The organism is Chitinimonas koreensis (assembly GCF_014353015.1).
In the GTDB taxonomy this organism is placed as follows: Bacteria; Pseudomonadota; Gammaproteobacteria; order Burkholderiales; family Chitinimonadaceae; genus Chitinimonas; species Chitinimonas koreensis.
In genome coordinates, this window is record NZ_CP060704.1 from 4,509,213 (window position 1) to 4,565,179 (window position 55,967).

The following is a 55,967-nucleotide window of genomic DNA, read 5'->3' on the forward strand; positions in this document are numbered from 1 at the left end:
TCAGCCGGCCGCGGCTCCACAGGGCAACGGGCGCGATCATCGCCAGCACCACGGTGGCCTGCAGGAACAGCACCTGGTTGGGCGCGATGCCGGCCTGCATCAGCTCCTTGTTGCAGGCGTCGAGCACCGACCAGCACAGCATGGCCAGCATCACCAGCAGCACGCCGCGGGTATTGCCGGCCAGCCCGCGCCAGCGAGCGAGAAAGGGTTCGATCATCGGAAAAACAGCCACTTGAGGGATGGGGCGACTTTACAAGCGCCGGGACACGACGGTATTCTGTTTCGCATTGCGAAATTATGTTCTGCACTGCGGAACAAAACAAGCGCAACAAAGGGGATGGAAGGGAACGGCCCGATCCGGTGGCGCCCAGGCGCCGAGAGGTGAGGGCCGGGTCCGGGAGCTGCGCCGCCTGCCGCGGCGCCCCCGCCAGGGCCGTTCCCACCCGCGTTGCGCTTCAATCGATCGAACAGAGATGGAGTAGAAGACATGGCCAAGCCGCACTTCCAGTGGGACGACGCGCTGCTGCTCGACGAGCAGCTGACCGACGACGAACGCATGATCCGCGACGCCGCGCGCGACTATTGCCAGGGCCGGCTGATGCCGCGCGTGCTGGAAGCCAACCGGCACGAGAAGTTCGACCGCGAGATCATGAACGAGCTGGGCGAGCTGGGCCTGTTGGGCTCCACCATCGAAGGCTACGGCTGCGCCGGCGCCGGCTACGTCTCCTACGGCCTGGTGGCGCGCGAAGTCGAGCGCGTCGACAGCGGCTACCGCTCGGCCATGAGCGTGCAGTCCTCGCTGGTGATGTACCCGATCTACGCCTACGGCACCGAAGCACAGAAGCAGAAGTACCTGCCCAAGCTGGCCACCGGCGAATGGGTCGGCTGCTTCGGCCTGACCGAGCCGAACCACGGCTCCGACCCGGGCAGCATGATCACCCGCGCGCGCAAGGTCGACGGCGGCTATTCGCTGTCGGGCGCCAAGATGTGGATCACCAACTCGCCGATCGCCGACGTGTTCGTGGTGTGGGCCAAGGACGACGCCGGCGAGATCCGCGGCTTCGTGCTCGAGAAGGGCATGAAGGGCCTGTCGGCGCCCAAGATCGAAGGCAAGTTCAGCCTGCGCGCCTCGATCACCGGCGAGATCGTGATGGACGAGGTGTTCGTGCCGGAAGAGAACGCCTTCCCCGACATCCGCGGCCTCAAGGGCCCGTTCGGCTGCCTGAACAAGGCCAGGTACGGGATTGCATGGGGCGCGATGGGCGCCGCCGAGTTCTGCTGGCACGCCGCCCGCCAGTACACGCTGGACCGCAAGCAGTTCGGCCGCCCGCTGGCCGCCACCCAGCTGATGCAGCTTAAGCTCGCCAACTTCCAGACCGAGATCACGCTGGGCCTGCAGGCCGCGCTGCGCGTGGGCCGGCTGATGGACGAGAACCGCGCCGCGCCCGAGATGATCAGCCTGATCAAGCGCAACAACTGCGGCAAGGCGCTCGAAATCGCGCGCATCAGCCGCGACATGCACGGCGGCAACGGCATCAGCGACGAATTCCACGTGATCCGCCACGTGATGAACCTCGAAGCGGTCAACACCTACGAAGGCACCCACGACGTCCACGCGCTGATCCTGGGCCGCGCCCAGACCGGCCTGGCGGCGTTCGGCCAGTAAGCGGCGGCCGGGGAGGAACGCTAGAATGGCGGGATTGCCGTCATGGAACATCCGCCGTGCGCTTCCTTCCCCTGCTTGCCCTCGGCTTGGCCGCGCTCGCCGCACCGGCCTCCGCCGCCGATGCGCCGCTGCGCCTGTGCACGCTCGATCGCCCCTTCTACCCGTACACCATGCCCGACGGCAGCGGGCGGCTGCAGTACCTGGCGCAGCTGGGCGCTCGGCAGCTGCAACTGCCGCTGACCAACTACACGGCGCCGCGCAAGCGCTGCCTCGATGACCTGCAGCGCGGCAACGCCGAAGCGGTCTTCGGTGCCTTCAGCGCCGAGCGGCTGCCCTACGCGGTCTACCCGATGCGCGGCGACCAGGCCGACGAGAGTTATGCGCTGGCCACCGCCCGCTTCATGGTCTACCGCCGGGCAGGCAGCCGGGTGGAGTGGGACGGCAGCCGCTTCAGCGGCCTGGACGGCCGGCCGCTGGGCGTCCAGCTCGGTTTCATCCACAGCGCCAAGGTGCAGGCGCTGGGCGTGCCGTACGACGACGGTGCCCGCACCGCCCGGCAGAACTTCGACAAGCTCCGCCTCGACCGCGTCGCGGCCGTGCTGGCCGCGGAGGAAGAAGCGCGCGGCCTGACCGCGCCCGGCGAGTTCGAGGCCCTGCCGGTGCCGTTCGACCGCACCGTGCTTTACCTGATCGTGGCGCGGTCCTACTACCAGCAGGATCCGCGCCGCATCGACAAGCTGTGGCGCACGCTGCGCGAGCTGCGCGAGTCGCCCGAATACAAACAGTACCTGAGTCAGTACCGCCCGCAGGACTAGCACGACGGCGGTACCGGAGCCCGACACCGTGTCCGCCCTCTCCCACCTCCGCATCCTCGACCTCTCCCGCGTGCTGGCCGGCCCCTGGGCCACCCAGCAGCTCGCCGACATGGGCGCCGAAGTCATCAAGATCGAAAAACCCGACGGCGGCGACGACACCCGCGGCTGGGGCCCGCCCTTCCTGACCGGCCGCGACGGCCAGCCCACGCGCGAGGCGGCCTACTACCTGTGCGCCAACCGCGGCAAGAAGTCGGTCGCCATCGACATGGCGACGGCCGAAGGCCAGGCCGCGCTGCGCGAGCTGGTGAAGACCTGCGACGTGGTGGTGGAGAACTTCAAGGTCGGCGGACTCGCCAAGTACGGCCTCGACTACGCCAGCCTGTCGGCGATCAGGCCCGACCTGGTCTATTGCTCGATCACCGGCTTCGGCCAGGCCGGCCCGCGCGCCGAGCAGGCCGGCTACGATTTCATGGTGCAGGGCCTGGGCGGCCTGATGAGCATCACCGGCGCCGCCGACGGCGAGCCGCAGAAGGTCGGCGTGGCGGTCACCGACCTGTTCACCGGCATGTACGCCACCGTCGCCATCCTGGCCGCGCTGGCGCACCGCGACCGCACGGGCGTTGGCCAGCACATCGACCTCGCGCTGTTCGACTGCCAGCTCGCCATGCTGGCCAACGTGGCCTCCAACCACCTGGTCGGCGGCGTCGAGCCCAAGCGCTACGGCAATGCCCACGCCAACATCGTGCCCTACCAGGCCTTCGCCGCCAGCGACGGCCACGTCATCGTGGCGGTCGGCAACGACGGCCAGTTCGCCCGTTTCGCCGAGCTGGCCGGCCACCCCGAGTGGGCGGCCGACGAGCGCTTCGCCACCAACAAGGGCCGCGTGCTCAACCGCGCCGCACTGATCCCGCTGATCGAGGCCGCGCTGCGCGAGCAGCCGCGCGCCCACTGGATCTCCGGCATGGAAAGCCTCGGCATCCCCGGCGGCCCGATCAACACCATCCCCGAGGCGCTGCGCGAGCCGCAGGCGCTGGCGCGCGGCGCGGTGGTCGAGATCCCGCACCCGGCCGGCAGCGTGCGCATGGTGGCCAACCCGATCAAGTTCTCCCGGACCCCGATCCGCTACGACGTGGCGCCGCCCACGCTGGGCCAGCACACCGGCGAAGTGCTCGGCTGAGCCGGCCCGTAGACAAACACCATCCCAGTGAAGGAAGGGCGCGCAGCGCCCGATGCGAGACCGAAGATGAATTCCCAAGACAAGAACCAAGACCTGGCCTGGCTGCTGGAACAAGGCATGCGCGAAGTCGAATGCCTGGTGCCCGACATCAACGGCGTGCCGCGCGGCAAGGCCATGCCGACGCGCGCCTTCGCCGCCGGCGCCGAACTGCGGCTGTGCCGCGCGGTGGCGATCCACACCGTGACCGGCGACTGGGCCGACTATCGCTATTCGGGCGAAGGCGATCCCGACATGCGGCTGGTGCCGGTGCCTGAGACGCTCAAGCCGGTGCCGTGGGCCAGCGTGCCGCGCGCGATGGCGATCCACGACTGCTACGACCTCGACGGCGAGGCCACGCCGATCGCCAGCCGCAACGTGCTCAAGCGCGTGCTGGCGCGCTACGCCGAACGCGGCTGGACGCCGGTGGTGGCGCCCGAGCTGGAGTTCTACGTGCTGGCGCCCAACCTCGACCCGAGCCAGCCGCTGGTGCCGCCGACGGTGCGCGGCGGCCGCCACGAGCAGGGCAACCACGGCTTCAGCCTGGGCGGGCTCAACGACCTGGCCGCCTTCTTCGACGAGGTCTATGCCGCGCTGGCCGCGCTCGACATCCCGGCCGACACCTTCGTGCACGAGTTGGGCCCGAGCCAGTACGAGATCAACCTGCTGCACGGCGACGCGCTGACGCTGGCCGACCAGACCTTCCTGTTCAAGTACGCGCTGCGCGAGATCGGCTTCAAGCACGGCCTGCAGGTGGTGTTCATGGCCAAGCCGCTGGCCGGCCAGCCGGGCAGCTCGATGCACATCCACCAGAGCGTGGTCGACCGCGAGGGCCGCAACGTGTTCAGCGCCGCCGACGGCAGCGCCACGCCGGCCTTCCTGCAGTTCATCGCCGGCCAGCAGGCGGCGATCCCCGAGCTGATGCCGCTGTTCTGCCCCAACGTGAACAGCTACCGCCGCTTCGCCAAGCACATGGCTGCGCCGGTGAACCTGAGCTGGGGCCACGACAACCGCTCGGTCGGCATCCGCATCCCGCAATCGGGCCCGGCCGCGCGCCGCGTCGAGAACCGCATCCCCGGCTGCGACGCCAACCCCTACCTGGCGCTGGCCGCCAGCCTGGCCGCCGGCCTGCACGGCATCGAGCAGCAGTTGAGCCCGACCGAGGAAGCCAGCGGCACGGTGTTCGAGCAGGAAGGCACCGGCCCGGACCTGCCGGGCACGCTGGAATCGGCGCTGGTGGCGATGCAGCGCAGCGAAGTGGCCCGCGCACTGCTGGGCGAGGCCTTCGTCGAGGCTTTCGTGGCGGTGAAGCAGATCGAGCTGGACAGCTTCCTGCACGAGATTTCGCCGTGGGAGCGGCGCTACCTGGCCAGCCTCGTCTGATCGCAGCGCAGTCTGAAAACGAAAGGGCCGCATCCGGATCGGATGCGGCCCTTTGTTGTTGGCGCAGCTTTCACCATTGGAGCGGCGTTTGCCGTTGAAGCAGCGTGTAGGAGCGGCTTCAGCCGCGAATGGTGAAGGCTCGACCGGTTCGCGGCTGAAGCCGCTCCTATATGACCCCTGCGGCGAGCCTACTCGGTCAGCTCGTAGCTCGTCTTCAGGATGCCGGCCATCAGCGTCGCCACCACGCCGGCCACCGTCGCGCCGGCCAGGTAGTCCCAGTGCTCGAGCAGGCGGGCGAACTGCGGGATGTTGACGAGGCCGGTCTGCACCAGCGAAAACACCGCGAACAGCGCGATGTCGGCGAACACGCACAGCAGGGTGAACTTGAGCAGCCGCCCGGCCCAGCGGTCGGCCTTCATGGAGGGGGTGTCGGGCCGCTCGATCAGGCCGGCCAGCGGATCGTGGGTGGGGGTGGTCATCGGATTGGCATGCGGATGTCGGACTCCAACAGCATAGCCGAGCCAGCCGCGCTTGCCCGCCCGACGCTCGGCGCGGGCTATATTGTCACACCCTCGAATGCCAGGACCGCCATGACCACGACCGACCAGGCCGCCGCCCTGCTCGCCGATGCCCGCCGCAACGGCCGCGCCGGCCCGCGATTGCCCGAACACCTGCGCCCCGCCGGCCTCGATGCCGCGCTGGCAATCCAGCGGGCCGTCCTCGCCCGGCTGGGCGAGACGGCGGCCGGCTACAAGTGCGCGCTGCCCGGCCCGGACAAATGGGCGATCGCGCCGATCCACGCCGGCGACTGCCACCGCGCCGGCCGGGCCGCGGTCTGGCCGCAGCGCGGCCATGCGCGGGTCGAGCCGGAATTCGCCTTCGTGCTGGGCCAGGCGCTGCCGGCGCGGCCGCAGCCTTATGCGCCGGCCGAGGTCGACGCCGCGATCGGCGAGGTGCGGCTGGCGCTCGAATTGATCGGCTGCCGCTATGCCGCGCCGGCCGAGGCGGCCTTCCCCGAGCTGCTGGCCGACGGCCTGTTCAACCAGGGCCTGCTGCTCGGGCCCGCGATCGCGGCCGCGGCGCTCGATGCGCCGTTCACGCTGACGCTGGCGCACGGCGATGCGGCGCCGGCCGTGTACGAGGCCCGCCACCCGGACGGCGATCCGCGCCGGCCGCTGCACTGGCTGGCCGAATTCCTGCGCAGCCGCGGCGAGGGCCTCGCGGCCGGCCAGGCCATCATCACCGGCTCGCTGGCCGGGGTGATCGAGGTGCCGCTCGAGACGGCGCTGCGGTTCGGGTTCGGGGCGCATGGGCAGCTCGACGCCTGGCTGTCGGGCGGGGCGGTGTACGACGAAACTTAATTTGGCAGACTCCCGTGCCTGGTTCAGCGGGGTTCCACGATCGCCGGCTTGCACACGACCCTTCTCCCGCGTGCGGGAGAAGGTGGCCCGGAGGGCCGGATGAGGGCTGTTCTTCGTAGAACCGACCCTCACCCAGCGCATAGAGTGAGGGAGCGACGGTTGAGCAAATCACTGAGGTCAGCTAGTGCTCCACCGCCGCTCCCTCACCCTGCCCTCTCCCGGAGGGAGAGGGTTCCAAGGCGCATGCACGCCTGGATCGCAGTCCCTCTACCAGAGGGGGACGGACTGCAGTGCCCGCTCAATTCGTTCCCACCGCCACCGGCCGCGCCGGATCGCTGCACCACTCGCTCCACGAGCCCGGATACAGCCGGCTGCCCTTCAGGCCGGCCGCTTCCAGCGCCAAGAGGTTGTGGCAGGCGGTCACGCCCGAGCCGCATTGCTGTACGGTGTCGTGCGGATCGAGCCCGGCCAGCAGCGCCTGCCATTCGGCGCGCAGCTGCTCGGCTGGCTTGAAGCGGCCGTCGGGCTGCAGGTTGAGCTGGAAGAAGCGGTTCAGCGCGCCGGGGATATGACCGGCCACCGGATCCAGCGTCTCGCCCTCGCCGGCGTAGCGGCCCGGCGCGCGCGCGTCGATCACGGTGAAGTCCTGCCGGTCGAGATTGTCCAGCACCGTCGCCGCGTCGACCGTCCAGCCCGGCCGCGGCTTCGGCGTGAAGACGGCCGGCACGGGCTGCGTCACCGCGGTGTCGAGCGTGCCGCCGGCCGCCACGAAGGCCGCCACGCCGCCGTCGAGCACCTGCACCGCGTCGAAGCCGAGCCAGCGCAACAACCACCACAGCCGCGCCGCGTACATGCCGCCCTGGCCGTCGTAGGCCACCACCCGGCTGCCGTCGCCGATACCGGCATTGGACAGGCTGCGCGCCAGCGCCAGCGGATCGGGCAGCGGATGGCGGCCGTTGCGGCCGGTCTTGGCGCCCGACAGGTCCTCGTCCAGGTGCAGCGGCACCGCGCCGGGCAGGTGGCCGCCGGCATAGGCGCGGCGGCCGGCCGTCGGATCGGCCAGGTCGTGGCGGCAATCGACCAGCACCAGGCCGGGCGCGCCGAGTTCGGCGATCAGCTCGCCGGCGGAAATCAATGGGGACATGGGAGCTCCTCCTGCAGGGGCGCGGACCGGTGCGCCCATCGTTAGAAATCGTGCCGCCGAAGGCTCAGCGCGTCGCCGCGGCGACGGCGGCCGGCCGGCGCACCGGCAGCGTCGCCAGCAGCACGCCGAGCAGCGCCACCGCGAAGGCCAGCAGGTGCAGGCCGTCCAGCGTCTCGCCCAGCAGCAGCACGCCGACCAGCGCGGCCGACACCGGCAGCATCACGGTGAACACGCCGCCCTGGCTGGCCGGCACGCGCTCGAGGCCGGTCATCCACAGCCAGACCGTCCAGACGCTGGCCGCCAGCGCGTAGAACACCAGCAACAGCCAGGTGGCCGGCGCCACCGCGGCGAAATCGAAGCCCCAGGCCTGGTAGAGCCCGAACGGCGTCATCAGCGCGAAGCCCCACAGATTGATCAGCGCGGTGATGCGGCGCGGGCTCAGCGCATCGGTCAGCTTCTTGCCGATCACCGCGTAGGCGGCCTCGCACAGCACCGCGCCGAACACCAGCAGGTTGCCGAGCCAGGCCTGGTGGCCGGCCGCCGACGCCGGGGCATGGGCCGGCCGCGCCACGGCCAGGAGGCCGATGCCGAGCATGGCGCAGCCGATCGCGCCCCAGATGCGCGGCGCGATGCGCTCGCGCAGCACCAGCCAGCTCAGGAAGGCCACCGCGGCCGGGATCGCCGCCATCACCACGCCGGCCGACACCGCGCTGGTCAGGCTGACGCCGAACAGCATGCAGATCGAGAACAGGAAATTGCCGATCAGCGACTCGAGGAAGACCAGCCGGCGCGTGTGGTTGGTCATCGGCGCCTCGCCGGCCGGCTTCTTCAGCCAGTGCAGCATGGCCAGGCCGCCGATGCCGAAGCGCAGCCAGGCCAGCAGGAACACCGGCAGCGCGGCGGTGAGCGGCCGCGACAGCGCGACGTAGCTGCCGACCAGCGCCATGCTGAGGGCCAGGCAGCCGTATGCGGTGGGACGATTCATCAGGGGGCCTCCGGGGCCCGGCGCGGCGGGGCCGCGCGCCGGTACCAGCCCGCGCTTATACCATGGCGGCGGCCGGCTTGGCCGCGACCGCCGCAGCCCTGCGGCGACGATCGCGCATTCGCAGGCCGGGCCGCTCGACGCCGAAATGGAGCAGGCCGCCGACCGCCAGCGCCGCGCCGCCATAGACCGCGAAGGCCAGCAGGCCGTGCCCGGCCAGCGCGTCGCCGTAGTGCTGCTGCACCAGGTGGTAGACCGCCTTGTGGCTCAGGTAGAGGCTGTAGGCCAGCGTGGCCAGCAGGCCGGCGCCGGGGATGCGCAGGCGGCCGAGCAGGCTGGCCGGGTCGGCCGCGGCGGCCACGACGGCGGCCAGGCCCAAGGCCAGCAAGGGGTAGCCGAACACGGTCGGCAGGAGCGCGAAGCGATCCTGGAACAGCGCGATCGCACTGCCGGCGATCGCGCCGCCGGCCAGCAGCAGCCAGCCGCTGCGGCGCATCAGCCAGGCCCAGGCGGCGGGTCGGAAGGCTTGCAGCATGGCCAGCGCGACGCCGGCCAGCAGGCCGTCGAGCCGGCACCAGGTCGGGTAGTAGATGCGCTCCATATAGCGCTGGAAGAAGTTGCCCACGCCGTCCCCGACGCCCTGCAGCGGCGCCAGGTCGTGCAGCCAGACGTAGCCGCGCCAGGCCATGCCGGCGGCCGCGATGGCGAGGCAGGCGCCGACCGCGCTGCGCATCGACGGGCGCCGCAGCAGCGGCAGCGCCAGCAGCGGGAACAACAGGTAGAACCATTCCTCGACGCACAGCGACCAGACGTGGGAGAAGGCCTTGGCGTCGTAGTAGTCGATGAAGAGGTTCTCGGTGAAGGTGAGGAACTGCCACGCCGGCTGGATCTGCGGCGTCTCGCGCAGGCCCGGCAGGACGAAGTACAGCGCCAGCACCACCGCGTAGGCCGGCAGCACGCGCCAGGCGCGGCGGCGGTAGAAATCGAGCAGCGGCGGACTGCCGTCGCCGGATTGGGCGAACCACTGGCTGGCGATCAGGTAGCCGCTGAGCACGAAGAACAGGTCGACGCCCATCCAGCCCATGCGGCTGACCGCCAGCGCCGGCGTGCCGAGGCCGGCGATCTGGGCGTGGAACAGCATCACCCAGGCGATGGCGAGGGCCCGCAGGGTGTCGAGGCCGGCGACGCGGTTCATGCTTGTGCTCCTTTGGATTGTCGTTGGAGCGCGAGCATAGAGAGCCGCAGGGGGAAATCGGGGGGAACGGCCGTAACGGCTGTAACGCGGCAGGACAAGGCGTAGGGTTCCTTGTCCCCGTCAATCGACCGGCAACGCGAGGGTAGGTCGGACTTCAGACCGACATTGCCGCGCACCAGATCGCTGTCGGACTGGAGTCCTAAGACCCTCCGCATTAGCACGCGCAACATCGGCAGGGAGGGCAGGTCGGGTTTCATACCCGACAGCGCCGCCGATCAAGGTCGCTGTCGGGTATGAAACCCGACCTACGGCAGTGCATCCCGGCTTGACTTAATTGCATTGGACCTACGGTGGTCGAGCGCCACGAACGAGCGCCGGCGAGGCTCCGTCGCCCCGGGCGAGGGCGGGGGGACCCTCGCCTGGGGCGAGGTGGAAAGAAATCGAGGAGCGGCCCGAACCATCACTTCCGGTCGATCCCACCCGGCTCCGCCGGGTGCGACGACCGGTCGGCGTCACGCCGTCGCCGGGCCGACCAAGAGGCAAACCGCCTGCGCCTCCATGCTCGCCCCTCGCCCACCGGGCCGAGCTTCTCGTAGGTCTTGGCCTTGACGTTGACCTGCGCCGGCGCCACGCCGAGGTCGGCGGCGATGTTGGCCACCATGGCCGGGATGTGCGGCGCCATCTTGGGCGCCTGCGCCAGGATCGAGGCGTCGACGTTGCCCAGCGTCCAGCCGGCCGCCTGCACGCGGCGGTAGGACTCGCGCAGCAGCGTGCGGCTGTCGGCGCCCTTGAAGGCCGGGTCGGTGTCGGGGAAGTGGCGGCCGATGTCGCCCAGGCCGGCCGCGCCGAGCAGCGCGTCGGTGATCGCGTGCAGCAGCGCGTCGGCGTCCGAGTGGCCGTACAGGCCGCGCTCGTGGGGAATCGTCACGCCGCCCAGGATCAAGGGGCGGCCTTCGACCAGCCGGTGCACGTCCCAGCCCTGGCCTATGCGGAAATTCATTGCGCGTTCCTTGCGTCGAGATAGAGCCCGGCCAGCGCCAGGTCGTCGGGATAGGTCACCTTGATGTTGCGCTCGCTGCCGGCCACCAGCCGCGGCGCCAGGCCCAGCGCCTCGATCGCGCTGGCCTCGTCGGTCACGCCGTCGTCGGCCGCGCGGCCCAGCGCCTGGCGCAGCAGGCCGTGGCGGAACATCTGCGGCGTCTGCGCGCGCCACAACCCGCCGCGCGGCACGGTGGCGGCCACCCGGCCGCCGTCGCCGACGCGCTTGAGGGTATCGGCCAGCGGCAGCGCCAGCAGCCCGCCGACCGCGTCGCCGCGCAGCTCGGCGATCAGCCGCCCGACCTCGGCCGGGTCGAGGCAGGGCCGCGCCGCGTCGTGCACCAATACCCAGTCGTCGGCATCGAGCGTGGCCGCCAGCGCCTCGAGGCCGTTGCGCACCGTCTCGGCCCGGCTGGCGCCGCCGCAGCGCAATACCTCGAGCTTGGCCAGGCCCGCGGCCATCGCGGCGTCGAAACGGTCGTCGTCGGGCGACAGCACCAGCACCACCCGCTCGACCGCATCGGCCGCGGCCAGCGCGCGCAGCGTGTGGCGCAGCAGCGGCTCGCCGCGCAGCGGCAGGTATTGCTTGGGCAGCGCGCTGCCCATGCGGCTGCCGCTGCCGGCCGCCGGCACCAGGGCGACGAAACGGCTCATGCCGGCTGGGCCTCGGCCGGCGCCACGGCCTTGGGTTCGAGCGTGCGCCACAGGCTGGTGCCCTTGACCGCCTTGTCCAGGCCGTCGAGATAGCTCTCGTGCGCGGCGATCTCTTCGGCCGTGGCGCGCAGCACCTTGAGCGGCCCGCGCGCGCCGCGCGTGGCGGCCAGCTCGGCGCCGCCGGCCGTCTCGTCGGCACCGGCGAAATCGATCAGCAGGCTGTCCTGGCCGCGCGTCATCGCCAGGTAGACCTCGGCCAGGAGCTCGCAGTCGATCAGCGCGCCGTGCAGCGTCCGGGCGCTGCGGTCGATCTCGTAGCGGTCGCACAGCGCGTCGAGGTTGTTGCGCTTGCCGGGGAACAGCTCCTTGGCTTCCTTCAGCGTGTCGATCACGCCGCTGACGTAGTCGCGCAGCTTGCCGCGACCGAGCCTGGCCAGCTCCATGTCGAGGAAGCCGACGTCGAACGGCGCGTTGTGGATGATCAGCTCGGCGCCACGCACGAATTCGAGGAAGTCGTCCACGATGTCGGCGAACTTGGGCTTGTCGGCCAGGAACTCGGTCGACAGGCCGTGCACGTTGAGCGCGCCCTCTTCCGAATCGCGCTCGGGATTGATGTAGCGGTGCAGGTGGCGGTCGGGCGGCGACAGCTTGCGGTTCACCATCTCGACGGCGGCGATTTCGAGGATGCGGTTGCCGTCTTCGACGCGCAGGCCGGTGGTTTCGGTATCGAGGATGATCTGGCGCATGGCGGCAGGCTTTCGGGTTCGGTGCGGTTGACGCGGTTTATTCGGTGGCGCCGGCTTCGGCGCAGCGCGCGGCCGGCTGGCGGAAATGCAGCCAGGCCATCAGCAGCGCCAGCGCCTGCAGCACGGCGCAGGCATAGAAGGTCGCGCCCATGCGCCAGTCCTGCGGCGGCAGGTGGGCGACGCGGGCCAGGATGGCGGTACCGGCCAGCGGGCCGAAGATGATGGCCAGGCTGTTGATGGCGTTGAGCGAGCCCTGCACCAGGCCCTGCTCGGCGGGCCCGGCCGCCTTGGAGACGATGGCCTGCAGCGCCGGCCCGGCGGCGAAGGACAGGAAGTTGGCGAAGATGACCAGGTACATCATCCAGCCCACCGTGATCGAGCCGTACAGCAGGTAGGCCAGGGTGGCCGACAGGATGCCCAGCAGCACCAGCCGCCGCTCGCCGAAGACGTGCAGCAGCCGGCCCTGCAGGCCGCCCTGCACCACCACGCCGACCAGGCCGACCACGAACAGCGCGATGCCGTTGTCGGTCGGCGTCCAGCCGAAGCGGAAGCCGGTGTAGAGCACCCAGGTGGTCTGCAGGATGATCTGGCCGAACACCATCAGCGCGTAGACCGTGACCAGGCCGCCCACGCCGTGCAGGCGGCCCAGGTGGGCCAGCGCCGAAAACGGATTGGCGCGGCGCAGCGAGAACGGCGAGCGGCGCTCGCGCGGCAGCGATTCGGGCAGCACGAAGTAGCCGTACAGCCAGTTGAGCATGGCCATGCCGGCGGCGACGAAGAACGGCAGCCGCACGTCGTGGCCGCCGAGCAGGCCGCCCAGCATCGGGCCGAAGATGAAGCCCATGCCGAAGGCCGCGCCGAGCAGGCCGAAGGCCTTGCCGCGCTGCTCGGGCGTGGTGATGTCGGCCATGTAGGCATTGGCCACCGAGAAGCTCGACGCGGTGCCGCCGCTGACGATGCGGATCAGCAGCAGCACCAGCAGCGAGCTGGCCATCGCCTGCACCAGCAGGCTGATGCCGAGGCCGAGGATGGACAGCAGCAGCACCGGCCGGCGGCCGAAGCGATCGCTCAGCGCACCGAGCACCGGGGTGCAGAAGAACTGCATCACGCCGTACATGGCGGCCAGGAGGCCATACCAGTGCGCCTGCTGCTCGGGGCTGGCGGTGAACTGGCCGACCAGCGCCGGCAGCACCGGAATGATGAGCCCGATGCCGAGCACGTCGAGGAAGACCGTGATCAGGATGAAGGCCTGGCTGGCCTGGCGATCCTTCTTCAACAGCGTGCCGAGCATCGGGAGTCCTCGTTCAGATGGGCGATCGGCCCGAAGACCGCGTAATCGCGACTCGAACGCCCTGCATCAGCGCCAGCGCGTGAGCGGCGTGGTCGATCTTGCGCGGCGCGCCGGAGCTGTCGCCCGCGGGCGCAGCGAGGCTCCCTCTGGCCCACCCCGCAAAGTCTTCGACTTTGCAGGGACCCGGGCGCGGCGAGGGCGGGGGAGCAGGAATGAATCGAGACGAGCCGCTCGTTCCGCCCTCACCGACCGCGGGCACCCGGTTTTGCCGGGTGCCTGTACGGCAGATCGAATCGCCGCAAAGGTATCCATTCAGCGCAGGCTCGCCACGCCACGGTTGGCCAGCGCATCGGCCCGCTCGTTGCCGGCATGGCCGGCATGGCCCTTGACCCAGGACCACTGCACCCGGTGCTTGCCGCGCGCGGCGTCGAGCCGCTGCCACAGCTCGGCGTTCTTCACCGGCTTCTTGTCGGCGGTCTTCCAGCCGTTGCGCTTCCAGCCGTGGATCCAGCTCTCGATGCCGTTCTTGACGTACTGCGAATCGAGCCAGACCCGGACTTCGCACGGCCGCGTCAACGCTTCGAGCGCCATGATCACCGCCATCAGCTCCATCCGGTTGTTGGTGGTGTCGCGCTCGCCGCCGTAGAGCTCCTTCTCCTGGCCCTTGTAGACCAGCAGCGCCCCCCAGCCGCCGGGGCCGGGGTTGCCCTTGCAGGCGCCGTCGGTATAGGCCACCACGATGTCCTCGCTCTCGCTCATCGGCGCACCTTGCGCGTGGCCGGCTTGGCGGCCGACTTGGCGGCGGGCTTGGCCGCGCCGCCGGGCTTGTAGCCGTAGCGGTATTCGTCGCTCTTGCTGCCCTTGAAGTTGTCGGCGTTGGGCAGCAGCGCCTCGCGCTTGAAGCCGAGCGACTCGACCAGCGCGATCGAGGCCTGGTTGCGGGTATCGATGAAGACCTTGAAGGCCTCGGCCATGAAGGCGTCGGCCAGGTGTTCGCGCAGCCGCAGCGCGGCCTCCTTGGCATAGCCCTGGCGCTGGCGGGCCGGGAAGACATACCAGGCCATGCTGGCCACGTTGTCCTCGTCGACCGTGGCCTCGATCAGGCCGACGTAGTCGCCGTCGGTGCCGAGCCGGATCGCCCAGTTGAGCCACCACTCGGCGCCGTCGGGCGAGCTGCGGCTCTCGAGCCGCTGGTAGCGGGCCTGCAGCGCCTCGAGCGAGGCCGGCGGGTTCTGCGGGATGAATTGATAGAGCGAAGGCGCGCTGAGGCCTTCGAACAGGGCCGCCGCATGTGCGGCGGTCAGGGGTTCCAGCGTCAAGCGCCCGGTGGTGAGTACGGCGTTCGCAGCGCTCATGGGTGTTCCTCGTCGATCAAAGTCCTGTACAGCGTCATCAGCATGCCTGCCGTGGCGCCCCAGATGATCCTGCCCTCCCAGTTCAGCGCGTAGGTGACCGCGCGCCGCTCGGGGAAGTTCAATACCCGCTCGATGAAATTGCCGCGATCGAGCAGGAAGCCCAGCGGCACCTCGAAGGCCTCGGCCACCTCGTCGGCCTGCAGGCTCAGCACGAAGCCGGGCCGGACCAGGCCGACCACCGGGGTGACCCGGTAGCGGCTGACGGTGACGTACTGCGCCAGCCGGCCGACCGGCACCACGTGGGACGCCGGGATGCCGACTTCCTCTTCGGTCTCGCGCAGCGCGGCGGCCTCGGGGGTCTCGTCGAACTCGGCACGGCCGCCGGGGAAGCTGATCTGGCCGGCGTGCTTGGCCAGCCGTTCGGTACGCTTGGTGAACAGTACGGTGGGACCGTCGGCATGCATCACCAGGGGCACCAGCACGGCGGCCGGCGTGGTGTCGTCGTCGGTCTCCACGTCGCCGGTCGGCGGCAGCCTGACGGAATCGAGCCGGCGGGCGAGCCAGTCGCGCGCGTCGTCGAAGTCGGGGGGAGGATCAACATCGCGGCATTTTACCAGTACGGCCCTAGGCAAGGCAGGCACCGCATCGATCTCATCGTCGAACATGCTTTGCCCCTTGGACTACGACAGCATCGGATGCCAATGAAAAGAGGCGGCCCATTTAACATGGGCCGCCTCATTCCTAAACCGCCGCGCTCATCGCGGCATGAACTGCCTTACCACCGCATTCGGCGGCAGGGCGGCATTCCGGAGTCGCGCCGTGACCGAAGGGTTGTCAACGGACGATGACGTGATACCGGACGCCAGCTCCTCTCTTGGCATTCGTTCCAGTTTGCACCAGAGCCACATGCTTGTCGGCAGCGCTATGGAATATCCCGATGCCGTAGGACGGCGTACCGCCGATGGCAGGCAAGGCGATATCCGCATCGGGCAGGAATAGCGCTCCATAATAGCGCTTGTAGCTGGCCGGATATACCGGATTGCCATCGACCCATCCATCCTGCAGCAGCAGTAATTCCTGCTGCGCCGACGAGTTGCTCATACTGACGATACTACCGGTCAATCCACTCAGCATGCCCGCGTATTGCAAGGTATCGGTACGATAATAAGCACCGAGATAGGATGAGAAAACGATGCTCTGGTTTTCCGTCAGATAAAGCGGGGTATTCATGGGATAATCCCCGTGGTAAGGGGAATCTCCCGTTCCACCCACGCTATTGGTCACTGGGTCATAGTAGAAGTAGGAAATATCCGACGGCGACAACCCCTGTGGCATGAACAGCACTTTGTTCAATCGATCCGCAAGTACGCCATATTGGGTTCCATAAAAGCTGGACCCATGAATATATCCACTGCTGTAGATTCTTTCACCGGTCCGGCCATTCACGACGACCACGGCCTCATCGACCCATTGACCACCGGTTTGCCCAATCAGGTAAATAGCACCACTATCGAGCACGAACGCGTCGGTCTGCGCCCCACCGGTCGCGCTGGAATGGACCAAGGTCGCCGTCGTCAGGTCGATCAAGGTCACGATGCCCTCGTGCAGGACGGCAGCCAACTTGCCATTCGGGCTCAGCGAGAAATTCTTGACCGGTAGCGGCAAGGGCACCGAACGAATGGTACCAGTGAACGGATCCACGATATGCACGGCATCGGGATTGGTCGCAGTCAACACCAGCTTGTCCAAGTTCTTGCTGTACTTGGCATAGTCGGGCGCAAAATTGAGCGGGATCGCGTTGCTCGCCGACGCCAGCGCCCTTACGTTCAAATACGCCACGTTGTTGCTACGTCCATCGCCCACCCTCACCGACAGCACATAAGTACCCGGCAGGTCCGGAGTAAAGGCAAGTTCCGCCGTATTGGCGATCGCAATGTTCGCAGTACTGCCGACCGGCCTGGCGTCGACCGCCCATGCATAACTCAACGAATCGCCGTCTTCGTCCGAACTCAGCGCAGCGGATGCCTGCAGCCGATCTCCCGCCACCACGGTCATGCTCGAGCGGCTGATCACTGCCACCGGCGCATGCGTGCCAATGTTCAGGCGAATGGTTCTTTCAGAAAACGCCCCGAGTGCATCGGTGACCTTGAGACGTAGTACATAACTGCCTTCGACGTCGGCGGTAAAGACCGGATCCGCAACCGAGGCCGCAGACAATTGGGCTACGCTGCCCTGAGGCCGGCTCTCGAACGTCCATGCGTAACTTAGCGCGTCGCCGTCGGCATCGATACTCCCGCTACCGCGCAGGGTGACTTCCGTCCCCAGTGGCAAGAGTACGCTCGGTGCAGCCGGCAAGGACTGCGGAGTCGCGTTCGTCGCAATATTGGCGATCGGCCGACGGTTGTTGGCAGTCACGGTGGTCGTATATTGGGATTTGGCGCCGCGTATATCGGTCACGGTCAGCTTGACCACATAATCGCCGAGCAGGTCCGGCGAAAAGGTCACCCTGCTGCCCGAAGTCGAGGCAAAGGCCACTGCGCTTCCCTGAGGCTTGCTGACCAGCTGCCAGTCATGCGTCAGCGCATCGCCATCCAAATCCGAGCTAGACGCCCCATCGAGGATGACGTCGTAGCCCACAGCGCTGCTCAGGCTGTTTGTGCCGCCATTGGCGATCACGTTCGTCGCCGAGGCGACCACGACCGTATCAGGCGCCCAATTGTCGGCGACAAACGAATGGATCGACTCCGAGCTGCCACCGTTTCCATCAGAACCGCGTACCCGAACTCGGTACTGGCCACGGACATCCGCGACGGTACGCGCCGTCTTACCGGAAACCGCCAGCGTGGCCGCACTGCCCACCGGACGCTCGATCAACTGGTAGTCGAATTGCACGATGTCGCCGTCGGCATCGATCGTACCGCTTCCGTCGAGCACGATGCTCGCGCCGACCGTCACCGACTGGGCCAAAAGATTGGTTACCGCCGGAGTGAATTGCACTTCCGCCTGGATGCTCGACGACGGCGCCCGGTTGTCGGCCTTGATCGAATAAATGGACTCGAAACTACCGCCATGTCCATCCGTGCCACGGGCCCGAATCTTGAACAGACCTAAGGTATCCGTGGTCAGAACGGCTACCTCGCCAGAGACATTCAGCGCCGCCGTGCTCCCGTTCGGGCGTTCGATCAGTTCGTAGCCCACTGTGATCGCGTGACCATCCGGATCGGTGGTCTGCTTTCCGTCAAGCGTGACGACCCCACCGACCGTCACCGTCTGCTGCGGCAAGTTTGTCACAGCCGGAGTGAACTGGGGTTGGACGACAATATTGGACACCGGCGCCTGGTTGTCCGCCCGGATGACCATCTGCTGCGTATTGCTACCGCCCTTTCCGTCCGACACCTTCAGCGCAACGGTATAGCTACCCAATACGTCTGGTTTGAATTCAATCTGGCTCGCATTCCCCGATCCAATCGCCACGGCGCTGCCGTCAGGCCTGCCGAGCAAGGTCCAGGCATAGGTCAATGCGTCTTTGTCCGGATCGTTGCTCTTGGTACCGTCGAGGCGGACTAGACCGCCAATCGTCACGCTCAGGCTTGCATCCGCAGCATTGGCTCGAACGTCACCGCTCACCACCATCGCCGCTGCTGGGGGGCGATTCACGCCGCCCGCGGGTGGCTGCCCGCCACTATCGCCCCCACCCCCACCACAGGCAGCTAGCGCGCTCAGCGCGGCAGCCAATACTGCCTTCCGCAGATTTTCAAACATTGGAATCCCTTAAATTAAAATTGAACAATTCAACCAATCATTTAAATAAAGATCAAAACATTCTCAATTCTCCTCTTCATCAATTCTAAAATTCACGACCACAAAATATGCCAACCACATGAATCAGCATTGAAAACTTGGGGCATATGGATCGACACGATCAAGAATCCGCAGGGCTGCTCGGAATGGCGCAGGGGTCACCCGCCATGCGCGCAGCTTAAAATATATTCCACCGCAAATAAAGGCCTCCCCTCGACCTGGCAGCCAGTCTCGATCCGGTCATGCCACCCTGACGCCGATCGCATCTCGTGGCGCAATTTCTTCTAGCCAAGACACATGCAGAGTCCAAGGCAAGCCAAGTACGGTCGGGAAGAGGGCCGAAAAGCATCGGGCATCCGCATCAGTGGGTGGGCATCTCGAACAGCGTAGTGATCGGATGCAGGCTCAGGCGCCGCCATCGCCCAGCGGGCGCCGCAGCAGGTGGTTCAGATGGCGCTCGCCCTCGAGCAGGAAATAGGCCAGGCCGACCCGCTCGAAGCCGCAGGCGGCGTAGAACGCCAGCGCCGCGGCGTTGCGGTGCCAGGTCGTCAGCCACAGCGCCGGTTCGCCGCGCGCGGCGGCGACGCGGTCGCCGGCCGCCAGCAGGCGGCGGCCGACGCCCTGCCGATGGGCATGGCGCGAAACATAGAGCGTTTCCACCTCGAGCCCGTCCACCGCGGCCGTACCGGAGTCGGTGCCGGCCACCAGCAGCAGGTAGCCGAGCAGGTGGCCGCCCTCGCCTTCGGCCACCCACAACGCGCGCACCGGGTCGGCCAGCCAGCCCAGCACATTGGCCGGCGTGAAGCGGCCGAGCGCGTAGTCGGCCAGCGCCGGCCGGATGCCTTCGAGCGTGTAGGTATCGAGCCAGACCTGCAGGCCGAGCGCGGCCACGCAGGCGGCATCGGCGGCGGTCGCCGGGCGGATCGCGGCGCTCATGCGGCGTTCAGGCCCGGCTGCCACAGCACGTCGCCGCAGCCGTCGGCGCGGTTGGCCGCGCGCGCCAGCACGAACAGCAGGTCGGACAGACGATTGAGATAGCGCGGCGCCAGCTCCGACACCGGCTCGGCGGCGGCCAGCTCGACCAGGCCGCGTTCGGCCCGGCGACAGACCGCGCGCGCCACGTGCAGCGCCGCGGCGGCGCGACTGCCGCCGGGCAGGATGAATTCCTTCAGCGGCGGCAGCTCGGCGTTGAAGGCCGCGACGTCCTCCTCCAGCCGCGCCAGCTGCGCCTCGACCAGCGCGACGCGGCCGGGGATGCAGACCTCGCCGCCGAGGTCGAACAGATCGTGCTGGACCTTGACCAGCACCAGCCGCAGCGCGGCCGGCAGCGTCTCGGCCAGCGCCACGCCGAGCTGGCTGTTGAGCTCGTCGACGTCGCCGAGCACCGCGATGCGCAGGCTGGCCTTGGAAACGCGGCTGCCGTCGCCGAGACCGGTGCTGCCGTCGTCGCCGGTACGGGTGACGATCTTCGAAAGGCGGTTGGCCATGGAATTGCCCGGGAGAAATGGTAAGCGGGAGCGGATTCTAGCGGCTGGCGGGCTGCACCGGGGCAGCCGTCGTCCGCCATGGCCGGATACCGCCACCACCGGGCGCCCCCGCTACAAGGGAGACGCAGGTCGGACTTGAAGTGGCAGGTCCGGCCAGGGGTGGTAGGTCGGACTTCGGTGCGACGGCAACCCCGCTCGGCCGCGCTGTCGGACTGTAGTCCGGCCTACGGCGGATCTGCACCGTAGGAGCGGCTTCAGCCGCGAATGGTCGGCGGGGTCGCGATCGCCATTCGCGGCTGAAGCCGCTCCTATGGGTGCGCCACAGACCGCAGCCGTAGCCCAGATGAGGATCAACAGACTGCCGATCAGCCCAGCCGCGCCGCCAGCGAAGCCGGCGCGGCGAACCGTTCGCCGTGCTTGGCCGCCAGCTCGCCCGCCCGTTCCAGCGCCGCGCCGTGCTGGCGCAGGAACTGCATCGCGCCGCCGGTCCAGGCCGGGAAGCCGATGCCGAGCAGCGAGCCGACGTCGGCGTCGCGCGCGTGTTCGAGCACGCCCTCGTCGAAGCAGCGCGCGGTCTCCAGCGCCTGCACGAACAGCAGCCGGTCGATCAGCTCGCGCATCTCGAAGCGCGGGCCGGCGGCCGGCGCCGTCCCTTCGGCAAAGGCGGCAAGACCCGGCCACAGCCGCTTGCGACCGCCCTCCGGATACTCGTAGAAGCCGCCGCCGGCCGCCCTGCCCTTGCGGCCGAAGCCGTGGATCATCCGCTCGACCACCGCCTCGGCCGGGTGCGGCCGGTAGGCAGCGCCGAGATCGGCGCGGGCCTGGCCGGCAATGCGCTCGCACAGCGTCAGGCTCACCTCGTCGGTGACCGCCAGCGGGCCGACCGGCATGCCGGCCTGCAGACCCGCCTGCTCGATCATCGCCGGCGGCACGCCCTCCGCCAGCATGGCCATGCCCTCGTTCACATAGCTGCCGAACACCCGGCTGGTGAAGAAACCGCGGCCGTCGCCGACCACGATCGGCGTCTTGCCGATCTGCTGCACGAAGTCGTGGGCGCGCGCCAGCGTCTCGGCGCTGGTCTGGCGGCCGCGCACGATCTCGACCAGCTGCATCTTGTCGACCGGGCTGAAGAAATGCAGGCCGACGAAGCGCTCCGGCCGCATGGACGCCTCGGCCAGGCCGCTGATCGGCAGGGTCGAGGTGTTGGACGCGAAGATCGCCTCGGCGCCGAGCACCGCCTCGGCCTCGCGCGTCACCTGCGCCTTGAGCGCGCGGTCCTCGAACACCGCCTCGATCACCAGCTCGCAGCCGGCCAGCTCGGCGGCCGAATCGGCCGGCCGGATGCGCGCCAGGATGGCGGCCGCCTCGGCTTCACTGGTACGCCCCTTGGCGATGCGCTTTTCCAGCAACTTGGCCGAATAGGCCTTGCCCTTCTCCGCCGCCTCCAGGCTCACGTCCTTGAGCACCACCTCGATGCCGCGCGAGGCGCAGGCCCAGGCGATGCCGGCGCCCATCATGCCGGCGCCGAGCACGCCGACGCGCGCCACCGGCTGCGGCGCGATGCCGGCCGGACGGCCGGCGCCGGCCTTGATCTCGTTCATGGCGAAGAACAGCGTACCGATCAGGTTCTTGGCCACCTGGCCGGTCGCCAATTTGGTGAAGTAGCGCGTCTCGATGCGGCAGGCGGTGGCGAAGTCGACCTGGGCGCCCTCGACCATGGCGGCCAGGATCGCCTCGGCCGCCGGATAGTTGCCGCGCGTCTTCTCGTACAGCATGGCCGGCGCCACCGCCAGCATCTGCGCCACCTTGGGCTGGCTCGGCGCGCCGCCGGGCAGCTTGTAGCCGTCCAGGTCCCACGGCTGCTTGGCCGCCGGGTGGGCCAGGATCCAGCCGCGCGCCTGTTCGATCAGCTCGGCCGGCGTGGCGGCCAGCGCGTGGACCAGGCCGGCCTTGGCGCCGGTGCGCGGCGAGAACTGGCGGCCTTCGAGCAGGTAGTCGAAGGCGCCCTGCAGGCCCAAGAGCCGCACCATGCGGGTGACGCCGCCGGCGCCGGGCAGCAGGCCCAGCGTGACTTCGGGCAGGCCGAGCCGGATCGACTCGTCGTCGAGCGCGATGCGGTGGTGGCAGATCAACGTCAGCTCGAAGCCGCCGCCGAGCGCGCTGCCGTTGATGGCGGCCACCACCGGCACGCCGAGCGTCTCGAGCGCGCGCATGTCGGCCTTGAGCGCCTCGACCATGCGGAAGAAGCCCTCGGCGCCGTCGGCCGGGATGGCGACCAGCTCCTTGAGGTCGCCGCCGGAGAAGAAGCTGCGCTTGGCCGAGGTCAGGATCACGCCGGCGATCGACTCGCGCTCGGCCTGCAGCCGCGCCACCGCCTCGTGCAGCGCAGCGCGGAAGGCCGCGTTCATGGTGTTGGTCTTCTCGCCTTGCGCATCGAGCGTCAGGGTGACGATGCGGTCGGCGTCGATGCTGTAGTGGATGCTCATGTAATTTTCCTTTCGCGGCTCGGCGCGGTTGTTCGGCCAAGCGCAGCAAAATCAAGCCACGGTGCCAGGCACCGGATGGTTGTCCTCAACCATTCGCGGCTCAAGCCGCTCCTACGCCGACTCGACGATCGTGCCGGCACAGGCGTGGCGCCCAACTGCAGGCTCAGCGACCCACCGACGAGCGCCAGCGAGGCCTCCCCGCTGCGACGGGGACGGGAGGGGTAAGGTTGAAACAGAGGAGCCACGTGATTCAGCCCTCACTGCGGGCGAGCGCCCGGCTTTCCCGGGCGCCTGAACCGGACGCGCAGCTACTCACAGCAGGTTCTCGACGATCGTGGCGACCCCCATGCCGCCGCCGATGCACAGCGTCGCCAGGCCGTAGCGCTTGCCCTGCCGCTCGAGCTCGTCGACCAGGGTGCCGAGGATCATCGCCCCGGTCGCGCCGAGCGGATGGCCCATGGCGATCGCACCGCCGTTGACGTTGATACGGTCCATGCCGACGCCCATCTCGCGGGCGAAGCGCATCACCACCGCGGCGAAGGCCTCGTTGACCTCGTACAGGTCGATGTCGTCGGCGCTCAGGCCGGCCTTGGCCAGGGCCTTCTGCGCCGCCGGCGCGGGGCCGGTCAGCATGATGGTCGGATCGGTGCCGGTCAGCGCGGTGGCGACCACCCGCGCGCGCGGCGTCCAGCCGTAGCGGCGGCCGGCCGCTTCGCTGGCCAGCAGCACCAGCGCGGCGCCGTCGACGATGCCCGAGGCGTTGCCGGCATGGTGGACGTGGTCGATGCGCTCGACCCAGGGATAGCGCCGCAGCGCCACCGCGTCGTAGCCCATCGCGCCCATCTGCTCGAAGCTCGGCTTGAGCTTGGCCAGGCCCTCGGCCGTGGTGGCCGGCTTGATGAATTCGTCCTCGGCCAGGATGGCGATGCCGTTCAGGTCGCGCACCGGCACGATCGAGCGGGCGAAGCGGCCGGCGGCGCGCGCGGCGGCGGCGCGGCGCTGGCTCTCCACCGCGTAGGCGTCGACCTCGGCGCGGCCGTAGCCCTCCAGCGTGGCGATCAGGTCGGCGCCGATGCCCTGCGGCACGAAGCCGAGCGCGCGCGCGGTCTCCGGGTCGGTCGCCATGGCCCAGCCGTCCGAGCCCATCGGCACCCGCGACATCGATTCGACGCCGCCGGCCACCACGATGTCCTCCCAGCCCGAGCGCACCTTCTGCGCCGCCAGGTTGACCGCCTCGAGGCCCGAGCCGCAGAAACGGTTGACCTGCACGCCGGCCGCCTTCCAGTCCCAGCCGGCCGCCAGCGCGGCGGTCTTGGCGATGTCGCCGCCCTGGTCGCCGACCGGGGTGACGCAGCCGAGCACCACGTCGTCGACCTCGGCGGTGGCAAGACCGATGCGCGCTTCCAGCGCGTGCATCAGGCCGGTCAGCAGCGACACCGGCTTGACCTCGTGCAGGCTGCCGTCGGCCTTGCCGCGGCCGCGCGGGGTGCGGATGGCGTCGTAGATGAATGCTTCGCTCATGATTTCCTCGTCCTGGCGCGCCATTGCGGCGCAATATCAAGCAAGCGCTAGCTTAAAGTAAAAGCTCGGCGCATGATAGCCGCCGCTCAGGCCGGCGCGGCCGGTTCGGCGCGCGGCTTGCGCAGCCGTTCGAGCAGGTGGCGGCGCGCGGTCGGGTTGAACAGCAGCATCGCCGCCAGCGCGACCGCCGAGCCCAGCGTGGTGTCGACCAGCCGCGCGTGCAGCAGCGCCACGCTGGTGGCGCGGCCGGCGTCGCCAAGCGCGAGGTCGAACAGCAGCAGCACCAGCGCGGTCAGCGTGGCCGACTGCGCCCACAGGTTCTTGGCCAGCGCGATCGGCCGCAAGAAGGCCAGGCCGATCACGCAGCCCAGCAGCACGGCCGGATCGCTGGTGAAGTGGCCGACCGTCCAGGCCAGCGCCACCCCGCAGGCGGTGCCGAAGGCGCTCTGGAACAGCCGGCGCAGGCTGTCCGGGCCGTCGGGCCGGATCACGAACAGCGTCGCAGCCGCCACCCAGGCCGGCCGCTGGTAGCCGAGCCACAGCGCCAGCGCGAGACCGCCGCAGACGGCCAGGCAGAAACCGGTCGCGTGCTGCCAGCCGGCGTTGTGGCCGGCCGCGATCAGCCGGGTGGCGTTGCGCAGGCCCGGGTGGCGGCGCGGCAGCGCGCGCGGCCAGACCAGGCTGTCGAGCCAGACCGCCAGCAGGCCGGCCGCCATGCCCAGGCCGAAGAACGGCAGGCCCTCGGGCGGCAGCATGGGCATGAAGGCGTAGATCAGCAGGATCAACGCAGCGAAGCGCAGGATGGTCTCGACCGCCACGCCGGTGCCGTCGACCCAGCCGATGCCGAAGCTGAGCACGGCCAGGGTGACGAACAGCAGGTGGTGGTGCGGCCCGAGCCACAGCCCGGCCAGCGCGCTGAGCACCACCAGCGCGAGGCCGGCGAACTGGGTCAGCAGGCGGTGGCGCAGCGTGCCGCCGAAATCGAGCAGGCTGGCGTAGAGCCCGCCGACCGCGCCGAACAGGAGGCCGACCGGCCGGTCGAGCCAGACCGCCACGGCGACCGGCGCGGCCACGCCGAAGGCGGCGCAGACGGCCTGGCGCCAGGGCAAGGCGCCCTGGCGCAGGTGCAGCAGATGTAGGGGCAAGAAGCGCATGGCACTCCGGCCGCCCTCGGGCGGCGCAGGCAAAACAAACCCACCTTAGGAGACAGAATGATTCCCCGCCGCCATTTCGATGCGGAACACGAGCTGTTCCGCGACAACTTCCGCCGCTTCCTGGCCGACGAGATCGTGCCGCACCAGCGCGAGTGGGAAGCCGCCGGCATGGTGCCGCGGCAGGTTTGGAGGCGCGCCGGCGAATTGGGTTTCCTCGCGCCCTTCGTCGACGAGCAGTACGGCGGCGCCGGCTGCCGCGATTTCCGCTACGACCAGGTGGTGGCCGAGGAGCTCGGCCTCGCCAACGAGTGGGGCCTGGCGCTCGGCCTGCATTCCTCGCTGGTGGCGCCCTATATCGACGCCTTCGGCAGCGAGGCGCAGAAGCGCCGCTACCTGCCCGGCGTGGTGTCGGGCGACTGCGTGCTGGCGGTGGCGATGACCGAGCCCGGCACCGGCAGCGACCTGGCCGCGATCCAGACGCGGGCCGAGCTGCGCGGCGACCATTGGCGGCTCGACGGCGCCAAGACCTTCATCTCCAACGGGGTGAACAGCGACCTGGTGATCGTCGCCGCCCGCACCCATCCGACCGAGAAGCGCGGCCTGTCGCTGTTCCTGGTCGAGAAGGGCTGGGACGGCTTCGAGATCGGCCGCAAGCTCGACAAGATCGGCCAGCACAGCCAGGACACCGCCGAGCTGTTCTTCCGCGACGTGCGGGTGCCGGTGGAGAACCTGCTCGGCGAGCCGCACCAGGGCTTCCGGATGCTGATGCAGATGCTGGCGCCCGAGCGGCTGACCTGCGCGATCGGCTCGCTCGGCGCCGCCCGGGCGGCGCTCGCGCTGACGCTCGACTACGTCAAGCAGCGCCAGGCCTTCGGCCAGCGGCTGTTCGACTTCCAGAACACCCGCTTCGAGCTGGCGGCGATCAAGACCGAGCTCGACGTCGGCCAGGTCTACCTCGACCGGCTGGTGATGGAGCACAACGCCGGCAGCCTCGACGCGGTCGACGCCGCCGAGGCCAAGCTGTGGACCAGCGAGCTGCTGGGCCGTGCGGCCGACCGCTGCCTGCAGCTGTTCGGCGGCTACGGCTACATGGCCGAATACCCGATCGGCCGGCTGTGGGCCTCGGCCCGGGTGGCGCGGATCTATGCGGGTTCGAGCGAGATCATGAAAGAGATCGTGGCGCGGGCGATGTGAACGAGCCGAGGTCGAAAGCACCGGCCGGCCAGAGGGCTCCGCAGGTCGGACTTCAGTCCGACCTACGATCCAACCGACGACGGCGATCGGCGGCCGCAGGTCGGGCTTTACGCCCGACAGCGACGCCGGCCAAGGGCGCCGTCGGGCATAAAGCCCGACCTACGCAACCGGTCGAAGCCCGACCTGCTCAACCGCTCCGGCCGCCGCATCAATCGATGCGGAATTCCTTGTCGGCCCGCTCGATGCCGTCGACGAACAGCTTGACCCGGTGCGCGCCCGGTCCGAGCGCCTTGGTCGCCATGCTGCCGTGCACGGTGTAGGGGGCGGCGTTGAAGTTGAACTCGGCACCGAGCTGGGCCAGCTGGCGCTCGCCCGAGCCGTCGTACCAGACCCAGCGGATCGGCCGCTTGCCCAGCGGCTTGTCGGCCGGGTTCCAGCTCAGCACCACGAACACGTTGACGGTGCCGTCCTTCATCGCGAAACGGCTCGCCACCTTCTCCGGCACCGGCGCGACCTCGCCGACGCCGATGTCGCGCGCCAGGGTGATCTGGTCGGTCTGCATCTCGTCCTTGGGAATCGGGGCGGGCGAATGGGAAGCACAGCCGGCAAGGCCGGTGGCGGCGGCGAGGCCGGCCAGGATGACGAGGTTGCGCAGCATGGTGCTCTCCTTGGGGTAGGCGGATGGCACAGCTGGGCAAGTTCCGTGCCGTGGCCCTCGCCCATCGCGCGATGCGCGGCAGAGCCCGCTGGCGGGTTCTGCAAGACCATCGCATGCATGCAGTTCTTGCACGGCGGTCATGTAAAAGCGCGCTCATCAGGCCCTCTCCCGCGCGAGGAAGAAGAGGGGGGTCGATTCAGTTCGAAGATCAGCGCCGACGATGTGGCAAGGCATGAAAAAGCCCCGCATCGCGGGGCTTTCGAACGGCCTGGGCCGCCGCCTACTTGGCCGGGTAGGCCACCGTCTGCAGGCGCACCGCACCCGGTTGCCAATCCCAGTTCGCCTTCCAGGCGCCGAGCACCAGGTTCGGGTACTCGGGCTTGCCCAGGCTGCCGTTGTAGCGGCCCAGCGCGCGGTAGAGGTCGCCCTTCTCGATGTCGAGGTAGTGGCGCAGGATGGTGCAGCCGAAGCGCAGGTTGGTATACATATCGAACAGGTTGTGTTCGTTGGTGCCGATGCTGCGCACCCAGAACGGCATCACCTGCATCAGCCCGCGCGCGCCGACCGACGAGATCGCGTACTTGCGGAAGCCGCTCTCGACCTGGATCAGCCCGAGCACCATCTGCGGATCGAGCCCGGCCCGCGTCGCCTCGTAGTGGATCGCGGTCAACAGCTTCTCGCGCATGAAGTCGTCGGGAATCTTCTTCTTCAGGCGGCCCGACATCTCGGCCAGCCAGGCCTGGCCTTCGCCAGCGCTGGCGAACACCAGCCGCGGCGCGGTCGCGTCGTTGATCGAGCGCTGCATGGCGGTCGCCACCGACAGCGACAGCGCTTCCTCTTTCTGCGCGCCGGCCAGCGCGGCCGGCGAAGCGATCAGCAACAGGGCGGCGGCAAGGGCGAGATGGCGCACGGCTTACTGCCCCTGGCGGCCGAGCTTGCCGAGCACGAAGCCGGCGATCTCGTCGCGGCCGACCAGCTCGGTCGCCGCCTCGCGGCGCGACACGTACTCGACCTTGCCTTCGGCCAGCGACTTGTCGCCGATGGTGATGCGGTGCGGGATGCCGATCAGCTCCATGTCGGCGAACATCACGCCGGGCCGCTCGTTGCGGTCGTCGATCAGCACGTCGACCCCCTTGGCCGCCAGCTCGGCATACAGCGCATCGGCGGCGGCCTTGACCGCCTCCGAGCGCTGGTAGCCGACCGGCACGATGGCCACCGTGAACGGTGCCATCGCCTCGGTGAAGCGGATGCCGCGCTCGTCGAAGTTCTGCTCGATGGCGGCGCCGACGATGCGGCTCACGCCGATGCCGTAGCAGCCCATCTCCATCGGCTTGAGCTGGCCTTCGCTGTCGAGGTACTGGCAGTTGAGCGCGGCCGAGTACTTGGTGCCGAGCTGGAAGATGTGGCCGACCTCGATGCCGCGGCAGATCTCCAGCGTACCGCGGCCGTCGGGCGAGACGTCGCCGGCCACCACGTTGCGCACGTCGGCGACCAGGTCGGCCTCGGCCACGTCGCGGCCCCAGTTGACGCCGGCGATGTGGAACTTGGGCTTGTTGGCGCCGACCACGAAGTCGCTCATCGCCGCCACCGTGCGGTCGGCGATCAGCCGGACGCGGCTACGGTCGATGCCGACCGGGCCGAGGAAGCCGGGCGGGCAGTTGAAGAAGGCGCGCAGCTCTTCTTCGGTGGCGAAGCGGAAGTCGTCCATGCCGGGCAGCTTGCCGACCTTGACCTCGTTGAGCGAATGGTCGCCGCGCAGCAGCACGATCTGCAGCTGGCCGCCGGCCATCAGCGCGATCAGCTTGACGGTGCGCTGCAGCGGGATGCCCATCAGCTCGGCCACCGCCTCGCAGGTGGTCTGCTTCGGCGTGTCGACGTCGCGCATCGCCTCGGCGGGTTCGGCGCGCGGCGCGGCCGGCGCCATCGCCTCGGCGGCCTCGACGTTGGCGGCGAAGTCCGAATCGGGGCAGTAGGCCAGCGCATCCTCGCCCGAGTCGGCCAGCACGTGGAATTCCTGCGAGGCATCGCCGCCGATGGCGCCCGAATCGGCCTTCACGGCGCGGAACTGCAGGCCCAGGCGGGTGAAGATCCGGGTGTAGGCGGCGTGCATCTTGCGGTAGCTGTCGGCCATGCCGGCGGCGTCGACGTCGAAGGAGTAGGCGTCCTTCATCACGAATTCGCGCGCGCGCATCACGCCGAAGCGCGGCCGGATCTCGTCGCGGAACTTGGTCTGCACCTGGTAGAAGTTGAGCGGCAGCTGCTTGTAGCTCTTGATCTCGGTCCGCGCGATGTCGGTGATCACTTCCTCATGGGTCGGACCGAAGCAGAAGTCGCGCTCGTGGCGATCCTTCATCTTCAGCATCTGCGGCCCGAACACCGCCCAGCGGCCCGACTCCTGCCACAGCTCGGCCGGCTGGATCGCCGGCATCAGCAGCTCGAGCGCGCCGGAGCGGTCCATCTCCTCGCGCACGACGGCCTCGACCTTGCGCAGCACGCGCAGGCCGAGCGGCATCCAGGTGTAGAGGCCGGAACCGAGCTTCTTGATCAGGCCGGCGCGCAGCATCAGCTTGTGGCTGGGCAGCTCGGCCTCGTTGGGGGCTTCTTTGAGGGTGGAGAGGAAGAATTGCGAGGTGCGCATCGGTCCGGACTCGGCGGTAATCGTCTGAAAGTGCGCGATTTTACCGCACTGGCCGGGTCTGAGTCGGACTCATCTGCCTTTGGCGCGCGAGGGCTTGGACAGCCGCCGCGCGGAAAAGCTCACTGCACCTTCTTCAGCGCCTCGGCGATCTGGGCCGCGACCAGCTTGTCCAGCTGCGGCTGCAGGGCGCCGAGCGCACGGCGCACCGTCTCGCCGTGCAGCGTGGCGATCTGCCGGCTCATCTCGGCGCGCACCAGCTTTTCCAGCTCGGGCTTGAGCGCGGCCTGCAGCGCGGCGGCCAGCGCCGCGGCGTCGATCGCCGGCGGCGCGGGGGCCGGTACGGGCACCGGAACGGGAATCAGGGGGGCGGCGCCGGCGTCGCGGCCGGTGCGCCGAGCGCGTCGAGGCGCTCGTCGAGATCGTGCGGCAGCTCGATGCTGAGCTCAGGGAAATCGTCGGCGACCAGCCGGGTCGGCGTCGGCGTGGGCTGTACCGGCACGGCCGGCCGGGCCTGGATCGCCGGTGCCACCGGCGGCAGCGGCGCGGCGGCTGGAACCGCAGCGGGCCGGGCCGGCACCGGCGCGGATTGCATCGCCTGCACGGCCGGCGCCACCGGCGCTGCCGGCGGAACGGCCGGCCGCACGGCGGCGGGCGGCTGGAGCGGCTGTAACGGTCGCGGCGCCACCGACGAGGCCGGCGGGACGGCTGCGGCAGCGACCGGGGGAGCGACGGCCGCAGCGGGAGCCGGCGGCGCCATGGCGGGTACCGCGGCGACCGGGGCGGGACTGGCCGGCGCCGGCACGGCCGGGATCGGAGCCGCGGCCGGCCTGGGCGCGGCGGGAACCGGCGCTTCGTCCGGCGCGGGGAAATCGAAATCGAGCGCCAGCTCCGGCATCAGCATCTCGCCGAACGGCGGCGCCGAGGGGCCGAGCGCCGCTGCGGGCGCCGGCTTGGGCTTGGCCTCGAAGGAGGATGGCAGGGTCAGTTCGGGGAAGTCGAGCGCAGGCAAAGGCGGCGGCGCCGCCGGCGCGGGCGGACGGATTACGGCTGCGGGCGCCGGACTCGGCGGCGGCAGCGTGGGCGCGGCCACCCGCGGCGGCTCGGGCCGGGCCACGGTAGCCGGCGGCGGCGCCACGTCCGGTGGCGGCACGCTCGGCGCCGGTGCGATCGGCGCGGGCCGGGCCTGGACTGCCGGCGCGGGCGCCGGCGTCGGTTCCGGCTCGAGGTGCAGATCCTCGGCGCGGATCTCTTCCGGCGTGAACATCAGGTCGTCGCCGATCAGCGGCGCCACTTCGGTCAGCACCGGGATGCCGCCGCGCGTATCGGGCCCGGCCAGGTCGGTCAGCACCGGCACGTTGGGATCGGGGCCGGCGCCGCGATGGCGGGCGATCAGCGCATCCATCTTGCCCAGCACGGCCGGCGGCGGTTCGTCGTCGTCGAAGAATTCGAACGGGGGATGCTCTTCGGCCATCGGCTCAGCTCTGTCTAGTTTGCGCCATGTCGGTGTAGTCGACGAGGTAGCCGGCGTCCTTGTACTGCGCGACGCGCTGGCGCGCCGCCTGGCGGCCGGCCTCGTCGTCGCGCGCGACGATCTCGATCACCCGGCCGGCACCGAGCGCGACGGGCACCACCTGGCCGGTCCAGTTGAACAGCACGGCGCGGCCGGCCAGCGTCTCGAGCCGGTGGTCGAGCCAGACCGGCGTCTCGGCCGCGACCGCGTCGCGCGGATGGCAATGCGGCAGGAAGCCGGTGGCCGGCACCTCCCACAGCAGGCGGTCGAGCCGCGCCGCGGTCGCTTCGGAATCGGCCGCGATGCCGATGGCGAGCCGCTGCTTCAGCGCCTTGCCGACAAGCTGGCAAAGCGCCTGCTCGCGGCTCTGGACGTTGAAGTAGAAGCTCGCCTGCGGCTGCGCCATGCGCTTACTTCTTCTTCGCCGCCGGCTTGGCGGCCGGCTTGGCCGCGGCCTTCGCGGCAGGCTTGGCGGCAGCCTTGGCTGCCGGCTTCGCCGCTGCGGTCTTGGCGGCCGCGGGCTTGGCCGCGGCTTCCTTGGCGGCAGCAGCCTTGGTCGCCTTCGCGGCGGCCGGCTTGGCTTCGGCCTTGGCGGCCGGCTTGGCGGCGACGGGCTTGGCCGCCACCGGCTGGGCAGCAGCGCGGGCGCGCAGGAACTGGGTCAGCAGCGGCACCGGACGGCCGGTCGCGCCCTTGGCTGCGCCGGACTTCCAGGCGGTGCCGGCGATGTCGAGGTGGGCCCAGTCGTACTGCTTGGCGAAGCGCGACAGGAAGCAGGCCGCGGTGACCGAGCCGCCCGGACGGCCGCCGATGTTGGCGAGGTCGGCGAAGTTGGACTTCAGCTGTTCCTGGTATTCGTCGAACAGCGGCATCTGCCAGGCGCGGTCGCCTGCGGCTTCGCCGGCGGCGACCAGCTCACGCGCCAGGTCTTCCTGGTTGGCGTAGAGACCGGTGACGTGGTGGCCCAGCGCGATCACGCAGGCGCCGGTCAGCGTGGCCACGTCGATCACCGCGGCCGGCTCGAAGCGCTCGGCGTAGGTCAGCGCGTCGCACAGGATCAGGCGGCCTTCGGCGTCGGTGTTGAGGATCTCGACCGTGAGGCCGTTCATGGTGGTGACCACGTCGCCCGGCTTGCTGGCGTTGCCGGCCGGCATGTTCTCGCAGCTGGCGACCACGGCGTAGACGTTGAGCGGCAGCTTGAGCGCGCCGACCGCGTGCATGGTGGCGATCACCGAACCGGCGCCCATCATGTCGTACTTCATCTCGTCCATGCCCTCGCCCGGCTTGAGGCTGATGCCGCCCGAGTCGAAGGTGATGCCCTTGCCGACCAGCACCACCGGCTTGTCGCCCTTGGCGCCGCCTTCGTGCTTGAGCACGATGAACTTGAGCGGCTCGGTGCTGCCCTTGGCCACCGAGACGAAGGACCACATGCCGAGCTTCTCGACGTCGGCGCGCTCGAGCACCTCGATCTTCATGCCGAACTGCTTGGCGATGCCGCGGGCGGTCTCGGCCAGGTGGGTCGGGGTGCAGAAGTTGGGCGGCAGGTTGCCGAGCTGCTTGCCGAGGTTGACCGCCTCGCCCAGCGCGCGGCCGGCGGCGATGCCGGCGGTCGCGGCCGCTTCGTCGGCCTTGGCGACCAGCACGGTGACCTTCTTCAGGCCGGCCTTGTCGTCCTTCTTGGATTTGGTGGTGTCGTACTTGTAGCTGGCGTCGAAGGCCGCGCTGGCGATCTCTTCGGCGGCCGATGCGGCGGTGCGGCCGTCGAAGGCCACGGCCAGCTCGCCGCCCACGGCGGCGGCGGCGCGCACCGCGGCGCGGGCGGCGTCGCGGAACTCGCGGTCGCTCGCGCCCACGCTCACCAGCAGCACGCGCTCGGCGGCGACGCCGGGCACCTTGTGCAGCAGCACGCAGCTGCCGGACTTGGCATCGAGGTCGCCGAGCTTGACCACGGCGGCCAGGTGCCCGCCTGCTGCCTGGTCGACCGCCAGAGCCGTCGCGCCCAGCTTGCCGTCGCTGACGGACAGCGCCAGCACGGCGGCTTTGTGTTTTTCGGCGGCAACGGCCTTGGCGATGATTTCCACGGTGGACTCCTGTAAGATCGCGGCGCGTAAACTCTTCGGTCGAGAAGTCTACCCCGCTGGTTGTGAATTCACCGCGCCGCTCATGGCCGCAGGGTGAATAGGCGGAAACGAATTTGAAGGAAATTCGTCCGATTTTCCGAACTCGACCGGCAAAAGTCAAAGCGTGCCCTCTCTTCGCCGAATTCCCCTCCTATCCCGCTGCCTGCCTTCCGAACGCCTGTTCGAGCGCAATCTGCTGCGCGAATTCTCCGGCCTCGCCGCCGGCGTGTTCTTCGTGCTGCTGACCATCATGATCGTGACGCGCGGCGCCAAGCTGCTCGGCCTGGCCGCCAGCGGCACGGTGGCGTCCGAGGCGGTGGCCGCGCTGCTGGGCTTCACCCTGCTGGGCGTGGTGCCGTGGCTGCTGTCGGTCACCGTCTTCATCACCGTGCTGATGGCGCTGACGCGCGCCTGGCGCGACCACGAGATGGCGGTCTGGTTCGCCGCCGGCCAGTCGCTCACCGACTGGATCCGGCCGGTGCTGACCTTCGCCGTGCCGCTGGCGCTGCTGGCCGCGGTGCTGAGCCTGGGCCTGTCGCCGTGGGCCAAGTTCAAGGCACGCGAGTACCGCGAGCAGCTCGCCACCCGCGACGACATGTCGGCGCTGGCGCCGGGCCTGTTCAAGGAATCGACCCATTCGGACCGGGTAGTGTTCATCGAGAACTTCTCTGGCGAAGGCGGCTCGGCGCGCAACATCTTCGTGCAGCAGCGCGAGGGTGACAGCCACATCATCACGGTCGCCAAGCAGGGCCACTTCCTCAACATGCCCGACGGCGAGCGGGTGCTGGTGCTGCAGAACGGCCGCCGCTACCAGGGCGTGGTCGGCCTGCCGAGCTATCGCACGGTCGAGTTCGAGGAGGCGCGCATCCGCATCGAGGAGCCCGACCGCCACGAGGTCACCACCAGCATCGAGGCCAGCGGCACCGGCGTGCTGTGGAATAGCGCCGACCCCGAGCAGGCGGCCGAGCTGGCGCGCCGCATCGCCATCCCGATCGCGACCGTGCTGCTGGCGCTGCTGGCGATCCCGCTGGCCTACGTCAACCCGCGCGTGGGCCGCGCCTTCAACCTGCTGGCCGCCGTGCTGCTGTTCACCATCTATCTCAACCTGATCAACGTGGCGCAGAGCTGGATCGCCTCCGGCCGGCTGCCGGCCGCGATCGGCATGTGGCCGGTCCACCTGACGGTGGCCGCCATCGCCTGGGGCCTGTTCCGCTACCGTTCCAGGCCCCGCACATGAAGACGCTGTCGCGCTACCTGATCAACGAAGTGGTGCGGACCTGTTTCCTGGTCCTGCTCGCGCTGCTCGGCCTGTTCCTGTTCTTCGACCTGATCGGCGAGCTCGGCGACGTCGGCCGCGGCGGCTACACCTTCGGCAAGCTGCTGGCCTACGTCGGCCTCTTGGCGCCGGGCCACGCCTACGAGCTGATGCCGATCGCGGTGCTGATCGGCGGCATGATCTCGCTGGCGATGCTGAACCAGTATTCCGAGCTGACCGTGATGCGCGTCGGCGGCCTGTCGGTCAGCCGCATCCTGGCCATCCTCACCATCGCCGGGCTGTTCTTCGCGCTGGTCACGCTGGCGGCCGGCGAATACCTGGCGCCGCGCGCCGAGCGGGCCGCCACCCAGCTGCGGCTGGCGGCCAAGGGCCAGCTGGTGTCGCAGGACTACCGCTCGGGCTTCTGGCTCAAGGACGACGGCAGCTTCGTCAACGTGCGCGAAGTGCTGCCCGACCAGACGCTGCGCAACATCAACATCTACGAATTCGACGCCAACCGGCGCATGACGCTGTACGGCCGCGCCGAGCGCGGCGTGTGGGAAGGCGACAAGCAGGCCTGGCGGCTGACCGACATCGTCGCCACCCACATCAAGCCCGACAGCATCCAGATCGAGCGGCGGCCCGAATACATCTGGCGCTCGGTGCTGACGCCCGACACGCTGTCGGTGCTGCTGATCGCGCCCGAGCAGATGTCGGTGTTCACGCTGATCGACTACATCGACCACCTGCACCGCAACCAGCAGAAGACCAGCCGCTACGAGATCGCGCTGTGGACCAAGCTGGTCTACCCCTTCGCCTGCCTGGCCATGCTGGTGATCGCGCTGCCGTTCGCCCAGACCCAGCGCCGCGCCGGCGGCGTCGGCGTCAAGCTGTTCGTCGGCATCATGCTGGGGCTGCTGTTCTACTTCGTGAACAAGCTGGTCGGCCACCTGGGCCTGCTGTACGACTGGCCGCCGCTGCTGGCCGCGGCGATGCCGTCGGGGCTGTTCCTGACGCTGGCCGTGTTCCTGCTATGGCGGCAGGAACGACGGTAGCCTTGATGCATTCCAGCGCACGCGCTTGATCGATAGTCACAGTACAGGCGCCCGGCAAACCCGGGCGCTCGCCATTTGCGCGGTCTGAAACGGCGGCGCCCCTGATTTCACCCATCCCCCTCCGCCCCGCCCGCCGGCGGGGAACCTCGCTGCGCTCGTCGGCACATCGAATTGCCATCGCATCGCCATTGCCACGCAATGCGTAAAAAGGCCGCCCAATGGGCGGCCCTTTTCGTTGGCGCGCTGCGGACTGCTTCAGAAGCCGCCGAGGTAATCGGTCTTGCCGATCTCGACGCCGTTGTGGCGCAGGATCGCGTACGTGGTGGTGACGTGGAAGAACACATTGGGCAGCGCGAAGTTGAGCAGGTAGTCGCGGCCCTTGAAATGCAGCTCGGCGGCGCGCGTCTTCACCATCACGGCGCGTTCCTCGCTGCCCTCGAGCTGCTCGGGCCGGATGCTGCGCAGGAAGGCGATGGTCTTGGCGATGCGCGCCTGCAGCTCGTCGAAGCTCGTCTCGGTGTCCTCGTACTTCGGGATCTCGACGCCGGCCAGCCGCGCCGCCGCGCCCTTGGCGTTGTCGGTGGCGATCTGGACCTGGCGGCCCAGCGCGAACATGTCGGGCGCCAACCGCGCATTGACCAGCACCGCCGGATCGAACTTCTTCGCCTCGGCATGCCGGGCGCCCTTGTCCAGCAGCACCGACAGGTTGTCGAGCTGGCGGATCAGGACCGGGATGGAAATCGTGTACATCGACAGCGACATGCGTTTCTCCTTGGGGATGGTCGGGCCGGCCCGCGCCGGCGCTGGTTTTGGCAGCGTGCTGGATCTAGCAGGCCACTGAAATAGGCGCAAATCTCGCGCCAGCGAGGCTCCCTCTGGACCACCCCACGAAGTCTTCGACTTCGCGGGGGCCCCGGTAGCGGCGAGGGTGGGGGAGTGGAATCGAACAACGATCACTCGTCGATTTTTAGCAGGCCCGAAACGCCCGGCTTTGCCGGGCGGATCACGAGCATGGGTGTGCAGCTACGGTTTCAACGACTAAACGGGTAGCGGCGCTTCGTCCATGAGCGCGATCTGCTCGCGAAGTTCCAGGATCTTCTGCTCCCAGTAGCGCGGCGTGTCGAACCAGGGGAAGGCGGCCGGGAAGGCCGGATCGTGCCAGCGCCGCGCCAGCCAGGCGCTGTAGTGGATCAGCCGCAGCGTGCGCAACGCCTCGACCAGGTGCAGCTCGCGGCCGTCGAATTCGCGGAAGTCCTCGTAGCCGGCCAGCAGGTCGGCCAGTTGGGTGGTCTGCTCGCGCCGGTCGCCCGACAGCAGCATCCACAGGTCCTGCACCGCCGGCCCCATGCGGCTGTCGTCGAAGTCGACGAAGTGCGGGCCGGCGTCGGTCCACAGGATGTTGCTGGGATGGCAGTCGCCGTGCAGCCGGATGGCGTCGACCGCGCCGGCGCGGTCGTAGCAGCGCCGCACGCCGTCGAGCGCCTGGGCGGCCACGCCGCGGTAGACCTCGTACAGCTCGCGCGGGATGTAGTCGCCGGCCAGCACGAAGGCCAGCGGCTCCTCGCCGAAGGCGGCCAGGTCGAGCGCCGGCCGCTCGGCGAAGGGCGCGACCGCGCCGACCGCGTGGATGCGGCCGAGGAAGCGGCCGATCCATTCGCGCACTTCGCAGCGGTCGAGCTCGGGCGAGCGGCCGCCGCGGCGCGGGAACAGCGCGAAGGCGAAGCCGGCGTGGCGGTGCAGCGTGGCGCCGTTCACCACCAGCGGCGCCACCACCGGGATCTCGCGCTCGGCCAGCTCGGCGGCGAAGGCATGCTCCTCGAGGATCTGCGCATCGCTCCAGCGGCCGGGCCGGTAGAACTTGGCCACCAGCGGCGGGCCCTCGTCCATGCCGACCTGGTAGACGCGGTTCTCGTAGCTGTTCAGCGCCAGCAGGCTGCCGCTGGTGTAGAGGCCGAGCCCGTCGATCGCGTCGAGCAGGCAGTCGGGCGTCAGGGTTTCGTAGGGGGGTGTCGTCGTCATGGCACCATTGTACGGAGCCCGGGCAGGCGGCACATGCCCGGTCATGCGCATCGGCCGGGCCGACCGTTCGTCGCATCGGCGCCTCGCGCGGCGGGCCGCCGGCCGCCTGCCACACCGGCGGCCCGCCCCATCGGCAGGCGGCCACCGCCCCAAGGCAGCGCAGGCACGGCCCATGCGGCAGTGCAATCGAGCCTAATACCATCGGGCCGCCACGCCCCGGCCGGCGCCGCCGGCACGGTCCGAATCCCCCTGCAAATACAGCAGCATAAATTGCTGCCGCACCCAGCCGACCTCTCGATTCCGGCCATTGGAACGGCCCTCAATTAATACCACTTCCATTTTGCAATGCGGCAGGCAATGGCCTGGTCGGCCGGTGCCGCGTCACCGCACCGCCATGGAGCAGCCGCTGCGCGACGGCTCGACCCACCTCGCCACGATCAATCACAAGTCGATGATTTATGAACGAATATTGACGACCCACCGGGTGCCGCATAGGATCGCCGCAGCCATACCGGCATTGGCTGAATCGATAATACCGGTCTTCACGATAAGCGCCTCCTCATTTATCCGGCCGAACTGGTATTAATCAATGGACAGACAATAAGTCCACTTCACCGTTCCGAATCCGGACACCACCAGACTGACAAGAGATGGAGATTCAACGCATGCACAAGTCGACTTCCACCGCGCGGCGCCTGGCACTGAGCCTTGCCGCCGCCGGCGCCCTCTACGCCCCGAACGCGATGGCCGCCGCCTGCGCCGCCGCCTGGGCCGAGGGCAACACCTATGCCGCCGGCACGATCGCCTCCTACCAAAGCAGCAACTACAAGGCCCTGGTGACGCACACCGCCTATGCCGGCGCCGGCTGGAACCCGGCCGCGTCGCCGACGCTGTGGTCATCGCAGGGCGCCTGCACCGGCGGACCGACGCCTACCCCGACGCCCACCCCGACTCCGACACCCACGCCGACACCCACCGCGACGCCGATACCCACGCCCACGCCGACCCCGACGCCCACCCTGCCGCCGGCCTGCTATGCGACCTGGCTGTCGGGCACCGCCTATACCACCGGCCAGCGCGTGACCTACGACGGCCGCAACTACGAAGCCAAGTGGTGGACGAAGGGCGACGTGCCGTCGTCGAGCGTCGGCGACGGCAAGCCGTGGAAGGAAGTCGGCGTCTGCGGTACGCCGACTCCGACGCCTACTCCCACACCTACTCCCACGCCTACTCCCACGCCGACCCCGACTCCGACGCCCACGCCAACCCCCACTCCGACCCCGACGCCTACCCCCACGCCGACGCCCACCCCGGCCGGCAAGCACCTGCTGGTCGGCTACTGGCACAACTTCAGCAATCCGAGCGGCGACACCTTCCCGATCAGCCAGGTCAGCGACGACTGGGACGTGATCGTGCTGTCCTTCGGCGACAATGCCGGCGCCGGCACCGTCAGCTTCACGCCCAACGCCGCGGCCGGCAGCGAGGCGCAGTTCATCGCCGACATCAAGGCCAAGAAGGCCAAGGGCAAGAAGTTCGTGCTGTCGCTCGGCGGCCAGGACGGCTCGGTCACGCTGAACACCGCTTCCGACGTCACCAACTTCGTCAACAGCCTGTACGCCATCATCACCAAGTACAGCCTGGACGGCATCGACCTCGACCTCGAAAGCGGCAGCGGCGTGAGCCAGGGCGCCCCGATTCAGGCCAACCTGGTCACCGCGGTCAAGCAGCTCAAGGCCAAGGTCGGCCCGAGCTTCTACCTGTCGATGGCGCCCGAGCATCCCTACGTGCAGGGCGGCTACGTGGCCTACGGCAGCATCTGGGGCGCCTACCTGCCGATCATCGACGGCCTGCGCGACGAGCTGTCGGTGATCCATGTCCAGTACTACAACAACGGCGGCTTCACCTACACCAACGGCGCCACGCTCAACGAAGGCACGGTGGACGGCCTGGTCGGCGGCAGCCTGATGCTGATCGAGGCTTCAAGGTCAGCCAGGGCACCGGCTGGGAGTTCAAGGCCTGCGGCCCGACCAGGTGGCCTTCGGCGTGCCGTCGGGGCCGAAGTCGGCCAACCGCGGCTTCGTCACCACCGCCGTGGTGACCAATGCGCTGGACTGCCTGACCAAGCTGCAGAACTGCGGCAGCATCAAGCCCAAGCAGGCCTATCCGACCTACCGCGGCGCGATGACCTGGTCGATCAACTGGGACCGCTACGACGGCTACAACTTCTCCAAGCCGATCAGCGCCCATCTGCGCACCCTGCCGTAAGCGCGCATCACCGCAGCTCGGGAAAGGACGGGGCAACCCGTCCTTTTTCGTTTGCCGGCCGCGGATCGTGCGCCGCCGGATGCCCGCCGCGGGGACGCCCGCCGCGGGAGCGCCCGCCGCATCAATACCAATAACGCGGATAGCTGCCGCGGCGGCGCAGATTGTTGGCCAGCCAGGCCACCGCCACGATCGCCAGCGAACCGAGCAGCACCGGCGCGAACAGGAAGGCCGGGCCGGGCTGGCTGGCCAGCACCAGCAGCGGCGTGGCGCCGGCCGGCGCGTGCACGGTGCGGGTCAGCTGCATGGCGCCGATCGCCAGCGCCACCGCCGCGGCCATCGCCGGCCAGCCGCCGCCGAACAGGCCCAGCACGGCGAAGCCGACCAGCGCAGACAGAAAGTGGCCGCCGATCACGCTGCGCGGCTGGGCCAGCGGGCTGTCGGGCAGCGCGAACACCAGCACGCAGCTGGCGCCGAACGGCGCCATCAGCCAAGGCTGGCCGGACAGGCGGCCGAGCAGGCCGGTGGCGGCGATCGCGGCCAGCGCGCCGAGCATGTTGAGCGCGACGTCGCGCAGCGGTGGAGCGGCAGGGGCGGCCGAGGCCGGCAGGAAAGTGGGCAGTTTCATGGCGGGGTCCGATCGACAAAGGAAATGACGCCGGACTATACCGATCGGTTTACTCAATGTAAACCGATCGGTATACACCTACGACCGGGCGGACTAGAATCGCGCCATGACCAGCAAACGCGATTCCCTCGTCGACGCCTCGCTCGCGCTGTTCCACCGCCAGGGCTTCCACGCCACCGGGTGGAGCAGTTGGCCCGTTCCGGCGGCGTGACCAAGAAGACGCTGTACAGCCACTTCCCGACCAAGGAGGCGCTGATCGACGCCGCGTTGCGGCTGCGCGAGGCGCGTTTCCTGGCCCGGCTCGATGCAGCGCTAGCGGCGCGGCCGCCGCGCGAGGCCATGCGCGCCTATGTCGGGTTCATCCTCGACTGGAGCGGCGAGGCGGATTTCCACGGCTGCGCCTTTATCAACGCCAGCGCCGAATACGCCGAGCCCGAGGCGCCGCCGCACCGGCTGGCCCTGGCCCACAAGCGCCAGGTGCGCGCGCGGCTGGCGGCGCGGCTGGCCGAGGCCGCCGTCGCCGAGCCGGCGGCGCAGGCCGATGCGCTGTTCCTGCTGGGAGAGGGACTGATCGTGGCGCACCAGGTCGATGGCGCGACCGACTTCGGCGCCGCCGGCCGCCAGTTGCTGGCGTTGCTGGAACAGGTGGCGGGGCTGGGCTGATCCACACGGCGCCGGACGATCGCTGGCAATATGGCGGCCGTCCCTCGCCCACCTCGACGCCGTGCCCCGATTCCCGCTTCCCCTCGCCGCCACCCTGCTCGCCGCCCTGCTGGCCGCCTGCGCCAGCGCCGGCCCGCGCGCGGCCGATCCCGATTCGCCCGAGACGCCGGCCGAAACGCCGGTCGACGTCCCCCCGGCGCCCGAACAAGCCGAGCCCGACGGACTGCCGGCCGACCTGACGCCGAGCGACTACCGCCAGCCCGGCGCCGAGCCGCCGGCCGGCGTGCCGCCCGAGGCCGAACCGCCGCGGCCGGTGGCGCCGGCGGTCCAGGCCACGCCGGCCTGGGCCGATCCGCAGCAGGGCCGCGCGCTGCTGGCGCGGCTGCTGCCGCGCAAGATGCCCGACCGCGCCGGCTGGAGCGACGACATCTTCAATGCCTTCAAGGCGCTCAAGATTCCCTATACGGCCGAGTATTTCTGCGCCGCCGCCGCGACCATCGAGCAGGAATCGACCTGGCAGGCCGACCCGGTGGTGCCCGGCCTGGGCAAGATGGTGTGGGCCAGATCGAGCAGAAGGCGCACGCCAAGGGCCTGCCGCTGACGCTGGTTCAGGCCGCGCTGCTGGTGAGCTCGCGCGACGGCCGCAGCTACAAGGCGCGCATCGATGCGCTGCGCACCGAGCGCGAGATGAATGCGCTGTTCGAGGAGATGGCCGACGAGGCCAAGCGGCTGGGCCTGCCGCTGAGCATGGCCAACCCGATCCGCACCGGCGGGCCGATGCAGGTCAGCATCGCCTTCGCGGCAGGCCACGCCAAGGCCTGGCCCTATCCCTACCCGATCAAGGACGGCATCCGCCACGAAGTGTTCACCCGCCGCGGCGGCGTCTACTTCGGCATCGCCAACCTGCTGCATTACCGGGTGAACTACGGCGAGATGCGCTACCGCTTCGCCGACTACAACGCCGGCCGTTTCTCCAGCCGCAACGCCGCCTTCCAGGCAGCGGTGGCCAGGGTGTCCAAGCGCAAGATCGGGCTGGACGGCGACCTGCTGCGCTACGAGGCGGGGGTGCCGTCGAGCGCGCCGAGCGACACGCTGGCGGCGGTGCGCGCGATCGCCGGCCGGCTCGGTCTCGGCGCTGCCGCGATCGAACGCGACCTGGCGCTGGAGAAGGACGGCGGCTTCGACCAGACGGCCTTGTACCGCCGGGTGTTCGAGCTGGCCGACCAGGCCGCCGGCAAGCCGCTGCCGCGCGCGGTGCTGCCGCAGATCCGGCTGAAGAGCCCCAAGATCACCCGCAAGCTGACCACGGCGTGGTTCGCCGAGCGGGTGGAGGGAAGGTATCGGACTTGTCTGGGGCGGCAGTGAGTTGTAAGGCGCGTGAAATTAAGGCGCGTGAAACGTGAAATGTGAAACCCCATCCCCCACCCAGCCTCCCCCTTGAAGGGGAGGAGCAGGACGCATCGGTTCCGGGCGGCAGTGACTGTCAGACGTGTCGCAATCGGACGCCCTCCCCTTCAAGGGGAGGGTTGGGGGCGGCCGGCGCAGGCTGGGAGATGGGGTTCCACGTTTCACATTTCACGTTTCACCTTTCACAGCTCTACTTCGCCTGCACCCGCCAAAGCTGAATGCTCCGCTCGATCAGGTCGTCCATCACCTTGTCGCGCGCCAGCTTCTGCATCGCCCGTGCGATGCGGCCGCGCATCTCGCCGCTGTTGCAGGCCGACTTGTGCGACAGCGTCAGCAGCAGGTCCTCGTTGCTGATCGAGGCCGAGGCCGCGCGCAGGCCCTTGATGCCGAGCTTGGCAGCGTAGGCCAGGCCCGGCGCCTCCTCGTAGATCAGGTAGTCGGCGCGAGACAGCGCCAGCATCTTCAGCGCGCTCTCCAGGCTCGGCACCTTCTGGATCTCGAGGTTGTCGCGCGCATAGCGGTCGAAATCCTCGCCGAAACTGTTGTTGATCACCGTGATGCCGTTGAAGCCGACCAGGTCGGCCCATTTGCCGTAGCGCAGCGCATGGTCGTCGCGGGTCCAGATCACCGTGCGGGTATTGCGGATCGCCGGCCAGAAGTAGTCCATGTACTCCTGCCGTTGCAGCGTGAAGAAGGCGCCGGCGATCAGGTCGACCCGGCCCTGCTTGACCTCTTCCTGCACCCGGCCCCACGGCCCGGCGTACTTGACCGTGATCGGCACGCCGAGCTCCTTGGACAGTCGCTGCATCAGCTCGGCATTGGCGCCGACCAGCCGGTCCTGGTCGTTCGCGTCGCGCCACAGGAAGGGCGGGTACTCGGGATTGCCCGAGGCGATCATCTGCTTGCAGCCCGGCGGCAAGCCGGGCACGGCAACCGCCGGCAACGCGGCCGCGACGGCCAGCAGGCCGTGCAGCAAGGCGCAATGGACGCGGAATCCAGGCAGGCGGGCAAGGGGCATGGCGCGTCCTTTCTTGGCGCAGGACATCAGCTCCCAGTCTAGGCGATCCGCGGGCGGGTGCCGGCGCTTTGACGCGCGCGGCGAAACTGGCACAGTGACGCATCCGCTTCCCGCCCGAGGATCACCCCGATGACCGCCCCCCTGCTGATCGCCAAGCGCGACGACACCGCCCTCGAACTGCTGCCCGCGCTGGCCAACCGCCACGGCCTGATCACCGGCGCCACCGGCACCGGCAAGACGGTGACGCTGCAGCGCATGGCCGAGGCCTTTTCGCGCATCGGCGTGCCGGTGTTCATGGCCGACGTGAAGGGCGACCTGTCCGGCATCGGCGCCGGCGGCAGCGCATCGCCCAAGCTCTCCGCGCGGCTCGACCAGCTCGGCCTGGAGCCGGCCTTCGCCGCCAGCCCGGCGGTGTTCTGGGACGTCTACGGCGAGGCGGGCCACCCGGTGCGCGCCACCGTGTCGGACATGGGCCCGCTGCTGCTGGGCCGGCTGCTCAACCTCAACGAGGTGCAGGCCGGCGTGCTGCAGCTGGTGTTCAAGATCGCCGACGACAACGGCCTCTTGCTGCTGGACCTGAAGGACCTGCGCGCGATGGTCCAGCACGTCGGCGACCACGCCAAGGAATTCACCACCGAGTACGGCAACATCTCGGCCGCCAGCGTCGGCGCGATCCAGCGCGGCCTGCTCACGCTCGAGCAGCAGGGCGCCGACCGCTTCTTCGGCGAGCCGATGCTCGACATCGCCGACCTGATGCAGACCGACGGCGAGGGCCGCGGCGTGGTCAACGTGCTGGCGGCCGACAAGCTCTACCAGTCGCCCAAGCTGTACGCGACCTTCCTCTTGTGGCTGCTGGCCGAGCTGTTCGAGCAGCTGCCCGAGGCCGGCGACCTCGACCAGCCCAAGCTGGTGTTCTTCTTCGACGAGGCCCACCTGCTGTTCAACGACGCGCCGCCGGCGCTGGTCGAGAAGGTCGAGCAGGTGGTGCGGCTGATCCGCTCCAAGGGCGTCGGCGTCTATTTCGTCACCCAGAATCCGCTCGACATCCCGAGACCGTGCTGGGCCAGCTCGGCAACCGGGTGCAGCATGCGCTGCGCGCCTTCACCCCGCGCGACCAGAAGGCGGTCAAGGTGGCGGCCGAGACGCTGCGCGCCAACCCGGCCTTCAGCGCCGAGGCGGCCATCACCGAGCTCGGCGTGGGCGAGGCGCTGGTGTCCTTCCTCGACGCGCGCGGCACGCCGTCGGTGGTCGAGCGCGCCTTCATCGCCCCGCCCGGCTGCCGGCTCGGTCCGCTGACGCCGGCCGAACGCCGCGCGCTGATCGAGGGCTCGGTGCTGTTCGGCCACTACGAGGCGGCCGAGGACCGCGAATCGGCCTACGAGAAGCTGCGCGGCCAGCCGGCCGGCAACGGCGGCGCGGCAGGCCGGGGCACGCCGGCGGGCCCGGCCGGCGACGCGGCGACGGCGCCGCAGCAGGAGGAAGACGGCGGCGGGATGTTCGGCGGACTGGGCGGCGCGCTCAGCGAAATCCTGTTCGGCAGCACCGGCCCGCGCGGCGGCCGCCGCGACGGCGTGGTGCAGACGGCGACCAAGAGCATGGCGCGCACCATGGCCAACGAGGTCGGCCGCCAGGTGCTGCGCGGCGTCCTGGGATCGATCTTGGGCGGCCGCCGCCGCTGATCGCGGCGTCGGCCGCCCGTGAAAGGTGAGAGGTGAAACGTGGGTCGCCGCTGCGCGGCTCGCGGCAAGCGGCGGACGTCGCCTCACTTGAGGGCGGCGCTGCCGCACCTGCGTTTTCGTCCACTGCGCGTATCGCCCTGCTAGGCCGGGATTCATTCCGACAGCGATGTGCATTCCGACAGCGATGTGTATTAGTTACGGCAGCCCTGCCCAGGACGCTGCCCGGATGAATTCCGACCAACCAATCCCCCGCTCTCCCATCGCGGCGCAGCCGCACCAGACTCAATCCCCACCTGCCTTCGAGCCGCGCAGCGGCGACCCACGTTTCACTTTTCACCTTTCACGTTCCACACACCTATCCATTCGTCATAAATTGTTCAGCTAGCGTTCAGCGCAACTGGACGACCATCCGTGCATCGAACGAGGTAAGGCAGGCACGTCGCCCGCCCCAAATCGCAGGAGACGCACCATGAACAAGTCCATGCTGACCGGCGCCATCATCGGCGGCGCCGCCGTGATCTCGCTGGGTTCCGTGGCCGGCTACCAGGCTCTGAAGGGGCCGAGCTATGCGCAGGTGATGCAGGTCGCCGAGGTGAAGGAAACGGTGAAGACCCCGAGCAGGTGTGCAAGCAGGTCCAGATCACCCACCGCAAGCCGGTGAAGGACGAGAACCGCATCGCCGGTACGCTGATCGGCGGCCTGGTCGGCGGCGCGCTGGGCAACCAGGTCGGCGGCGGCAACGGCAAGAAGATCGCCACCGTGGCCGGCGCCGTCGGCGGCGGCTACGCCGGCAACCAGATCCAGAAGAACATGCAGCAGAAGGACACCTACACCAGCAGCGAACAGCGCTGCAAGACGGTGACCCGCAGCCACGACCGCGTGGTCGGCTACGACGTGCAGTACAAGCTCGGCGACAAGATCGACACCGTGCGCATGAGCCAGCCGCCGACCAGCGACCGCATCCCGGTCGAGCACGGCCAGCTGGTGCTCGCCACCGCGCCAGTCGCGATCACCCCGGCGGTCGTGCCGGCCAACTAGGCCCGATTTCTCCCTCGAGGGAACCCTCTCCCTCACCCCTTGGGGCGCCATGGTGCGCCCCGTTTTTTTGCCGCTTGATTGGCTCACCTGCCTGCTTGCATCGCACCCGAGCAAAGCGAGGCGCCCTCGCGGAGGCAAGGGCGGGGAGAGTGGGAATTGAACCAGGGCGCGCCGATCATCCAGCCGGCCCTGAGCGCGAGCGTCCGGCTTTGCCGGACGCCCGGGCTGCGGGCGAATGCCACGTCGATGTATCCAAAATTCACGGCAAGCGATAAAACGTCGGTCATTTTCCGACGGAGACCCCGATGAACAAACGCCAATTCCTCGCCGGCGCCGCGCTCGCCGCCGGCGCCCTGCCCGCGCTCGCCGCCAAGCCGGCCGCCTCCGCCGCGCGCGGACCGGTGCTGCTGACCCTGACCGGCGCGGTCGGCAAGACCAACCGCGGTCCGTTCGATCCGCAATTCGACCAGATGATGGGCAAACACAAGGTCAAGTTCGACCGCGCCTTCACCTTCGATTTCGCCGCGCTGGCCAAGCTGCCGCAGCAGACCATCACCTCGACGCTCGAATACGACGGCAAGCCCCACCAGCTGCGCGGCCCGCTGCTGACCGACGTGCTGGCCGCCGCCGGCGCGAGCGCCGACAACCCGCGCATCCTGCTGCAGGCGGTCGACGGCTACGCGGTGATGTCGCCGCTGGCCGACCTGCGCCGCTTCGGCTTCATCATCGCCCACGAGATCGACGGCAAGCCGCTGGCGCTCGGCGGCATCGGCCCGCTGTGGGCGGTCTACGACCCGGGCCGCTTCCCGGAACTGGCGGCCAAGACACTGCCGGAGCGCTTCGCGCTGTGCCCGTGGGGGATCTATCACATCTCGGTGCAGGCGGGGTGAGCGGCGGGCGCACCGACGGCCGGTGAATGCGCCGGCCGTCAGGCGCTCTTGTCGGTCTCCAGCAAGGCCACCAGCTCCGCCGGCGGCGGCAGCCAGAAGCTGAAGGTGGCGCCCTCGCCCGGCCGGCTTTCGACCCGAATGCCGCCATGGTGGCGGTGCACCACGCGCTGGGCGATGGCGAGGCCCGAGCCGCCGCCCGACATGCCGCTCTCGCCGTGGAAGCGCTGGAACGGCGCGAACAGCCGCTCGGTGGCCGAGGCGTCGAAGCCGGCGCCGTTGTCGCGCAGCACGATCTCGCGATGGCCCTCGTGCATGCGCTCGAACAGTTCGATCAAGGGCGCCTCGACCTGCTCGGTGAAGCGCCAGGCATTGCGCAGCAGGCAGTCGAGCAGGATGCGCAGCAGGCCGCCGTCGCCGTGCACCGTCAAGCCGCGCGCCACCTCGAAGCGCAAGGCCGGCCGCGGCGACTGGCTGGCGAGGTCGTCGGCGATGTCCTGCGCCAGTTCGCCCAGGTGCACCTTGCCGACGTTGAGCGGCCGGAGCGAGATCTTCGACAGGTTGACCAGGTCTTCCAGCAGCCGGCCCATGCGCTCGCCGGCGCCGAGCACGCGGTCGAGGTAGTCGCGGCCGCTGGCGTCGAGCATCGACGCGTAATCCTCGCGCAGGATGGTGCCGAAGCCGTTGATCGCGCGCAGCGGCGCGTTGAGGTCGTGCGAGACCGAATAGGTGAAGGCCTCGAGCTCGCGCATGGTGCGGCGGACCGCGCCGGTGCGCGCGTTGACGCGCGCCTCGAGCTCGGCGTTGAGCCGCGCCACCTCCATGTCGCGCAGCAGCCGCTCGAGCTCGGCGCCGGCGCGGCCGGAGAACAGCTCGAGCAGGCGCCGCACGGTATCGGGATAGCGGGCCGGCCGGTCGTCGATCACCGCCATCAGGCCCAATACGCGGCCGTCGGAAGCCAGCAGCGGCACGCCGACGTAGCTCTGCGCGCCGAGCTCGCGCAATGCGCGGTTGTCGGGGAAGCGAGCCTGGATGTCGCAGGGGAACAGCCAGGTGCCGTCGGCCACCACCTGCTCGCACGGGGTGCCGGCCAGGTCGAATTCGTAGGGCGCCAGCGGCGCGTCGTCGAGCCAGGCGGCCACCACCCGCGCGCGCTCGGGCAGCGGATGCGGCGAGACCTCGGCGACGAAGGCATGGCGCACTTCGAGCGCGCGGCACAGCACGTTGGCCAAGGTGGCGAAGAAGGCCTGGCCGACGGTGGCGGCCAGCACCTGCTGCACCGTCTGCACCATCCAGTTGAAGCGATGCTCGTCGCTCACGTCGCGGTTGATGCCGGCCATGCGCAGCGGCCGGCCGTCGGCCCCGCGCTCGACCCAGGCGGTGCCCTTGATGAAGCGCCAGCCGCCGGCCGGGTCGCGCACCCGGAACACCGTGTCGTAGGGCCGCTCGCCGGTCAACGCGGCGCGCACCTCGAGGTAGAGCCGCGGCAGGTCTTCGGGATGGATGGTCGACAGCCAGGTGGCGCCGGTGTGGTCGAAGCTGTCCGGGTCGAGGCTGTAGACCTCGTACATCGCCTGGCTCCACAGCAGGCGGTCGCGCTCGAGCTCCCACATGAACACACCGATGCCGCCCGAGTAGGCGGCGTGCAGCAGTACGTGGGCGATCTCGCCGGGGTCGTCGAGGTTCTCCGCGGCGCGGATGTGCAGCTTGGAAATGTCGGGCATGGCCGAAGCGGTGCGTTGCATGAAACCAGTCTAGCAGCCGCTCGATAGGCGGCTGCTCGAATCAATGACCGTTCGACCGGGGCGCGATCGACCGGGTCGCGTCCGACCGGGTCGCTCTCGACCGGGACAGCCGCATGCCGGCGCGATGGGTCTCGCCGGCCGCCAGATGCACCGCCGCCGCGCCGATGTTGCCGCGCTCGACGCAGGCATAGCGCGGCCAGTGCGGCCCGATGTCGGCCTGGGCGTTGTCGGGGCCGATGTTCCAGACCACCGCGCTGCGCATGCCGTCGGCCTCGATCAGCACCCGGCGTTCGCCCTCGACCAGGATCAGCGGCTCGGGCGCGATTTCGAACACCGCGTCGATCGGCTCGGCCAGCGCGACGATGCCCTGCTGCGGCATGGTGACGTGGCCGACCTCGCGCCGTAGCCGGCCTTCGAGGCCCTCGACGCGGCAGGCGCGCACGTCGTCGACCGCGAAGTAGCTGTGCAGCGCATAGGTGAATTCGATCGGCGCGTCGTCGCGGTTCTCCACCGCGAAATCGATGCGCAGCGCGGCATCCTCCAGCGCCACCGTCAGCTCGGCGCGGAAGCGGTGCGGCCACAGCGCGCGGCCGGCTTCGTCGTCGCACAGTTCGAAGCGCGCTTGGCGGTCGTCCTGCGCCAGCACGGTCCAGTCGCGGTTGCGGGCGAAACCGTGGGCCGGCAGGCCGGTCGGATGCTTGCCGAACCAGGGAAAGCAGACCGGCACGCCGCCGCGGACCGCGCGGCCGGGCTCGAAGGCCGCCAGCGGCGACAACCACAACAGCGGCACGCCGCCGAGTTCGGCGTCGAGCACCTGGGCGCCCTGCCGCGCGATGCGCGCGCGGCCGTGTTCGGATACGAGTTCGATGATGTCCATGCCGGGGCTCCGCTCGGGATCGCTGACGAATGAAGGGCGGCCGGAGCCGCCCAGGCGCCGTTGTACCAGATCGCGCCGGCCGCCGCTGCGCCGCGGCGGCCGCGGACTAACCCGCCAGCTCGGCCAGCACCGTCTCGCTCGGCGCCACCCGCAGCCGGTTCTTGCCGGCCTCGAGGCCGTGCAGCAGCAGGTTGTGGTGCTCGACGATCTGCGCCGCGGAGAGGCCGCCGGTGTCGATCGTGCCGTGCGCGTCGCCGACCAGCACCACGTCGTAGCCGCGGCCGACCGCGCTGGCGCAGCCGGACTGGACGCAGTACTGGGTCATGCAGCCGGCCACGATCAGGGTGTCGATGCCGCGCTGCGCCAGCTCCTCGCTCAGCGTGGTGTCGTGGAAGGAATCGCGGAAGCGCTTGCGCACCACCGGCTCGCCCGGCTGCGGCGCGATGCGCGCATCGATCTGCCAGCCGGCCGAGCCGGGTTGCAGCAGCGGGTCCTCGTCGTCGTCGTGCTGCACGTAGATCACCGGCACCTTGGCCGCGCGGGCGGCGTCGGCCAGGCCGGCGATGGTCGCCACCACCTCGTCGCCGCGCACGATCGGCAGGCCCGAGATCAGCCCGTGCTGTACGTCGATGATCAGCAAGGCGCGTTGCGTCATGTCGTTCTCCTCGTCGGTTCGGGCCGGCCGGATCTTCGGCGGGCCCGGTTGCAAAGCGGTGAAGCCGTCAGGTGCGCTCGAAGCGCCAGCAGCCGTCGGCGCCGGCCTCGCGCCGCAGCAGGCCAGCCTGGCGCAGGTGGTTCAGGTGGGCGATGCATTCGGCCAGCGCGAACATGGTCTGGTAGAGATCGAACATGCGGCCGAACAGCGCCGGCAGCAGTTCGAAGGCGGTGACCGGCGCGATGACGGCGGCCAGCAGCGCTTCGAGCCGCTCGGCATGGTGCGCCTTGAGCGCCTCGACCCGCGGCCGGATGCCGACGAAGGGTCGGCCGTGCGAAGGCAGCACCAGGGTGTCGTCGGGCAGCGCCAGGAAGCGGTCGAGCGAGGCGAGGAACTGGCCGACCGCGTCGACGTCCGGGTCGCTGCCCCAGGCGCCGACATTGGTCGAGATCTTGGGCAGCAGCATGTCGCCCGAGATCAGCACGCCGCGCTCGGCGCACCACAGCGCCATGTGCTCGGGCGAATGGCCGTAGCCGGGGATCGCCTGCCACTGCGCGCCGCCGAGCGCCAGCGTGTCGCCGGCCAGGATGCGGTTGAAGGTGGCCGGCAGGCTTTTCACGCCCCAGTGGTAGCTGTTGCCGCGCGCGGCGTACTGCGCCAGCTGCGCGGCCGGCAGGCCGTGGCGGCCGAAATGGGCGTTGAGCGCGGCCACGTCGAAGCCCGGCAGGTCGTGCCAGACCGCGCGGGCATGGGCGAATTCGCCGAGGCTGGCGTGGAAGGGCGCGCCGAAGCGGCTCGACAGCCAGTCGGCCAGGCCGATGTGGTCGGGATGGTAGTGGGTCGCCACCACGCGTTCGAGCGGCCGGCCAGCCATCGGGCCGTCGAACACGGCCTGCCAGGCGGCCCGGGTCGGCTCGCTGTCGTAGCCGGCGTCGACCGCGCTCCAGCCGCCAGCCTCCTCGATCAGCCACAGGTTGATGTGGTTGAGCGCGAACGGCAGCGGCATCTTCAGCCAGTGCACGCCGGGGGCGACTTCGAGCGTCGCGCCCGGTGCCGGCACGGCGTCGTGGAAGGGATAGCGGAGGCGGTGCGGCATGCTGCGGCGGGCCAGGCGGGCGAGGAGGAAGCGATTATGACAGTGCGGCTACCCTCTGCTATCTTCGGGCGGCGTATATAAACCAACATAAGCCACGATCCACGGCCGCCCTCGCCATGCCCGACGACCGCACCTACACCATCACCGACCTCGCCCGCGAATTCGACCTCACCCCGCGCGCGATCCGCCACTACGAACACGAGGGCCTCCTGGCCCCGGGCCGCCACGGCCGCAACCGGGTATTCACCCGCGCCGACCGCACCCGGCTCAAGCTGGTGCTGCGCGGCAAGCGGCTCGGCTTCTCGCTGCAGGAGACGCGCGAGCTGTTCGACCTGTACGACGCCGCCCGCGACGAGCGGCCGCAGCTGACCAAGCTGCTGGAATTCCTGCGCCCCAAGCGCGAGGCGCTCGAACAGCAGCGGCGCGACATCGACGCCATCCTGCTGGAAATGGACGACCTCGAGCACGAAGCCGAGCAGCTGCTGCGCGAATGACCCGCGCTTTTGCGCGATAGATTGACGTTGACGTCAACGTCACATACAGTGCCGAGCAAATGCTCGGGCGCCGTTCCATTGCGCAAATCAACCGCCGCCCGGCGCGAAAACGACTATCAATCGACGGAACACGCGCGCGGTGCGGCAAGCGCACCCTGCCCGTTCGACCGCGGTCCGACCGATCCGCCACTGGAGACGACACCATGCACATCCCCGCCCTCAACTTCGGCCTCGGCGAAGACGTCGACATGCTGCGCGAAGCCGTGCAGAACTTCGTGGCGGCCGAGCTGGCGCCGAACGCCGCGCGCATCGACGAGGAAAACCTGTTCCCGGCCCAGATGTGGCGCAAGTTCGGCGAGATGGGCCTGCTGGGCCTGACCGTCGCCGAGGAATACGGCGGTACCGACATGGGCTACCTGGCCCATATCGTGGCGATGGAAGAGATCTCGCGCGGCTCGGCCTCGGTCGGCCTGTCCTACGGCGCGCATTCCAACCTGTGCGTGAACCAGATCCACAAGAACGGCAACGCCGAGCAGAAGGCGCGCTTCCTGCCCAAGCTGGTGTCGGGCGAGCACGTCGGCGCGCTGGCCATGAGCGAGCCGAACGCCGGCAGCGACGTGGTGAGCATGAAGCTGCGCGCCGACAAGGTCGGCGACCGCTACGTGCTGAACGGCTCGAAGATGTGGATCACCAACGGCGGCGACGCCGACGTGCTGGTGGTCTACGCCAAGACCGACGTCAACGCCGGCGCCAAGGGGATGACCGCCTTCATCCTCGAGCCCAAGCATGCCAAGGGCTTCAGCAGCGGCAGCAAGCTCGACAAGCTCGGCATGCGCGGCTCCAACACCTACCCGATCTTCTTCGACGACGTCGAGGTGCCCGAGGAGAACGTGCTCGGCGCGGTCGGCCGCGGCGTGAACGTGCTGATGAGCGGCCTCGACTACGAGCGCGCGGTGCTGGCCGGCGGCCCGCTCGGCATCATGGCCGCCGCCATCGACGCGGTGGTGCCCTATGTGCACGAGCGCAAGCAGTTCGGCCAGGCGATCGGCGAATTCGAGCTGATGCAAGGGAAGCTGGCCGACATGTACGCGACCTGGAGCGCCTGCCGCGCCTACGTCTACACCGTCGGCCGCGCGCTGGACCGCGGCGAGACCACCCGCAAGGACGCCGCCGGCGCGATCCTCTACGCCGCCGAGAAGGCGACCTGGATGGCCGGCGAGGCGATCCAGACGCTGGGCGGCAACGGCTACATCCGCGAATACCCGGTCGAGCGCCTGTGGCGCGACGCCAAGCTGTACGAGATCGGCGCCGGCACCAGCGAGATCCGCCGCATGCTGATCGGCCGCGAGCTGTTCAACGAAACCAAGTGATCGGCGCGCGCCGATGCAACGCCGTGCCGGGCCGCTTCGCGCGGCCGTCCGCTCACTGCAGGGTGCCGAGGTAGCGGTTGCGGATCGCCCGCAGCGCGCCGCGCCGCTCGAGCTGGGCGACCGCCTGGTCGAGCGCGACGAGATCGGCCGGCGTCAGGCTCTGCCGGCTCAGCATGAAGTGCACCGGGCTGCGGTTGACGCTGAACGGCAGCGCCGCGATGCCGGGCACCGCCTGGCTGCGGATCGAATCGGCCAACGCGTAGCGGTCGCCGATCAGCACCCGGCCACGGTCGAACAGCAGGAGCCGCACGCCGTTGGCGTAGCCTTCGTAGCGCGTCAACAGGCCGGCCGACTCGAAGGCCGGCTGCAGCCGCTCGTAGTCGGCGCCGTACCAGCCCGAGTTCGGCGCGATCAGCGGGATCCGGCGCGCCAGCAATTCGTCGAGCGAGCCGGTGGCCAGCGCCACCGCGTCGCTGCTGCGCGCCAGCGCGGCCATCTCCTCGTCGCGATAGCTGCGGGTGAACCAGGCGTAGCCGCGCCGCTCCTCGGTCGCCGAGGCGGCCACCAGCAGGTCGAGCGCGCCCTGCTGGAACATCAGCAGCCGGCGCTTGCGCGGCAGGTCGTAGACGAAGGCCAGCTTGCAGCCGGCCTGGTCGGCCACCGCGCGCAGCAGCTCGAAATCGAGGCCGGCCGGCTCGCCCTTGGCATCGCGCTGGGCATAGGGCGGCCAGTCCTCGAACGGCACGCGCAGCGTGCGGCTGCAGGCGGCGTGGGCAGTACAGGAAACGAGCAGGACGAAGAGCGCGAACAGGCGGTACGGCATAGAAGAAACGATAGAGCACCCGGGGCCGCGTGGCGGGACGTCGAAGGCGTGGGCGGGCCCGAATGGTAAGTGCGCACCGGGCCGGCCCTGCCGCCGGCTGATGAACGGCATTCCGTCCGGCCGCGCCGCCCGCCGGACGATCCAGCAGCAATCCCCGCCGCCGGCCACGCCGAGCGGCACAACCGAACAGATTCAGGAGCCCACCATGTCCGACCCCATCGTCATCGTCTCCGCCGTCCGCACCCCCATGGGCGGGCTGATGGGCGACTTCGCCAGCCTCACCGCCGGCCAGCTCGGCGCAGCCGCCATCCGTGCCGCGGTCGAGCGCGCCGGCCTCGCGCCGGGCGACGTCGAGGAAGTGATCATGGGCAACGTGCTGCCGGCCGGCCAGGGCCAGGCGCCGGCCCGCCAGGCCGCGCTCGGCGCCGGCCTGCCGCTCGGCGCGCACTGCACCACCGTCAACAAGATGTGCGGCAGCGGCATGAAGGCGATCATGCTGGCGCACGACCTCCTGCGCGCCGGCAACGGCGACGTGATCGTCGCCGGCGGCATGGAGAGCATGAGCAATGCGCCCTACCTGCTGCAGAAGGCGCGCGGCGGCTACCGGCTGGGCCACGGCGAGCTGAAGGACCACATGTTCCTCGACGGCCTCGAGGACGCCTACGACAAGGGCCGGCTGATGGGCACCTTCGCCGAGGAATGCGCCGACAAGTACGGTTTCAGCCGCGCCGCCCAGGACGAATTCGCGCTGCGCTCGCTGAGCCGCGCGGTGGCGGCCATCGAAGGCGGCAACTTCAAGGACGAGATCGCGCCGGTGACGGTCGCCGGCAAGAAGGGCGACCTGCTGATCGCCGTCGACGAGCAGCCCGGCAAGGCGATGCCGGAGAAGATCCCGGCGCTCAAACCGGCCTTCCGCAAGGACGGCACCGTCACCGCCGCCAATTCCAGCTCGATCTCGGACGGCGCCGCCGCGGTGGTGCTGATGCGCGAGTCGGAAGCCCGCGCGCGCGGCCTGACGCCGCTGGCGCGCATCGTCGGCCACGCCAGCCATGCCCAGGAACCGGGCTGGTTCACCACCGCGCCGGTCGGCGCGATGAAGAAGCTGTTCGAGAAGACCGGCTGGAGCGCCGAGTCGGTCGACCTGTACGAGATCAACGAAGCGTTCGCGGTAGTCGCCATGGCCGCCATGCACGAGCTGGCGCTGCCGGCCGACAAGGTCAACGTGCACGGCGGCGCCTGCGCGCTGGGCCACCCGATCGGCGCCAGCGGCGCCCGCATCGTGGCCACCCTGATCCATGCGCTGCGCCAGTACGGCAAGCGCCGCGGCGTGGCCAGCCTGTGCATCGGCGGCGGCGAAGCAACCGCGCTGGCGCTGGAACTGTGCTGATCGGCGGGTGCGGGCGGACTAAAGTGAAAGCATCGTCCGCCCGAACCTGCCCGCCATGCGCCCGTCGCCTCTCCTGTTCCTGCTGCTCCTGTCCGCCGCGGCCGTGCCGGCCGAGCTGCGCATCTCGCTGTGCGAGTGCGATTCGCCGCCCTTCGTGGAGTTCGACGTGAGGGGCAACCGGCCGCGCGGCGGCCTGA

At 69.6% G+C, this 55,967-nt stretch carries 51 protein-coding genes and 3 pseudogenes (2 of these 54 cut by a window edge); 20 read left to right on the top strand and 34 right to left on the bottom strand.

Translation table 11 applies throughout. The features are described 5' to 3' along the window. On the bottom strand, positions 1-217 hold the 5' portion of the coding sequence (locus H9L41_RS18950) for a DMT family transporter (protein ID WP_028445087.1). The gene continues 695 nt to the left of window position 1, outside the view; only the first 217 of its 912 coding nucleotides appear in the window; it begins with the start codon at positions 215-217; the stop codon falls past the left edge of the window. A gap of 270 nt (positions 218-487) precedes the next feature. On the opposite strand from H9L41_RS18950, the gene H9L41_RS18955 reads away from it, so the two are divergent. The 4 genes from H9L41_RS18955 (at position 488) to H9L41_RS18970 (ending at position 5,077) form a co-directional block, all read left to right on the top strand. Then, positions 488-1,666, top strand: coding sequence for an acyl-CoA dehydrogenase (locus H9L41_RS18955; protein ID WP_028445086.1), 1,179 nt, complete (start codon positions 488-490; stop codon positions 1,664-1,666). A 56-nt stretch (positions 1,667-1,722) separates the two neighbouring features. Beyond that, positions 1,723-2,481, top strand: coding sequence for a substrate-binding periplasmic protein (locus H9L41_RS18960; protein WP_051318767.1), 759 nt, complete (start codon positions 1,723-1,725; stop codon positions 2,479-2,481). Between the two features lie 28 nt (positions 2,482-2,509). Then, positions 2,510-3,658 (top strand): CaiB/BaiF CoA transferase family protein, encoded by a 1,149-nt coding sequence (locus tag H9L41_RS18965; RefSeq protein ID WP_034606270.1) that lies wholly within the window; start codon positions 2,510-2,512, stop codon positions 3,656-3,658. 66 nt (positions 3,659-3,724) lie between these two features. Beyond that, positions 3,725-5,077, top strand: a complete 1,353-nt coding sequence (locus tag H9L41_RS18970; protein WP_051318766.1) for a glutamine synthetase family protein — start codon at positions 3,725-3,727, stop codon at positions 5,075-5,077. Between the two features lie 188 nt (positions 5,078-5,265). Here the strand turns inward: H9L41_RS18970 and H9L41_RS18975 are convergent, their stop codons facing one another. Further along, positions 5,266-5,556, bottom strand: coding sequence for a hypothetical protein (locus H9L41_RS18975; RefSeq protein ID WP_028445084.1), 291 nt, complete (start codon positions 5,554-5,556; stop codon positions 5,266-5,268). Between the two features lie 111 nt (positions 5,557-5,667). Here H9L41_RS18975 and H9L41_RS18980 point away from each other — a divergent pair, with 111 nt between their 5' ends. Next, positions 5,668-6,438 carry a hypothetical protein gene (locus tag H9L41_RS18980; RefSeq protein ID WP_028445083.1) on the top strand — a complete coding sequence of 257 codons (771 nt, stop codon included), beginning with the start codon at positions 5,668-5,670 and terminating at the stop codon, positions 6,436-6,438. 298 nt (positions 6,439-6,736) lie between these two features. Here H9L41_RS18980 and H9L41_RS18985 read toward each other — a convergent pair whose 3' ends face one another. The 16 genes and pseudogenes from H9L41_RS18985 to H9L41_RS19060 form a co-directional block, all read right to left on the bottom strand. Continuing rightward, on the bottom strand, positions 6,737-7,582 hold the full coding sequence (locus H9L41_RS18985) for a sulfurtransferase (RefSeq protein ID WP_028445082.1): 846 nt from the start codon (positions 7,580-7,582) through the stop codon (positions 6,737-6,739). Positions 7,583-7,646: 64 nt separating this feature from the next. Further along, positions 7,647-8,567: a DMT family transporter gene (locus H9L41_RS18990; RefSeq protein ID WP_034606123.1), complete on the bottom strand. Its 921-nt coding sequence runs from the start codon at positions 8,565-8,567 to the stop codon at positions 7,647-7,649. Between the two features lie 55 nt (positions 8,568-8,622). Next, positions 8,623-9,759 (bottom strand): acyltransferase family protein, encoded by a 1,137-nt coding sequence (locus H9L41_RS18995; RefSeq protein WP_028445080.1) that lies wholly within the window; start codon positions 9,757-9,759, stop codon positions 8,623-8,625. Positions 9,760-10,271: 512 nt separating this feature from the next. Then, positions 10,272-10,759 (bottom strand): annotated as a pseudogene (gene ispF / locus H9L41_RS19000) (2-C-methyl-D-erythritol 2,4-cyclodiphosphate synthase). Next, on the bottom strand, positions 10,756-11,451 hold the full coding sequence (gene ispD, locus H9L41_RS19005; RefSeq protein ID WP_028445078.1) for a 2-C-methyl-D-erythritol 4-phosphate cytidylyltransferase: 696 nt from the start codon (positions 11,449-11,451) through the stop codon (positions 10,756-10,758). The pseudogene ispF and the gene ispD overlap by 4 nt, the downstream one beginning before the upstream one ends. After that, entirely contained in the window at positions 11,448-12,197 is a 750-nt protein-coding gene (dnaQ, locus tag H9L41_RS19010) for a DNA polymerase III subunit epsilon (protein ID WP_028445077.1), read from the bottom strand. The genes ispD and dnaQ overlap by 4 nt, the downstream gene beginning before the upstream one ends. 37 nt (positions 12,198-12,234) lie before the next feature. Then, complete coding sequence (locus H9L41_RS19015; protein ID WP_034606120.1) at positions 12,235-13,488, bottom strand: tetracycline resistance MFS efflux pump; 1,254 nt, start codon at positions 13,486-13,488, stop codon at positions 12,235-12,237. A gap of 312 nt (positions 13,489-13,800) precedes the next feature. Further along, positions 13,801-14,247 carry a ribonuclease HI gene (gene rnhA, locus H9L41_RS19020; protein ID WP_028445075.1) on the bottom strand — a complete coding sequence of 149 codons (447 nt, stop codon included), beginning with the start codon at positions 14,245-14,247 and terminating at the stop codon, positions 13,801-13,803. Further along, positions 14,244-14,843 (bottom strand): GNAT family N-acetyltransferase, encoded by a 600-nt coding sequence (locus H9L41_RS19025; protein ID WP_051318765.1) that lies wholly within the window; start codon positions 14,841-14,843, stop codon positions 14,244-14,246. The genes rnhA and H9L41_RS19025 overlap by 4 nt, the downstream gene beginning before the upstream one ends. Continuing rightward, the gene (locus H9L41_RS19030; RefSeq protein WP_187523539.1) at positions 14,840-15,508 is read right to left on the bottom strand and encodes an NUDIX hydrolase; all 669 of its coding nucleotides are present in this window, start codon (positions 15,506-15,508) and stop codon (positions 14,840-14,842) included. Before H9L41_RS19030 ends, H9L41_RS19025 begins: the two co-directional genes overlap by 4 nt. Positions 15,509-15,677: 169 nt before the next feature. After that, a complete protein-coding gene (locus H9L41_RS19035; RefSeq protein ID WP_157461873.1) occupies positions 15,678-18,605 on the bottom strand; it encodes a PKD domain-containing protein in 2,928 nt (975 codons plus the stop codon). Between the two features lie 444 nt (positions 18,606-19,049). Further along, entirely contained in the window at positions 19,050-19,580 is a 531-nt protein-coding gene (locus H9L41_RS19040; RefSeq protein ID WP_028445073.1) for a GNAT family N-acetyltransferase, read from the bottom strand. Next, positions 19,577-20,131, bottom strand: coding sequence for a cob(I)yrinic acid a,c-diamide adenosyltransferase (locus H9L41_RS19045; RefSeq protein WP_028445072.1), 555 nt, complete (start codon positions 20,129-20,131; stop codon positions 19,577-19,579). Before H9L41_RS19045 ends, H9L41_RS19040 begins: the two co-directional genes overlap by 4 nt. A 365-nt stretch (positions 20,132-20,496) precedes the next feature. After that, positions 20,497-22,617 carry a 3-hydroxyacyl-CoA dehydrogenase NAD-binding domain-containing protein gene (locus H9L41_RS19050; RefSeq protein WP_028445071.1) on the bottom strand — a complete coding sequence of 707 codons (2,121 nt, stop codon included), beginning with the start codon at positions 22,615-22,617 and terminating at the stop codon, positions 20,497-20,499. Positions 22,618-22,929: 312 nt separating this feature from the next. Beyond that, positions 22,930-24,138 carry an acetyl-CoA C-acetyltransferase gene (locus H9L41_RS19055; protein ID WP_028445070.1) on the bottom strand — a complete coding sequence of 403 codons (1,209 nt, stop codon included), beginning with the start codon at positions 24,136-24,138 and terminating at the stop codon, positions 22,930-22,932. Positions 24,139-24,224: 86 nt separating this feature from the next. Next, positions 24,225-25,292 (bottom strand): FUSC family protein, encoded by a 1,068-nt coding sequence (locus tag H9L41_RS19060; RefSeq protein ID WP_028445069.1) that lies wholly within the window; start codon positions 25,290-25,292, stop codon positions 24,225-24,227. A 57-nt stretch (positions 25,293-25,349) separates the two neighbouring features. On the opposite strand from H9L41_RS19060, the gene H9L41_RS19065 reads away from it, so the two are divergent. Further along, positions 25,350-26,486 (top strand): acyl-CoA dehydrogenase family protein, encoded by a 1,137-nt coding sequence (locus H9L41_RS19065; RefSeq protein WP_308417298.1) that lies wholly within the window; start codon positions 25,350-25,352, stop codon positions 26,484-26,486. A 208-nt stretch (positions 26,487-26,694) separates the two neighbouring features. On the opposite strand, the gene H9L41_RS19070 is transcribed toward H9L41_RS19065, so the two are convergent. The 7 genes from H9L41_RS19070 to H9L41_RS19100 form a co-directional block, all read right to left on the bottom strand. After that, positions 26,695-27,144: a hypothetical protein gene (locus tag H9L41_RS19070; protein ID WP_028445067.1), complete on the bottom strand. Its 450-nt coding sequence runs from the start codon at positions 27,142-27,144 to the stop codon at positions 26,695-26,697. 280 nt (positions 27,145-27,424) lie between these two features. Next, a complete protein-coding gene (locus H9L41_RS19075; protein ID WP_051318763.1) occupies positions 27,425-28,054 on the bottom strand; it encodes a lytic transglycosylase domain-containing protein in 630 nt (209 codons plus the stop codon). 3 nt (positions 28,055-28,057) lie between these two features. Beyond that, positions 28,058-29,782: a proline--tRNA ligase gene (locus tag H9L41_RS19080; RefSeq protein ID WP_028445066.1), complete on the bottom strand. Its 1,725-nt coding sequence runs from the start codon at positions 29,780-29,782 to the stop codon at positions 28,058-28,060. Between the two features lie 119 nt (positions 29,783-29,901). Further along, on the bottom strand, positions 29,902-30,129 hold the full coding sequence (locus tag H9L41_RS19085) for a hypothetical protein (RefSeq protein ID WP_187523540.1): 228 nt from the start codon (positions 30,127-30,129) through the stop codon (positions 29,902-29,904). A gap of 11 nt (positions 30,130-30,140) precedes the next feature. Then, positions 30,141-31,253 (bottom strand): hypothetical protein, encoded by a 1,113-nt coding sequence (locus H9L41_RS19090; RefSeq protein WP_187523541.1) that lies wholly within the window; start codon positions 31,251-31,253, stop codon positions 30,141-30,143. A gap of 4 nt (positions 31,254-31,257) precedes the next feature. Continuing rightward, positions 31,258-31,698, bottom strand: a complete 441-nt coding sequence (locus H9L41_RS19095; protein WP_051318762.1) for a DNA polymerase III subunit chi — start codon at positions 31,696-31,698, stop codon at positions 31,258-31,260. A gap of 4 nt (positions 31,699-31,702) precedes the next feature. Next, positions 31,703-33,373, bottom strand: coding sequence for a leucyl aminopeptidase (locus H9L41_RS19100; protein WP_084299883.1), 1,671 nt, complete (start codon positions 33,371-33,373; stop codon positions 31,703-31,705). A gap of 163 nt (positions 33,374-33,536) precedes the next feature. Here H9L41_RS19100 and lptF point away from each other — a divergent pair, with 163 nt between their 5' ends. Continuing rightward, positions 33,537-34,649, top strand: coding sequence for an LPS export ABC transporter permease LptF (gene lptF, locus H9L41_RS19105; RefSeq protein ID WP_051318761.1), 1,113 nt, complete (start codon positions 33,537-33,539; stop codon positions 34,647-34,649). Next, positions 34,646-35,722 (top strand): LPS export ABC transporter permease LptG, encoded by a 1,077-nt coding sequence (gene lptG / locus H9L41_RS19110; RefSeq protein WP_028445064.1) that lies wholly within the window; start codon positions 34,646-34,648, stop codon positions 35,720-35,722. Before lptF ends, lptG begins: the two co-directional genes overlap by 4 nt. A 255-nt stretch (positions 35,723-35,977) precedes the next feature. Here the strand turns inward: lptG and H9L41_RS19115 are convergent, their stop codons facing one another. Both H9L41_RS19115 and H9L41_RS19120 read right to left on the bottom strand, forming a co-directional pair. After that, positions 35,978-36,484: a DUF1993 domain-containing protein gene (locus tag H9L41_RS19115; RefSeq protein WP_028445063.1), complete on the bottom strand. Its 507-nt coding sequence runs from the start codon at positions 36,482-36,484 to the stop codon at positions 35,978-35,980. A gap of 276 nt (positions 36,485-36,760) precedes the next feature. Then, entirely contained in the window at positions 36,761-37,741 is a 981-nt protein-coding gene (locus H9L41_RS19120) for a serine/threonine protein kinase (protein WP_028445062.1), read from the bottom strand. Between the two features lie 394 nt (positions 37,742-38,135). Here H9L41_RS19120 and H9L41_RS19125 point away from each other — a divergent pair, with 394 nt between their 5' ends. Then, positions 38,136-38,327 (top strand): hypothetical protein, encoded by a 192-nt coding sequence (locus H9L41_RS19125; protein WP_187523542.1) that lies wholly within the window; start codon positions 38,136-38,138, stop codon positions 38,325-38,327. Positions 38,328-38,406: 79 nt separating this feature from the next. Further along, complete coding sequence (locus H9L41_RS19130) at positions 38,407-40,140, top strand: carbohydrate-binding protein (protein ID WP_308419534.1); 1,734 nt, start codon at positions 38,407-38,409, stop codon at positions 40,138-40,140. Here the strand turns inward: H9L41_RS19130 and H9L41_RS19135 are convergent. Then, complete coding sequence (locus H9L41_RS19135; protein WP_028445060.1) at positions 40,128-40,631, bottom strand: HPP family protein; 504 nt, start codon at positions 40,629-40,631, stop codon at positions 40,128-40,130. The genes H9L41_RS19130 and H9L41_RS19135 overlap by 13 nt on opposite strands. A 189-nt stretch (positions 40,632-40,820) precedes the next feature. Here H9L41_RS19135 and H9L41_RS19140 point away from each other — a divergent pair, with 189 nt between their 5' ends. Together H9L41_RS19140 and H9L41_RS25150 are read left to right on the top strand one after the other, a co-directional pair. Beyond that, entirely contained in the window at positions 40,821-41,294 is a 474-nt protein-coding gene (locus tag H9L41_RS19140; protein WP_265583842.1) for a TetR/AcrR family transcriptional regulator, read from the top strand. Positions 41,295-41,691: 397 nt separating this feature from the next. Then, positions 41,692-42,659: pseudogene (locus H9L41_RS25150) on the top strand (DUF1615 domain-containing protein). A gap of 232 nt (positions 42,660-42,891) precedes the next feature. Here the strand turns inward: H9L41_RS25150 and H9L41_RS19150 are convergent. Beyond that, positions 42,892-43,719 carry a substrate-binding periplasmic protein gene (locus H9L41_RS19150; RefSeq protein ID WP_169730144.1) on the bottom strand — a complete coding sequence of 276 codons (828 nt, stop codon included), beginning with the start codon at positions 43,717-43,719 and terminating at the stop codon, positions 42,892-42,894. Between the two features lie 129 nt (positions 43,720-43,848). Here H9L41_RS19150 and H9L41_RS19155 point away from each other — a divergent pair. From H9L41_RS19155 to H9L41_RS19165, 4 genes and pseudogenes are all read left to right on the top strand, one after another. Further along, positions 43,849-45,398 (top strand): annotated as a pseudogene (locus H9L41_RS19155) (helicase HerA-like domain-containing protein). 469 nt (positions 45,399-45,867) lie between these two features. Continuing rightward, complete coding sequence (locus tag H9L41_RS25155) at positions 45,868-46,059, top strand: glycine zipper 2TM domain-containing protein (RefSeq protein ID WP_265583845.1); 192 nt, start codon at positions 45,868-45,870, stop codon at positions 46,057-46,059. Further along, on the top strand, positions 46,020-46,436 hold the full coding sequence (locus tag H9L41_RS19160) for a glycine zipper 2TM domain-containing protein (protein WP_265583846.1): 417 nt from the start codon (positions 46,020-46,022) through the stop codon (positions 46,434-46,436). The genes H9L41_RS25155 and H9L41_RS19160 overlap by 40 nt, the downstream gene beginning before the upstream one ends. A 305-nt stretch (positions 46,437-46,741) precedes the next feature. After that, complete coding sequence (locus H9L41_RS19165; protein ID WP_028445055.1) at positions 46,742-47,326, top strand: putative pterin-binding protein; 585 nt, start codon at positions 46,742-46,744, stop codon at positions 47,324-47,326. Positions 47,327-47,364: 38 nt separating this feature from the next. Here the strand turns inward: H9L41_RS19165 and H9L41_RS19170 are convergent, their stop codons facing one another. The 4 genes from H9L41_RS19170 to H9L41_RS19185 all read right to left on the bottom strand — a co-directional run bounded on the left by H9L41_RS19170 (position 47,365) and on the right by H9L41_RS19185 (position 51,696). Beyond that, a complete protein-coding gene (locus H9L41_RS19170) occupies positions 47,365-49,068 on the bottom strand; it encodes a sensor histidine kinase (RefSeq protein WP_051318759.1) in 1,704 nt (567 codons plus the stop codon). 40 nt (positions 49,069-49,108) lie between these two features. Continuing rightward, entirely contained in the window at positions 49,109-49,945 is an 837-nt protein-coding gene (locus H9L41_RS19175; protein WP_051318758.1) for a D-hexose-6-phosphate mutarotase, read from the bottom strand. Between the two features lie 106 nt (positions 49,946-50,051). After that, the gene (locus H9L41_RS19180) at positions 50,052-50,600 is read right to left on the bottom strand and encodes a cysteine hydrolase family protein (RefSeq protein ID WP_028445054.1); all 549 of its coding nucleotides are present in this window, start codon (positions 50,598-50,600) and stop codon (positions 50,052-50,054) included. Between the two features lie 67 nt (positions 50,601-50,667). Then, on the bottom strand, positions 50,668-51,696 hold the full coding sequence (locus H9L41_RS19185; protein WP_028445053.1) for an MBL fold metallo-hydrolase: 1,029 nt from the start codon (positions 51,694-51,696) through the stop codon (positions 50,668-50,670). Positions 51,697-51,812: 116 nt separating this feature from the next. Here H9L41_RS19185 and H9L41_RS19190 point away from each other — a divergent pair, with 116 nt between their 5' ends. Both H9L41_RS19190 and H9L41_RS19195 read left to right on the top strand, forming a co-directional pair. Further along, a complete protein-coding gene (locus H9L41_RS19190) occupies positions 51,813-52,190 on the top strand; it encodes a MerR family transcriptional regulator (RefSeq protein ID WP_028445052.1) in 378 nt (125 codons plus the stop codon). A gap of 203 nt (positions 52,191-52,393) precedes the next feature. Further along, entirely contained in the window at positions 52,394-53,560 is a 1,167-nt protein-coding gene (locus H9L41_RS19195; protein ID WP_028445051.1) for an isovaleryl-CoA dehydrogenase, read from the top strand. Positions 53,561-53,612: 52 nt separating this feature from the next. On the opposite strand, the gene H9L41_RS19200 is transcribed toward H9L41_RS19195, so the two are convergent. Beyond that, complete coding sequence (locus H9L41_RS19200) at positions 53,613-54,383, bottom strand: substrate-binding periplasmic protein (protein WP_028445050.1); 771 nt, start codon at positions 54,381-54,383, stop codon at positions 53,613-53,615. 205 nt (positions 54,384-54,588) lie between these two features. Between H9L41_RS19200 and H9L41_RS19205 the strand changes: the two genes are divergently transcribed. Next, complete coding sequence (locus tag H9L41_RS19205; RefSeq protein WP_028445049.1) at positions 54,589-55,770, top strand: acetyl-CoA C-acetyltransferase; 1,182 nt, start codon at positions 54,589-54,591, stop codon at positions 55,768-55,770. A 55-nt stretch (positions 55,771-55,825) separates the two neighbouring features. Then, positions 55,826-55,967, top strand: the 5' portion of a protein-coding gene (locus H9L41_RS19210; RefSeq protein ID WP_028445048.1) for a substrate-binding periplasmic protein. 632 nt of this gene lie beyond the right edge of the window; only the first 142 of its 774 coding nucleotides appear in the window; the start codon lies at positions 55,826-55,828; its stop codon lies off the right edge, out of view.

Bases quoted from the DNA above. Each gene is read 5' to 3' on its own strand.
- H9L41_RS18955 (WP_028445086.1), top strand. From the start codon at position 488: ATGGCCAAGCCGCACTTCCAGTGGGACGACGCGCTGCTGCTCGACGAG.
- H9L41_RS18970 (WP_051318766.1), top strand. From the start codon at position 3,725: ATGAATTCCCAAGACAAGAACCAAGACCTGGCCTGGCTGCTGGAACAA.
- H9L41_RS18975 (WP_028445084.1), bottom strand. From the start codon at position 5,556: ATGACCACCCCCACCCACGATCCGCTGGCCGGCCTGATCGAGCGGCCC.
- H9L41_RS18980 (WP_028445083.1), top strand. From the start codon at position 5,668: ATGACCACGACCGACCAGGCCGCCGCCCTGCTCGCCGATGCCCGCCGC.
- H9L41_RS18985 (WP_028445082.1), bottom strand. From the start codon at position 7,582: ATGTCCCCATTGATTTCCGCCGGCGAGCTGATCGCCGAACTCGGCGCG.
- H9L41_RS18990 (WP_034606123.1), bottom strand. From the start codon at position 8,567: ATGAATCGTCCCACCGCATACGGCTGCCTGGCCCTCAGCATGGCGCTG.
- H9L41_RS18995 (WP_028445080.1), bottom strand. From the start codon at position 9,759: ATGAACCGCGTCGCCGGCCTCGACACCCTGCGGGCCCTCGCCATCGCC.
- ispD (WP_028445078.1), bottom strand. From the start codon at position 11,451: ATGAGCCGTTTCGTCGCCCTGGTGCCGGCGGCCGGCAGCGGCAGCCGC.
- dnaQ (WP_028445077.1), bottom strand. From the start codon at position 12,197: ATGCGCCAGATCATCCTCGATACCGAAACCACCGGCCTGCGCGTCGAA.
- H9L41_RS19015 (WP_034606120.1), bottom strand. From the start codon at position 13,488: ATGCTCGGCACGCTGTTGAAGAAGGATCGCCAGGCCAGCCAGGCCTTC.
- rnhA (WP_028445075.1), bottom strand. From the start codon at position 14,247: ATGAGCGAGAGCGAGGACATCGTGGTGGCCTATACCGACGGCGCCTGC.
- H9L41_RS19025 (WP_051318765.1), bottom strand. From the start codon at position 14,843: ATGAGCGCTGCGAACGCCGTACTCACCACCGGGCGCTTGACGCTGGAA.
- H9L41_RS19030 (WP_187523539.1), bottom strand. From the start codon at position 15,508: ATGTTCGACGATGAGATCGATGCGGTGCCTGCCTTGCCTAGGGCCGTA.
- H9L41_RS19035 (WP_157461873.1), bottom strand. From the start codon at position 18,605: ATGTTTGAAAATCTGCGGAAGGCAGTATTGGCTGCCGCGCTGAGCGCG.
- H9L41_RS19040 (WP_028445073.1), bottom strand. From the start codon at position 19,580: ATGAGCGCCGCGATCCGCCCGGCGACCGCCGCCGATGCCGCCTGCGTG.
- H9L41_RS19045 (WP_028445072.1), bottom strand. From the start codon at position 20,131: ATGGCCAACCGCCTTTCGAAGATCGTCACCCGTACCGGCGACGACGGC.
- H9L41_RS19050 (WP_028445071.1), bottom strand. From the start codon at position 22,617: ATGAGCATCCACTACAGCATCGACGCCGACCGCATCGTCACCCTGACG.
- H9L41_RS19055 (WP_028445070.1), bottom strand. From the start codon at position 24,138: ATGAGCGAAGCATTCATCTACGACGCCATCCGCACCCCGCGCGGCCGC.
- H9L41_RS19060 (WP_028445069.1), bottom strand. From the start codon at position 25,292: ATGCGCTTCTTGCCCCTACATCTGCTGCACCTGCGCCAGGGCGCCTTG.
- H9L41_RS19065 (WP_308417298.1), top strand. From the start codon at position 25,350: ATGATTCCCCGCCGCCATTTCGATGCGGAACACGAGCTGTTCCGCGAC.
- H9L41_RS19070 (WP_028445067.1), bottom strand. From the start codon at position 27,144: ATGCTGCGCAACCTCGTCATCCTGGCCGGCCTCGCCGCCGCCACCGGC.
- H9L41_RS19080 (WP_028445066.1), bottom strand. From the start codon at position 29,782: ATGCGCACCTCGCAATTCTTCCTCTCCACCCTCAAAGAAGCCCCCAAC.
- H9L41_RS19090 (WP_187523541.1), bottom strand. From the start codon at position 31,253: ATGGCCGAAGAGCATCCCCCGTTCGAATTCTTCGACGACGACGAACCG.
- H9L41_RS19095 (WP_051318762.1), bottom strand. From the start codon at position 31,698: ATGGCGCAGCCGCAGGCGAGCTTCTACTTCAACGTCCAGAGCCGCGAG.
- lptG (WP_028445064.1), top strand. From the start codon at position 34,646: ATGAAGACGCTGTCGCGCTACCTGATCAACGAAGTGGTGCGGACCTGT.
- H9L41_RS19115 (WP_028445063.1), bottom strand. From the start codon at position 36,484: ATGTCGCTGTCGATGTACACGATTTCCATCCCGGTCCTGATCCGCCAG.
- H9L41_RS19120 (WP_028445062.1), bottom strand. From the start codon at position 37,741: ATGACGACGACACCCCCCTACGAAACCCTGACGCCCGACTGCCTGCTC.
- H9L41_RS19125 (WP_187523542.1), top strand. From the start codon at position 38,136: ATGGAGCAGCCGCTGCGCGACGGCTCGACCCACCTCGCCACGATCAAT.
- H9L41_RS19130 (WP_308419534.1), top strand. From the start codon at position 38,407: ATGCACAAGTCGACTTCCACCGCGCGGCGCCTGGCACTGAGCCTTGCC.
- H9L41_RS19135 (WP_028445060.1), bottom strand. From the start codon at position 40,631: ATGAAACTGCCCACTTTCCTGCCGGCCTCGGCCGCCCCTGCCGCTCCA.
- H9L41_RS19150 (WP_169730144.1), bottom strand. From the start codon at position 43,719: ATGCCCCTTGCCCGCCTGCCTGGATTCCGCGTCCATTGCGCCTTGCTG.
- H9L41_RS25155 (WP_265583845.1), top strand. From the start codon at position 45,868: ATGAACAAGTCCATGCTGACCGGCGCCATCATCGGCGGCGCCGCCGTG.
- H9L41_RS19165 (WP_028445055.1), top strand. From the start codon at position 46,742: ATGAACAAACGCCAATTCCTCGCCGGCGCCGCGCTCGCCGCCGGCGCC.
- H9L41_RS19170 (WP_051318759.1), bottom strand. From the start codon at position 49,068: ATGCAACGCACCGCTTCGGCCATGCCCGACATTTCCAAGCTGCACATC.
- H9L41_RS19175 (WP_051318758.1), bottom strand. From the start codon at position 49,945: ATGGACATCATCGAACTCGTATCCGAACACGGCCGCGCGCGCATCGCG.
- H9L41_RS19180 (WP_028445054.1), bottom strand. From the start codon at position 50,600: ATGACGCAACGCGCCTTGCTGATCATCGACGTACAGCACGGGCTGATC.
- H9L41_RS19185 (WP_028445053.1), bottom strand. From the start codon at position 51,696: ATGCCGCACCGCCTCCGCTATCCCTTCCACGACGCCGTGCCGGCACCG.
- H9L41_RS19190 (WP_028445052.1), top strand. From the start codon at position 51,813: ATGCCCGACGACCGCACCTACACCATCACCGACCTCGCCCGCGAATTC.
- H9L41_RS19195 (WP_028445051.1), top strand. From the start codon at position 52,394: ATGCACATCCCCGCCCTCAACTTCGGCCTCGGCGAAGACGTCGACATG.
- H9L41_RS19200 (WP_028445050.1), bottom strand. From the start codon at position 54,383: ATGCCGTACCGCCTGTTCGCGCTCTTCGTCCTGCTCGTTTCCTGTACT.
- H9L41_RS19205 (WP_028445049.1), top strand. From the start codon at position 54,589: ATGTCCGACCCCATCGTCATCGTCTCCGCCGTCCGCACCCCCATGGGC.